Raw genomic sequence first — 57,671 nt, 5'->3', positions numbered from 1 at the left:
AATTTGAAAAGGAACGAGCCGGTAGCGGAATAGGACTATCGTTGGTAAAGTCATTAGTTGAAAAACATAATGGAACTATACATGCAAAAAGTGAAATAGGGAAAGGGAGTGAATTTATAATCAATCTTCCTGATGTATTGATAGAAAATGGAGAGGAAGATATATGCCCTCATATTAATTATTTAAATAATATAGCTAGTATGGAAGTTGAGTTTTCTGATATATATACATAGGTTAGTAGAAAATAGTTATTTAAATTTAAATAACTATTTTTTACGTATAAGGAAATTATGCTTACATTATAATCAACAAACTTAGAGTAAGTAAAAAATCACATTTTAAGCAACGGATGAAGTCGTTGTCGATATGACGTGTAGCGCCCACACAGTGTCTTAAGCGAAGCGAATTTTTTATTTGTAAAAATTATAGCAATTAAAATTTATATAATTTATATAATTACCAAAACATAGTAAAAATAAATCTTAGATTTTTTATTATTTATGAAAAAAATGGGTATAAATGAGCAGGTATATAGAATATTAATACGTGACTTAATTTGTAACAATGAACTTGATTAATTACTATATATAGTATAAAATAAACAAAGTGTTACTACATATAGTAAATTCTTAAAGTTTAAAATGACGATAAGAAATTCACTAGGCAGAAGGAGAAATTTATGATTACACAGTTAAGTATAATAAAAAGAGATTCAAATAGTGTCGAATTTAATAAAGAAAAAATAGAAAATGCAATTCTAAAAGCAATGAAATATGGAAGTGGAATATACGAAGAAAAAATAGCAAAAATGATAGCTAACGAGATAGAAGATTATTACATTCAAAAAAATATTTCCCCAACTGTCTACCAAGTAGAAGAAATGGTTTATAAAAAACTTATAAATTATAAACAAGAACTAACAGCTAAAGCATATGAAGGTTATAGAGCAGTACAATCATTTAAGAGAGAAGTAAATACAACTGATGATAGTGTATTAGGGCTTTTAGATAGAAGTAATGAAGAAATAATAAATGAAAATTCAAATAAAGATGGAGTTCTTGCGGCAACTCAAAGAGATTTAATTGCAGGAGAGATATCAAAAGATATAGCTAGAAGAAAGTTAATACCAGCACACATTGTACAAGCTCATGATGAAGGTGTACTTCATTATCATGATATGGATTATGCTATGCAATCAATTCATAATTGTATGCTTATAAATTTAGAAGATATGTTAGATAATGGTACAGTAATAAATAATAAATTAATTGAATCGCCAAATACATTCCCAACAGCTTGTACTATAGTTACTCAAATAATAGCACAAATAGCAAGTGGTCAATTTGGAGGGAATTCAATAACTATAAAGCATATAGCACCTTATTTAAGAAAGTCATACAATAAATACTTTAATAAATACAGCATAAAATATGGAAATGAAGTGGCTAAAGATTTAGCTGATGATAGAATGAAGGAAGATTTGAAAGCAGGAATACAAACTATTAGATATCAATTATCTACATTATATACTAGCAATGGCCAATCTCCATTTTCAACTATTTATTTAGAAATAGAAGAAGACAATGAATATGAATATGAAATGGCACTAATTTGTGAAGAAATGATATCACAAAGATTAGAAGGAATGAAAAACTACAAAGGGCAAGAAATCGGAGAAGAATTCCCAAAGTTAGTCTATTTATTAGATGAACACAATTGCCTAGAAGGTGGAAAATATGATTATATAACAAAACTTGCAGCCAAATGTAATACGAAAAGATTGGTTCCAGATTATCAAAGTGCAAAAATAATGAAAAAGAACTATGAAGGTAATGCATTTCCACCGATGGGATGCAGATCTCATTTAAGTCCTTGGAAGGATGAAAATGGGAACTATAAATGGTATGGAAGATTCAACCAAGGAGTTATATCGTTAAACCTAGTACAAGTAGCATTAAGTGCTGAAAAAGATATGGACAAGTTCTTTGAAATATTAGATAAAAGATTAAAACTTTGTAAAGAAGCTTTGATGGTAAGACATAATCTGTTATTAGGAACAATATCAGATGTATCTCCAATACATTGGCAACATGGTGGAATTGCAAGGCTTAAAAAGGGTGAGAAGATAGATAAACTTCTAAAAGATGGATACTCAACATTATCATTAGGATATGTAGGAGTTAATGAAATGACTCAAGCCATGTTAGGTACTAGCCATACAACAAAAGATGGTGAAGAGTTTGCATTAAAGGTAATGAATCATCTAAATGATACTTGTCAACAATGGAAAAAAGAAACTGGACTTGGATTTGGACTTTATGGAACACCAGGAGAAAGCTTGACTTCAAGATTTTGTAGGATAGACAAACAAAAATTTGGAGAAATAAAAGATGTTACAGATAGAATGTATTATACAAACTCTTATCATGTACATGTTAGTGAAGAAATAGATGCTTTTGATAAACTTAGTTTTGAAAGTCAGTTTCATGATATAAGTTTAGGTGGATGTATAAGTTATATTGAGGTTCCGGATATGAGTAAAAATTTAGAAGCTGTTGAGCAGATAATAAACTATATATATCATAATATACAATATGCAGAAATAAATACAAAGCCAGATATATGTTATAAGTGTGGCTATACAGGTGAAATAAAACTTGATAATGATTTGGTATGGTATTGCCCAAATTGTAACAATAGAGATAAAGATGAGATGCAAGTAATGAGAAGAACTTGCGGTTATATTGGTGCCAATATGTGGGGCAAAGGTAGAACACAAGAAATTGGACAAAGAGTACTACATCTATAGAAAGAGGAGGGCGTAAATGAGGTTTTCTAAAATAAAACAAAATGATATAGCAAATGGCTTAGGAATAGTAATGTCACTTTGGACTCAAGGATGCCCACATCATTGCAAAGGATGTTTTAATAAAGAAACTTGGGATTTTAATAGGGGAAAAGAGTTTAAAGAGCAAGATTTAAACTTTATAATTGAAAATATAGATAAAAATAATATAAAAAGGAACCTATCTATATTGGGTGGTGAACCATTATGTCCTAAAAATATAGACCAAATAATAAATATTTGTAAAGTATTTAAAGAAGTTTATCCAGATAAACTAATATATATTTGGACTGGATATATATTAGAAGAGTTTAATGAAAAGCAAAAGGATATCTTAAAATATATAAATATATTAATTGATGGAAAATTTGAGGAAAAGAATAAAAATTTATCAATAAAGCTAAGAGGATCAAGTAATCAAAGAATTATTGATGTAAAGAAAAGCTTAGAGCAGGAAAGAGTTGTATTATTAGATTTAGAGGTGAAAACTTTATAATGAGTTAATAAAAACATATATAAATAAAAGGAAGGTAATTGTTAATTACCTTCCTTTTATTTATATATAACAAAGTTGTTTTAAAATAAATATCCATAAGAATACAGTAATAACTGACAAACCAGAGGTAAATACCACAAGTTGACCAGCAAGTTCGCTATTAGCGTCCATTTGTTCTGCCATAGTGAATGAAGAAACTGCAGTAGGAGATGCTACTGCTACTAAAAAACAAGCAAGTTCGACATTTCTAAATCCGATTGAGATAGCTATAGGTAAAAATATAGATGGAACAATAATTAACCTACCGAGAACTCCAAGCACAAGTTGTTTTAAATATTTTGTAGAAGCCTTAAATTCAAATGATCCCCCTAATAATAAAATAGCTAGAGGTGTAGCAATTTTAGAAAGATCAGAGATAGTTTTATCTACAGCAGTAGGCAATTGTACATTTAAAGCAAGAAAACTTACACCAACAGCAGACGCTATAATTAAAGGATTAGAAACAACACCTTTAGCTATATTCTTAAAATTTATACTAGAACCTCTAAATATTTCAAAACCGATAACTGATAAAATATTAAACGTAGGAATTACAACTGCAATTAGCATAGATGCAACACCTGTAGCATCTTGGTTAAAAAGAGATACTGTTACAGGTATACCAAAAATTACAAAATTACTTCTAAAAATAGCTTGTATAAGTACAGCTTTGTTTTTATTATCTTTCTCTATAAATGGTATAAGGAAACATAACAATAAAAAAATAGAAATTATGCACGTAACTGCAAATAGCATTAATTTTAAATTTAATACTGTTTTCAAGTCTGTTTTATAAATATTATAAAATAATAATGATGGTAGAAAAACTTTGAAAGTAAGGCTATTCATAGTTTTTAATGTAATATCGTTAAACATACCGATTCTTTTTATTATATATCCAAGAGACATTGTAAAGAACAACGGAAGTATAACATTGACAGATAAAATTAAATTTTCCATAAAGTTAAGAGATCCCCCCTTTTTGATTTGAAAATAAAAAATAATCTCATTCTAATAAGTATATTGGAAAAAAATGAAAAACACAAATTAGAGATTAAATATAGAATAGTCTGTATAATTAAATAACTTTAGAAATCTAATAATTAAATAGTTTTTATATCAAAACTAGAACCTAAATCATATTATATAAGATCAATAATTAGAATATAGTGGGTGATATATGTGAAAAGTCCATTAGGAAATGCTTATTCAGCGACTATAAATGGTACCTTTAAGGTTCTAAATCCATTTAAGAAAGTAATTATAAAAACAAACTGTGAAGTCCATAAATTTATTCAAAAAAATGCTCTAAATCTTTTACATCAAAATGGATATGAAAAAGAATATAATTTTTTTAGCAAATATATGATAGATATTAATAAAGGTATAGTTTGGGCTGATCAAGACTTTAAGTCTTATTATCATTTTTATAATCCTAATAATCCCCAAAATAAATTTGGATCAGAAGATAATGCATTAACTTTAGCTCAGAAGTATTATAATAATGCAATTAGTTATTATAATAACGGTGATTATTCAAAGAGTATGTTTTTATTTGGAGCTGCAAGCCATTTAGTACAAGACTTAACTGTACCTCAGCACGCTAAAGGAACTGTGCTTGACAATCATATTCAATTTGAAGGCTATATAAGAATAAACTATAAAAAAATAAAAAATTTTCAATCTAAAAATCAACCTATTATATTAAATAGTATAGAGGAATACTTAAATTATAATGGATTTAATGCTCTAGAAATAGACAATCAATATAACAAAATAAAAGATTTAAAAACTAGATTTTTATTAACTGGTATTAAGTGTGTAACATTAGCACAAGAAAGTAGTGCAGGTCTCATGATTACATTTTATCAGCAATTAAATAGCTATCAAAGATAAAAATTGATTTTTTATGCATTAATTATTATATAAAAATATATAAATTTAGAAAGGTATAAATAATTATATATATATTTAAGATAGGGGAGATAGCTATTAAGAGTTTAATAAAAATGCTATTTAGTTTATTAGTTATATTTATTATAACAATTAGTTTATTTTATTGTATAAAATCAATACAGAGAAATTTAATTTATAAAATAGAGATAAATGAAACTAACAATATATATGAATCATGGAAAAGTAAAATGGATGTTTCATTGATAAGTCAGCTCCCAGAGTTAAAAAATGGGTGTGAGGTTACTAGTTTAGCTATGCTATTAAAATATAAAAATATAAATATAGATAAGTTAACGCTAGCATCTTACATGAAAAAAGATAAAACAAACATATATTTTGATGATACTGGAGACATAAAATTATGGGGAAATCCAGAATATGGGTTCGTAGGTGATGTTACTGGTAAGAATAATATGGGATATGCGATAAACCCTAAACCATTATCAGAATTAATACAAATATATTACTCAAAAGGGGCCTTAGATTTAACAGGATGCAGCCTTGATAAGTTAGAAAGTATACTAGCATCAGATAGACCTATAGTTGTTTGGGTAACATCGAAATTTAGAGAAAATATAGAGTGGGTCAATTGGAATGACATTAATGGAAATAAAATAAATGCAACTTTTTCAACTCATGCAGTAACATTAACTGGATTTGATGAAAACTATATATATTATAATGATCCATTAACAAATGAAAAAGATAAAAAAATTACCAAAAAAAAATTTTTCAATATATGGATTATGATGGGAAGAAAAGCATTAACTATAAATTGATAAATAAAGTGCTAAATACTAATTTTAGTATTTAGCACTTTTTTAATTATGAAACTTTTTTATCTATAGTTTCTACTTTATCTTTGAATAGGAATGTTCCTAAAATACCTCCGATTATAGCTGGTAAAACCCAGTTAAAACCTAATTCAGCAAAAGGTAGAGAGTGGACAAAATTCAAATTTAAGCCTAAGGTATCTAATACAGTAAGTATACTTACAATCAATGTTGCATAGGCTGCACCTTTAAATGTTGAATTTTTAGTTAGTATGTTTTTGAAGTAACTCATTAAAACTAACACTATAGATACAGGGTATAAAACTGTTAATATAGGAACTGCTATAGAAATAATTTTGTCAACTCCTAGATTAGAAACAACAGCACTAAATATACATATTAAAGTCACTATATGCTCATACTTTATTTTTTTATTAGAAACATCTTCGAAGTATTTAGCTGTAACAGATGTTAATCCAATAGCTGTAGTAAGGCAAGCAAATGCAACGACTATACCTAATAATAATGTACCAGTAGAACCTAGAAGACTATGCGTTATATTAATTAACAAAGCAGTTTGAGATATAGACTGATCATAAATAGTAGAAACTGTAGCACCTAAGTAAGTTAATCCACCGTATACTAGTATAAGCCCACAACCTGCAACTAAAGAAGCTTTTAATGTCAAACTAGCATTTTCTTTTTTATCTACATAACCTTTATTAAAGAATGAAGACATAATAAGAGCTGCAACTCCTCCTATACCTAAAGCGTCCATTGTTTGATACCCTTGAGTAAGTCCTGTAGCAAATAATCCATCAGAATGAGAAAGGGATTTTAAATCACCTATAGGAGATATAACTCCTTTGCCTATTAAGAAAACAAGAGCAATTAAAAGTATAGGTGTTAAAAACTTACCTATAATATCCATAACTTTAGTTGGTCTTACAGTAAGCGTAAATGTTATAGCAAAGAAAATTATAGAAAATACAATAGGATTAAATGATCCAAATAGTGGAGCAATACTCATTTCAAAAGTAGTTGCGGCTGTTCTTGGAACAACTAATATCGGTCCAAGACAAAGCATCATAATAAATTCTAAACTTAATCCAAATTTCTTTCCTGCTTTTCCGGCTACATTTTGATAAGAACCAGCTCTTGCAACTGCGTTAATTGACAATAATATAATACCTATATCAGCAATTACAAATCCTAAAAAACTTGTTAACCAACCAGTACCAGATGTCATACCTATGTATGGTGGGAATATTAAATTACCTGCTCCGAAGAACATTGAAAACAAAGCAAATCCAATAATAAGAATGTCTATATTTTTTTTCATAATCTTACCTCTTTCTATTTATTTATATATAAAAAAGCCACATAGTTATACTATGTGGCTTAGTTTTTGCCTAGGATTAAAAAAGCCACATAGTATTTTATCTATGTGGCTACATTATAATTATCTTTAGCCATCATAGATACATAACCTAATGGGTCTGTATCTACGATGATTTATCTCTATCATAAATACAAACCTAACTAAAATAGCTAAAGTAATAATATATATTTAATTTTATGCTGTTAGTTACGTTTGTATTATTTATCATATTAAGAACTCCTTTTATTGAATATTTTTAAAATTTATATTATTTAAAACTTATTATACATATATACTATCAAGTTGTAAATACAAAATTTAAAAATATTTTTTAAAAAAGTTAAAGGCTATAAAAATTTAGTAATATTTATAGCCTAATATATGTAAAATTATCCTTCTTGAACTTGAAGTATACCCATAGGACAAGCGTCAACACATATACCACAAGCTATACATTTAGAAGGAACAGGTTTTCCTTCCACATTAGCTATGATGCCTTTTGGACAGGCCTCAACACAAGTAAGGCATCCATTACATTTTTTCTTATTTATCATGTAAACTCCCTTAGCATTTTGAGTTATAGCTTCTTGAGGACATTTTCTAGCACATAATCCACATTGGTTACATGCCTTAACATCTATAGAATCATCTTTTTTATGTCCTATTTTTATACAAGACGTATTTAATTCATATGCTTTATAGAAAGCTTGAGAACATGCTATTTCACATGATAAGCAATCTTGACAGGCACTTCTGTCAGTTACAACTAATTTTTTCATTTTCTATTCCCCCTTGAAAATTGCCATAGTAGTATTAAAATCTTTATTCAAGTTAAGTGTAGGATATAATAAGACAAAAATCAATTAAAAATTTATTGTAATTATTAATATTAATATAATAAAAAAAGAGCTCAATAAATAAAATAATGTTTTTCATAAGTAGAATATAGACATGTATTTTTTAATATAAAATAATAAAAGAGAATTTGAGGTGTTAGGATGGTAAAGTACGAATATAAATGCGTTATTATAACTGGTGACTCTAATAAAACATTGGAATTATTAAATAAATATGGAAATGAAGGATGGGAACTAGTTTCTGTTTGGAATACTTGGCATTATTTTAAAAGAGAGATAAGTAATTAATAAGATTAAAAGAGAGCTTAAAATATTTTGAGCTCTCTTTATAGTATATTAAAAAATAAAATTATTATTTGAAATTTAAAATAGAATCCCTATAACTTGGTTTTATAAGTAAAGTTAAATCACTCATAGCGTTTAAAAATCCTCCTAGTATCTAGAAATATAGTTACTAAATATGTTTTTGATTAACAATTTTAAATTACTTACTACATATTTTTAATATAGCACACATCAAAAAACAATATCTATGTAAATATAAAATTACAAAATAGAAGGATAAAATTACAAATACATATAGGTCATAAAAATATACAATGATAGTGTGATAATTAATAAGGGGGAAAATAAAATGGATAAAATAGGTCAGCAATTATTAGGAATAAATCTTGAAATATTAAAGCAGATAAATGGATTAAATACAGCGAAAGAAATAACGCAACAACCTACAGTTTGGAAAGAAGCTGTTTTAAATATTAAAAAAAATAAAAATAAAATAAATGATTTTATGAATAAATTTTCAAGTATAAAGGATAGTAGGATAATACTTACAGGTGCAGGAACATCAGCATTCGCAGGAGAAACTTGCGAGCCTTATTTAACTAATTTATTAAATAAAAGAGTAGAAGCTATAGCGACAACAGATTTAGTTGCAAGTCCACAAAGTTATTTTATAAAAGGCATTCCAACTCTTTTAATATCATTTGCAAGATCAGGTAATTCGCCAGAAAGTGTTCATGCAGTTAAATTAGCCAATCAACTTGTAGATGATTTATATCAAGTTATAATAACTTGTAACAAAGAGGGGAAATTAGCAGAAAATACTAAAGATGATGAAAAAAGTTTATTATTACTGATGCCAAAAGAAACTAATGATTTAGGGTTTGCTATGACTAGTAGCTTTACTACTATGGTTTTAAGTGCAATGGCCATATTTAATATGAGTAATATTGAAAGTTTTGTAGAAGATGTTGACAAATTATCTGTAAGTGTCAATGATTTCTTAGTTAATAACACACATAAAGTTAATAAATTAGTGAATGAAGAATTTGAGAGAATAGTATATTTAGGATCATCAACGTCTAAAGCTATAGCAAGAGAGAGTGCTCTTAAAGTATTAGAATTAACAGGAGGTATAGTTAATGCAAATTATGATACACCGCTTGGATTTAGACATGGACCAAAATCTGTAATAGATGATACTACGATAACTGTTATATATATATCTAATTATGATTATACAAGAATGTATGATTTAGATTTAGCTAGGGAGATGTTAACTCATAGAAAAAGAGACAAGGTTGTTGTTATAGGTTGCGATATAGATAACGATATATCTAATAAAGCAGATTATATATTTGAACTAGATAATATCAATTATAGTGTCAAAAATGAAGCATTGCTTCCACTTCAACAAATCATATTTGGTCAAATGCTATCTTTTTTAAAAGCAATTAATTTAAATATAACACCTGATAATCCATGTCCAACAGGAGAGGTAAATAGAGTTGTTCAAGGAGTAATATTACATGATTTAATATAAGAATTAATTTTTACTAATATAAAATATTTATGTAAAATATTAATGATTTAAAAAATCAAAAACATAAAAGGGGCGTATAAATATGAATTTAAACTCTACAAAGGAAATGCTAATAAAAGCACAAGAACAGGGATATGCAGTACCTGCCTTTAATATTCATAATTTAGAAACAATACAAGTTGTTTTACAAGCTGCAAGTGATTTAAAATCACCAGTAATACTTGCTGCAACACCTTCAACAGTTAAGTATGCAGATGAAAATTATTTATTAGCCATAATAGAAAAAGCAAATGAAATTAATACTATACCCTTAACATTTCATTTAGATCATCATGAGAACGCAGAAGATATAAAAAGGATTATAACTCTTGGATGTAAATCTGTTATGATAGATGCTTCAAAATACGAGTTTAAAGAAAATGTAAAAATAGTAAAAGACATAGTAAATTTTGCACACAAGTATGGGGCTAGTGTAGAAGCAGAACTTGGTAAACTAGGCGGTATAGAAGATGATTTAGTAGTAGATGAAAAAAAATCATTTTTAACAAATCCTAATGAAGCATTAGAGTTTGTTAAATTAACAGGTGTAGATTCTTTAGCTGTATCTATTGGGACAGCTCATGGATTATACAAGAGTGAGCCTAAGTTAGATTTTGAAAGGCTAGATAAAATAAGAGCGTTAGTAGACATACCGTTAGTGCTTCATGGAGCATCTGGAGTACCTTATGATTCTGTTCAAAATGCTATAAATAAAGGGATATGTAAGGTAAATATAGCTACAGAACTTAAGATGCCATTTTCAAGTGCAATAAAAGAATATTTTAGTAAAAATCCTGATGCATCAGATCCAAGACAATATTTAGTTCCGGCAAAAAAAGCTATGTATGATGTAGTAGTCGAAAAAATAAAAATGTGTAAAAGTGAGAATAAAGCTTATGATTACAGTTATAACGTTTAATCCATCAATAGATAGACTATATAAATTAGAAACATTTAAGATAGGAACCGTTCAAAGAGCAAACTTTGTAAATCCAACAGCAGGTGGGAAAGGACTAAATGTAGCTAAAGTTATAAAACAGTTAGGCGAAAGTCCAATATGCTTAGGATTTTTAGGTGGATACAATGGATTATATATAAAAAATGAATTAGATAAAGTTGAAATTGTTAATAATTTTACCGAAATAAATGGGGAAAGCAGAATTTGTTTAAATATCATAGATGGAGATAAAAATAGTACAGAAATACTTGAAAAAGGGCCTAGAATCAATGAAGATGATATATTAGATTTTGAATCTAAATTAGATAAAGTTTTAGAAAGTAGTAAAGTTTTAGTAGCGTCAGGAAGTTTAAGCCAAGGAATGCCAGTTGATTATTACAAAACAGTAGGAGAAATGTGCAATAGAAAAGGTGTAAAATTTATATTAGATACAAGTGGAAGAAGTTTAGAAATGTCTATTAGTGAAAATTTATATTTAATAAAACCTAATATAGAGGAATTAGAATTATTAACACATAAAAAAATAAATAATAAGGAAGATGCTATAAATGCTTCGAAATTTCTTTTAGAAAAAGGAGTGAAAAATATATGTATTTCAATGGGCAAAGATGGAATGATATTTTTAAATAAAGAACATATATATGATGTTAAAATACCAAAGATAGAAGTCTTAAATACCGTAGGAAGTGGAGATTCTTCTATAGCTGGATTTGCATATGGAGTATTAAATGATTATAGTTTGAAAGACTGTTTAAAACTTGCCAATTCATGTGGAATGTCAAATGCGTTATATATGGAAACTGGATATATAAATAAAAAAGATATAGCGCTATTTTTAAATGAAATAAAAATTAATGAGTATAATTACTAAATACAGCTAGATATTTTTCTATAGCTGTATTTAGTAATCTTAAATAAGTAAATATATTTTATAAATAACTAAAAATAATACCTATTGTTTTATTTCAAATTGGATTAAGAATTAAGCTTATTAGTAAAATGATAATAAATGAATTGGATTTCGACAATAAAATTTTAGTATTTTACTCAAGTGGAGTATTTAAAAGTAAACAGTTAATTTTAAATCCATTAAAATTCTTATAAATGTAGTAACAAAATTAAAATAAATTCATATACTTATATAGTGAGATATAAGGCGACATAGCCAAGTGGTAAGGCAGTGGACTGCAACTCCTTGATCCTCAGTTCAAATCTGGGTGTCGCCTCCAATTTTAAAATAACTCTAACCAATTGGTTAGGGTTATTTTTTTGAAACTACTTAATTATAGCTATAAAGTTTATTAAGTGGTAAAATATAATGATGGAATATAAACAAAGTATAAAGGAGCAATTATGAATAACTTATTCGACTTTTTAGAACAACAAGATAAAAGTGAAAAACAAGATGATAATGTAATACTATATAACTTTAAAAAAGAAATTACTGAAGAACATTTAAAATATATAAAAGAACTTGAAAAAACTTTGTACAATGAGGATTTAAAAAATAGAGAAGGCGAATCAAGAAGAGAATATATAAGACTAAATAGCTATGTAGGTTCTAAGTTAGACACAGACCTAAGAGGAAAAACAACTCTAAGTAATAATCAAATAGAAATTGAAGAAGAGAGTAATATAATTTTAGACTTTGACTTAGGTCAATTTGAAGCAGTAGATATGGATGAAGATATTTTTGAAGATAATATAGAAGAAAAACTATTAATAGTAGATGGTTCATCTCTACTATCAACTAGTTTTTATGCAACAGCTAGAGATTTGCTATTTGCTAAAACAGATGAACAAAAAGAGTTTGCATATACTAAATTAATGAGGTCTCCAGAAGGAGAATATACAAATGGGATATATATGTTTTTTAAAACATTATTGCCATTAATAGAAGCTCAAAAAATAACTCACTTGGCTATTGTGCTAGATAGAAGTAGAAATACTTTCAGAAGAGAAATCGATCCAGAATATAAGGCTAACAGAAGTGAAACTCCATATCCATTAAAAAGTCAATTTATGTTGCTTACAGAAATGCTTAAAAAAATAAATATACCAGTCTTTTCTCATTCAGATTATGAAGCAGATGATTTTGCAGGAAGTATAGTTAAGAAATTTGAAAAAGATATAAAAATATATTTACACACCAAAGATGAAGACTATCTTCAATTAGTATCAGAGTACACAAGATTATGGATGGTAACAGGTAAATGCGATGATATGTATAAGGAATTAGAAATCGATAAAAAAGGATTAAAGTTGCCAAATGGTGTATTTGAGTATACCCCTGAATATGTAAAACATTTTAAAGGTGTAGAGCCGATACAAATAATAGATATAAAAGCAATAGAAGGCGATAAGTCAGACAATATAAAAGGTGTTAAAAATGTTGGACAAACATCAAGTAGACCATTAGTGTCTCACTATGGATCAATAGAAAAAATATATGAAGCTCTAGAAAATTTAGATAAATCCAAAGAAAAAGAGCTTAATACGTTTTTTAAGGAAAGTTTAGGTATAAAAAGAACACCTATAAAGAACTTACTTTTATATAAAGAAGATGCTATTATAAGTAAAAAATTGGCAACTATAAAAACAGATATAGAAGAAATTCAAGAGTTAGATATAAATAGATTAAGGCTTAATATAGATAAATCTATAATGAATGAAGAATTTAAAAGACTTGGAATGAATAGCTTAATAAAATAGATGTATATATAAATTTAATCATTCTAATAAAAAATACAGTATGAAATTCGTACTGTATTTTTTATTATTAGTTTTATTATATTTAGAAAATTTTAATAAAATTGTACTAGTAGGTTATTAAAAATAGTTATAATTAAATATATACTATAAAGGGGGAATATGATATGAAAAGTAATTATAAAGTTGCATATGATAGTGAATGGAATAAGTTGAAACAGTTAAATCCTACAGATGTAGAACGTAGGTTAAATGTTAAATATTATACTGATAAAAGACAATATATAGTTCCATTTTTTGAAAAGGACTATGTATTAGACTTTGATAGTGAAACTATATATAGAAAAAAAGATGGTAAGGTACCTGAAATTTCAGATGCCATAATTATTTTAAATTATCTTACATACTCAGCAGAAAAAATAATTAATACTAATAAATGGGTAAGTTTAAAGGAGATACCAAATGGAGGAGCATTGTTTTACCCTGCATTTTATAAAGCTTCTATATTAGAACTTATAAAGAAATTCGGAAAAAATATAAATATATTTGAACAAAGTGCATTAAAATTAGGTGGATCATATATCAAATTTGGTGATAAAGGGTATGAATTTAAAGTACTTCCTAAAGTTAATATTTGCATAGCTGTATGGGAAGGTGATGATGAAATATCACCTAATGCTACTATATTATTTGAACCATCTTTACAGCATTTGATGCATATAGAAACTATAATTGGTGTAGGTATGTGTGTATCAAATAAATTAATATCAATAAGTGGGAATTAAACAAATATAAAATTGTAATAATAATGGTTTTTATAATGAAAAATACAGTACAAATAAATTATTGTACTGTATTTTTCATTCTATTAAGTTGTAATGCTTATTTATCAAATATTTAAGAAGTTTTATTTTAATTAAAATTGTACTTAAAATCTCTTTCCCCTATACATAATTGTAATATAATTATTTCACAGAGCCTTCAGTTAAAATGATATAATATAAAATGAAATATACTTTAATGAATTTATTTTTTATTGAAGGATATAATTTTAGTTAAAGAAATTATTATCTAAATGCAGAAATAATATTACTATAAATATAATTTAAGAAAGGAACTTTGTTATGGAACTAATACTGGGAATTGGTTTATTAACTTTATTTGGTCGAAAAATTTTTAAAGTTGTAACAAGTAGTGTAGTTTTTTTATTCATAATAGTCACATCTTTATTTTTAACATTTGTGTATCATATATCATTTATAATAAGTTTATCAATATGCATTATTATAAAATATGGTATTCTAGATTTTATTAAGGATACAAAAAACTCTAGCAAAACATTAATTATATCTAAAAATAGATTTAGGTATGGGAATATTCAAAAACTAGTAAGTGTTCTACTAAATTTGAATTTTACATTATTCGTTCTATTGTGTTACTATTTCTTAATAAATGAATTAATCAATCTTAAATTTTTGGATAATTCAATAGAAGCTATTTCATTTTCTATTGTCATAATAGTTACAGTAAAGATATGTAGAAAGATATTAGAAAGGATGATGCTAAAAATGCATTATTAAATATATAATTAATGATTACTTATTATAAAATTTAAATACTAAAAGGGGGGAATACTTTGTGAAAAAAGGATTTTATATTGAGCTATATAATATAGATACGTATCCAACAGAAAGTGAAATAAGAGAAACTATTATAAATGATCAAGGTATAAAAAATGTTGAATTTATTAACAATATATCTTTTTTAGGTAAAAATAAATCAATTATCTTTAAGTTAAAAAATACAACATATGAAACTGAAGTTAAAAAAGTTCGTTTTTGGTATGTTTTATATTGCAGAGAAATTAATTATGTATAATTACTAATAAATGTTAAAATAACTTGAAAACATACATTAATTAATATATATTAATTAATGTAAAAATAGTTTAAATATATAAATTTAACATAGGAGATAAAGTATGAAATTAGCACAAGCTCTTATAATAAGATCTGACTACCAAAATAAAACATATGAGTTAAAAAATCGTATAACTAGTAATGCTAAGGTTCAAGAAGGTGAAATTGCTTCTGAAAACCCAATAGAACTATTAAATGAATTAAAATCAATACTCAAAGAATTAGAAGAGTTAATAAAAAGAATAAATAAAACAAATAATGAAACCAGATTTGAAGGAAATACGACACTAGCTGATGCAATTTGCACTAGAGATAGTATAAAAAGAAAAAGAAACATATTAATATCTGTAATAGAAGAAGCTAGTATAAGAATAGATAGATATAGCCAATCAGAAGTAAAGTTTATATCTACAATAAATGTTTCAGAGTTACAGAAAGAATGTGATTTACTTTCAAAAAAATATAGAGAGTTAGATATAAAGATTCAAGAGAAAAACTGGTTAACAGAATTAATATAATATAAGTGAGTAGCCTATCTAAAAGTGAACATTAACAACCTTTGGAAATTAGGTTAAATTTCTAAAACTTGGACAGTATTAACGGTGATACAAAACTATTAAAATTTAGCCGAATACAATTTAATTTAAATCCTAAAAAGATTTTTAGGTATAACAAGTGTACAATTTAAAATTTACTACCAGATGTTAGTTTAGAATAGGTGAGGGTTTGGTGTTAAGGGGACAAGCTATCTTAAAATGAATTATTTTAAGATAGCTTTTTATATATGCAATTACTATTTTATTCTAATAAATAATTTAAAATAAAAGTAATAGGTGTTCCTGCATACTTAAATCAAATAATGTGAGTAGATACTGTTATTGCATTAAGTATAATTATTCATTAGATTGTGAAATGACTTTTTATATCTTCATAAAATCATAGATTTATAAAACTACTCTTGACATATAAACACGATAGGACTACAATTTAATTAAGTAATTACTTAATTAGTTAAGAGGTGAACATGAAAGACATAGTAAATGTATTTAAATCAATGGGTGATGAAACTAGAGTAAAGATACTTTTACTTTTAGCCCATAAAAACGTATGCGCAAAAGGGATAGCAAAACATGTTAATATATCAGAAGCTGCAGTTTCTCAACATATAAAGGTCTTAAAGCAAAATAATCTAATAACTGGATATAAAGATGGATACTATGTTATATACCATATAAACAAAGAATTATTTCAAAAATCCAAGGATTTTTTAGGATCTTTAATTAATGAAGATTTACAAGATTATAAGGAAAAATTTGATATACAAGAATTTAATATATTAGATTGCAAAACAAATTGTAAATCTATGAAAAAATGTTGTAAAAAAAGATTAGAGGAGGAAATATAAAATGAAAGTATGTATACCAGTACAAGAAAACAAAGGAATGGAAAGCGTTCCATTTAATCATTTTGGATCAGCTCCAATGTTTGTTATATGTGACTTAGATAATAATGAAGTTAGATCAATAGGAAATGGTGATTTAGGACATGAACATGGAAAGTGTCAGCCAATAAAAGCTTTATCAGGTGAAACTGTTGATGCAGTTATAGTTGGTGGAATAGGACAAGGGGCTATAATGAAATTAAACTCTATGGGAATAAAAGTTTATAGAGCTTGCGAAGGTAACGTATCATCAAATTTACAAATGCTAAAAGAAAATAAATTAAATGAGTTTCCTGCAAATCATTCTTGCAACCATGATGGCTGCTCTCATCATTAAAATAAAAAAAGGAGTTGTAAATTTTTTACAACTCCTTTTTTAGTACAATAATATGCTATTGAAATTTAATCAATAGTATATTATTTTGAATAGAAATTGGCGAATTAATATACTAATATACCAACTTTATCCTAATATTTTTATTTCTATATTTTTTCTTCCAAAGTTTACACATTCTTGCTCACTATTCATAAATATATCTATTTTATTTCCTTTTATAGCTCCACCGCAGTCTTCAGCGATAAACACTTTGTCAAACATAGGTATATATACTTTAGTTCCGTAAGGTATTATAGATGGATCAACAGCTATTGTACCCCACTTAGGTGTTGTCCCTGTAGCAGTTATAGTATGCCCTGAATATGCACTTGCATTTACAGTTAAAGTTCTACCATTAGTTGATGAAGATGTATTTTCTTCATTAGAATTTGTATTAGATGAAGTATCTGAACTTTGATTAGATGATACATTAGAAACAATAGTATTATTTTTAACTATATTTTGTGCATCTAAAGCCTTTTGTTTTTCTTCTTTTATCTTTTGAGATTCAGTGAATATATGTTCTGAAGATACCCAACCGAATTCTTCTATCTTTTTATTTTCTTTTTTGTCTTCTGATTTTTCATCTTCTAACTTTATTTTAAACCAGTTATTTTCTGTTTCTAATATTTCTATAGTTTTTCCTTTTTCTAAAGAGCCTATTTTATCATTCTCAGTAGAAGGACCTTTTCTTATATTTAACTTGCTAGCAGTTACGCTACCTTTTTCTTTAACTGTAAAGTCTGAGCTTACCCAACCTTCTTTTTCTTCAGAAAGTTTAATTTTGTTCCATCCATCTTTAGTTTCTAATATTTCTATTACACTACCTTTTTGTAAAGAGCCTACAGTTTCATATTGTATAGAAGGACCTTTTCTGATATTTAGACTATCAGCATTTACCATTTCATTTTGTGCTGCATATATACTATTAGTAGTTGCGTAAAATCCACCTATCGTCAATCCTAAAGTTATTATTAATGATTTCCTCAATTTTTTATTCATACTCATATAGTAATCTCCTCCAATTTTAAATAAAAATTATATATTATTAACCGTTTAGTTTTTTATTAGTCATTTTTAAAAAATTTGTTACTTTTTTGTAACTTGTTGAGCTTGTAATTAATCTTAATACATATTTTTGAGTTTGTAAACAGTAAATCTAAATAAAAATTAAAAATGGTAACAAAATAGTTACAATTTTAATATGCACAATAGTTGAAATTTCAAGGATAGATAAGTGTAGAAAAATTATACTGTAAATTTATTACAAATACAGTAAAATGCACGTTTTTTACAAATGAAGAGTTAATTCATACTTAAGCAAGCTGTAAAAGTTAGATAGAAAAGTAATAAATTTAAACTAAAAAAGTAACAAAATTTAAAAAGTTTGTTACTTTTTATTTTGTAACTATTTATTTAAGCAGTATTTATATAAATTTTACTTTATTAATAAAATTAGGGTAGTAGTGGCATAATAAAACAAATTGAAATTTAAACTATGATGGAGGATTAACATGAAAAGTAAAAAGTTATTAGTTGTATTTCTTAACATACTGTTAGTACTTACAATGGCAGTAGGGTGTGGAAAATCTAAAGAGCAGATGGGTAGTAGTGTAACTATATCTGGATCAACTTCTGTAGGTCCACTTATAGAGAAAGAGGCAGAGTCTTTTAAAAAATCAAATAGCGATATAAATGTAGAAGTAAATCAACTTGGATCGTCGGCAGGAATAAAGGATGCTATAAATGGAACAGTACAAGTAGGAATGTCATCTCGTGACTTAAAAGAAGAAGAAAAAAATGCTGGGCTTAAAGAAGTAGAAATAGCTTATGATGGTATATCAGTTATAACTAATAAAGCAAATGCTGTTAATAACCTTACAATAGCTCAAATAAAAGACATATATACTGGAAAAATAACAAACTGGAAAGATGTTGGAGGAAAAGACGCTCCAATAGTTGTGGTAAGTAGAGAAGATGGATCAGGAACTCGTGATGCATTTCAAGAAATAGTTGGATATAAGTCAGAAGAACTTACGAAAGAGGCTCAAATAGGAGATGGTTCAGGTAACATAAAATCTACTGTAACAACTAATGAAAATGCAATAGGATTTATCTCATTTGAGTATATAGACGATAGCATAAATTCTTTAAATGTAGATAGTATAGAGCCTAATGCAAAAAATGTATTAGATGGAAAGTATAAAATTTCAAGACCGTTTTTATTAGTATATAAAGAAGAGAAAGAAACTGAGCAATCTAAAAAATTCATAGATTTTATATTAAGTGAAGAGGGACAAAAAATAGTTGAAGAAAATGGTCTAATAAAAATCAAATAATTCATTTAGATCAAAAAATCTCTCTCTTTATTTAGGGAGAGAGATTTTTTGTTTGGAGGTTATCATCATGGCAGGTAATAATCAATTAACCAACTCTAAAGATAGTAGTAATAAAAATAAATATATAGTTGAATTTGTAACAGAAAAGATATTTTTAATCAGTGCCTTAATTGCTGTACTTAGCTTACTTTTAATTATAGGATTTGTATTTTATAAAGGCTTGACACCTTTTATTATAAAAGGGTATTCTTTATCTGAATTTTTATTTGGAACAGAGTGGGTACCAAGCAATGATAAATTTGGGATACTACCTATGATATTAGGTTCTTTATATGCAACTATAGGTTCTCTTATAATAGGTGCACCTATAGGTATACTAACAGCAACGTTTATAGTAGAAGTAGCCCCGAAAGGAATTAGTAAGCTTATTTCACCAGCGGTTGAGTTATTAGCAGGTATTCCTTCAGTGTTATATGGGGTTTTTGGAGTTGCATTTATTGTTCCTAATATACAAAAAATTTTTAAACTACCAAAAGGACAAAGTTTATTTGCAGTAATCATTGTGTTGTCAGTAATGATGTTACCAACTATAATTACTATTTCAGAAACTGCTATCAAAGCAGTTCCAAAAGTATATAAAGAAGGTTCGCTAGCACTTGGAGCATCAAAAACAGAAACAACTTTTAAGGTTATACTTCCAGCCGCAAGATCAGGTATATTAGCTGCGGTTGTACTTGGAGTTGGAAGAGCGATAGGAGAAACAATGGCCGTAATATTAGTAGCAGGTAATTCACCTGTTATACCTAAATCTATTATGGATAGTGTAAGGCTGCTTACAACGAATATAGCGCTAGAAATGGGATATGCATTTGGAACACATCAAGAAATGCTATTTGCAACAGGTGTTGTTTTATTCATGTTTATATTAATACTAAATTTAATTTTAACTAAAATCTCAAATAAGGCAGGCAAATAATATGAGACAAATAAAGGATAATATTTTAAATACATTAGTATATCTATGTGCAATATTTACAGTAGCAGTTCTAGTTATAATAGTTGGATTTATATTTATAAATGGCATAGGATTGATAACACCAGCGTTTTTACTTAGTGATTACTCAGCTAGTGGGCAAGGTGGAATTTTACCTATGATTGTAGCTACTTTATATACAATAGTCTTATCTATCTTTATAGCAACTCCTATAGGCGTATTGGCTGCAGTGTATTTACAAGAATATGCCAAACAAGGTAAAGTAGTAAAAATAATAAGATTTGCAACTGAAAGTTTAGCAGGAATACCATCTATAGTATATGGATTGTTCGGAGGAATATTTTTTGTAGTAGTATTAGGTCTTAATTACTCTATAATATCAGGGTCATTAACTGTTTCAATAATAATATTACCATTAATAATACGTACAACAGAAGAGTCATTAAAAACAGTCCCTAAAAGTTATAGAGAAGCATCATTAGGACTTGGAGCTACTAAATTTCAAACACTATACAAAATAATAGTTCCAAGTGCCACACCAGGAATACTTTCTGGTCTTATATTATCAATAGGAAGAGTAATTGGCGAATCAGCAGCAATACTACTTACGGCTGGAACAGTAGCAAAAATGCCAACGAGCATATTTGAAAGTGCAAGAACATTAACAGTTCAAGCTTATTTAGTAACAAAAGAAAAAGGAAATATACAAGAAGCAGCAGCAATAGGTATTGTTTTGATAGTTATAATATTAATTTTGAATACTTTAGCTAAATTAATAACTAAGAAATTTAATAAAGCTAATTATTAAAAGAGGTGCAATATGTCTAAAATTAGTGTTAAAAATTTAGAATTATATTACGGTGATAATAAAGCTTTAAAGGGGATAGATATAGATATAGATGAAAATGAGGTAACAGCATTTATAGGTCCATCAGGATGTGGAAAATCTACATTTTTAAGAACATTAAATAGAATGAATGATTTAATAGATAATGTAAAGATAAAAGGTGAGATAAAGATTGATGGAGAAGATATTTACAAAAGTGATGATGTTATAAAGCTTAGGACTAAAGTGGGAATGGTATTTCAAAAACCAAATCCATTCCCAATGAGTATATATGATAATGTAGCATATGGACCAAAAGTACATGGTATAAAAGATAAAACTACATTAGATAAAATAGTACAAGAAAGTCTAGAAGATGCAGCTATATGGAATGAAGTTAAAGATAGACTAAGAACATCAGCTCTTGGACTATCAGGAGGCCAACAACAACGAATATGCATAGCTAGAGCTATAGCCATGAAACCAGAAGTTATACTTATGGATGAACCAACATCTGCACTTGATCCAATATCAACATTAAAAGTAGAAGAACTTATACAAGAAATGAAGGGAAAATATACAATTGTTATAGTAACTCATAATATGCAACAAGCAGCACGTATTTCTGATAAAACAGCATTTTTTTTAAGCGGAGAATTAGTTGAATTTGATGATACTAAAACTATATTTACGAATCCAAAAGACTCTAGAACAGAAGATTATATAACAGGTAGATTTGGATAAAATCAAATTAAAGAAGGAGGTAAAGTGTGAATTTAAATAATTTAGATATAAATATAAATGAACTAATAGATATGACATGTGAAATGATGGATAAGTGTGAAAATATAGTATCAAAAGCAGTAGATGCTATGGTATCAAAAGATTTAGAAGCCTCTAAAGATATTTTGGTACTAGATGATGAAATAGATGATTTAAGAGAATATATAAGAGAAAAAAGTATAGAGTTAATGGCACTTAAACAACCTCTAGCAAAGGATTTAAGAATAATATATGCACTAGGATCTATAGCTATGGAACTTGAAAGGGTAGGAGACTATGCTGTAAACATAGCTATGGAGACTATAAAAATAGGAACAGAGGAGCATGTAGAAAAACTTATAGATATTCCTAAGATGAAGGATGTAACTATAGGAATGTTAAAAAGTGCAAAGAATGCTTTAAAGAATAATGACCCTAAGTTAGCTCATAAAACAGGGTTACAAGATGATGTGGTAGATGAATTATACAGTGCAGTTCATATAGATGCTTTAAGCGCTATGCATAAAGATAAACATAATATAAATCAAGGAGTAAAGCTTTTATTTGTAGGTCGATATTTAGAAAGAATAGGAGACCATATTACAAACATATGTGAATTCGTTATATATGCAATAAATGGAGAAATGATAGAAATAGATTAGCTGCTGACATAGTCAGTAGCTTTTTGCACAAGCAAAATGGAAAGATTTAATAAGTTTAAATTTTAACATGGAAACACTAAATAGAAATTATAAATATAAAAATACCTAGTAGAAATAAAGTTGAAAATACTTGACTTGGAGTTAACTCCAAGTATTATTATATATTTAAATATAATAATTAGGAGACTAAAAACATGACAATTACAGAAGTAAGTGAAAAATTTGGACTTTCTCAAGATACATTACGTTATTATGAAAAAATAGGACTTCTACCAAATGTAAATCGTGATAACAGAGGTAGAAGGAGCTATACAGAGGAAGATTGCAATTGGGTAGAATTTATTAAGTGCATGAGAAGTGCAGGTCTTCCAATTGAAGCTTTAATAGAATACGTTGATTTATTTAAACAAGGCGATGAAACTATGAATGCTCGTAAAGAAATACTAATACAACAACGTAAAGAATTAATAAAAAAAATGGAAGAAATAAAAAAGACAATAGAACGATTAGATTTTAAGATAAAAAAATATGAATGCACGGATATTATAAATGAAAAAAAACTTTTACAGAAATATTAAAAAATGGTATTTTGATAATAAAAAATTTTACATAGCAAATTACTCTGAAGCATATTAATTTTATATTTAGTATTTATACTTCATATAATAAGCATATGTATTAATCCCTTATATTGTATCATTTATTTAAGTGTGATAAACTGTTTGCGAAGTAAAAAGGCATAATGGGGAGAGTAATATGAAACAAATATTAGAATTAAAAAAATATGAACTAGCTAAATTAGCAAAAGTTCTTACTTTATCTTTGGAAAAAGATCCATTGTATATGAACTTATTTCCAGATGATAATAAAAGGAAAAAATATTTAACTTATTTTTTTGAGATGAGAATTAGATATGGTTTAAAATATGGAAGAGTATACACAATTTCAGATAAATATGAAGGTGTACTAATAATATTACCTGGTGAGGATATTATGACACCTCTTAAGGTAATTAAATCAGGCGGAATAAAGGTAATGTGTACTTTAGGTAAAAATAATATGAAAAAATTGGTTGATATTTTAGATTACTTATCTCCAAAAGAAAAACTGTACATGAAAAATAAATTTATAAAAATATCACCAATAGGAATTAACCCTATACACCAAAGAAAAGGATATGGTGGTCATATGCTAAAGTATGTTTTAAAACAAATTGAAGGTGAAAATATATCATGTTATTTAGAAACTCAAAATATTATAAATGTACATTTTTATGAAAAGTTAGGATTTAAAGTATTAGAATCGGGGAATATGCCAGTAGATAATGTTTCATATTGGTGTATGATGAAAAAATAATATTCAAAGAATGAAATATATGGATTAAATGATAAATAAATTTGAATTATTAAGGATGTAAAATAAAAAAGTCTGGGTAAAATCAGACTTTTTTATTTTAACATAATACTATCTTTCAAATAAATTTCCTAAAGAACCTAAAATACTTCCTTCATCTCTACTATCTCCAGCGACTTGTGGCGCAGAAGCAAAGACTCTAGAAGCAAGTCTACTAAATGGTAAACTTTGAATCCATACACTACCTGGGCCTGTTAAGCTAGCGAGAAATAATCCTTCACCACCAAATAAACTATTTTTCACACCACCAACAAATTCTATATTGTAATTAATATCTTTAGTCATAGCAACTAAACAACCAGTATCAACTCTTAGCTTTTCTCCTGGAAGTAACTCTTTTTTTACAATAGTACCACCTGCATGTATAAAGCAAAGTCCATCTCCTTCTAATTTTTGAAGAATAAATCCTTCTCCACCAAAAAATCCAACACCTAGTTTTTTTCTAAAATCTATACCAATACTAACCCCTTTAGCCGCACATAAAAATGCATCCTTTTGACAAACTAACTTACCACCGACTTGCGCTAAATCAACAGGAATTATCTTACCTGGATAAGGAGACGCAAATGATACTTTTTGTTTATCATACCCATCATTTGTAAAAGCGGTCATGAAAAGACTTTCACCTGTTAGCATTCTTTTTGCAGCACCAAATAGTTTAGAACCTGAATTTTTGCTACCATCACCAAATATAGTTTCCATAGTAATATCTTGATCCATCATCATCATAGCACCAGCCTCAGCAACCACTGTTTCTTTAGGGTCTAGCTCTATTTCTACAAACTGCATATCATCTCCATATAATTTAAAGTCAACTTCATGTGATCTCATATATATTTCCTCCAATAATAGTTTTTATTTAGCTCTATTATATCTTAATAATAAGTTAAAAGAAAATTAAATATTTGTAATCTGATAAATATAAATGGTTCATTGTTGAGGAATGTTTTAAAAGATAATTAAATATATGCTAAAATGGGTATAGAATACTTTATTAGTAAAAGTCTAAACTTATAGTTAAAAGGAGACCTATGAAATATGTTAGATGTTATAAAAAATAGAAGATCAATAAGAAGCTATATAGATAAATCTGTTGAAGAAAATAAGATAATTGAAATATTAAAATCAGCAATGCAGGCTCCATCTTCAAAAAATTCTCAACCATGGGAGTTTGTTATAGTAGATGATAAAGAAATATTAAGTCAGTTATCAAAAGTCCAGCATAGAGCTAAACATATAAAAGAGGCTCCTATATGTATAGCAGTTCTTGGAAATAAAAATCGATTTTTAAAAGCAGGCAAATGGATGCAAGATTTAGGGGCAAGCACAGAAAATCTTTTACTAGAAGCAACTAATCAAGGTTTAGCTTCTTGTTGGACTGGAGTATTTCCAAAAAACAAAGTAGTTAATAAAGTAAAAATAACCTTGGATTTACCTGGAAATTTAGTACCGTATGCTTTAATTTCAATAGGATATACCAATGAAGAGAATGAGTATATAGATAGATTTGATAAGAAAAAAGTACATAGAAATAGATTTAAAAATACATAAATATATACTGGGAATTAAGGAGATTATATGTATATAGATTTTCACAACCACTTAGATTTTTATACAAATGAAACAATAGATAAGGCAATAAATATAATCAATAACGAAAAGATAAAAACAATAGCATGTTCAATGGATGAAAAAAGTTATGTTAAAAATTTAGAGATATCAAATAAAAGCAAATATATTATACCGATATTTGGAATACATCCATGGAATGTTGATAAAGGGAAATACAACTTAGAAAATTTAGAAAAATATATAAAAACAACACCATTAATTGGAGAAGTAGGCTTGGATTTTCATTGGGTAGAAGATAAATCAACTTATGAAAATCAAATAAGAGTATTTAAATATTTCTTAGAATGTGCTAAAAAATACAATAAATACATAAATGTACATACTAAAGGTGCAGAAGAGCTAGTGCTAGATTTAATAAAAAAGTATGATGTTTCTAATCAAACAATAATACATTGGTATTCTGGAGACAGAGATAATTTATTAAAATTAATAGATTTAAAGTGCTATTTTACAGCGAGTGTAGATTTATATTCGAATATTAAAACAATAGAAATAATAAAAGAGATACCAGTAAGTAAGCTATTGGCAGAAACAGATGGTCCAACAGCATTACAATGGGTCAATGATGTTTATGGAATGCCTAATGAAATTAAAAGTGTCTATAAGTATATATGTAAAGTTAAAGATGTAGATTTAGAAGCTTTTAAATTCAGTTGCAAAGAAAATTTAATAAAGATTACTAATAGTATATAACTAAATTAATCCCAAATATAAAGTCTTTATATTTGGGATTTTTATATGAAAAATTTAAAATTAAGGAGGAATTAAGCAAAAAAAGTACAAAGTTATAGATAATAAGCAAAATATAAAATAAAATGTAAATCTAAAAGAAGGAGATGCTGATGAAAAAAGGAGATTACATATGGGGAGGAATAATTTTATTAATAGGAATAATCCTATTAGTAGAAAAAACAAGAGATGCATTTATATTATTTACAGATAGTTATAAATTACTAGGAGGATTTATAAAATTTGCTATTTTATCAACAATGGGAGAAATGCTAGCACAAAGATTAGAATCAAAGGAATGGAAGTTTCAAAGTTATTTTTTTACAAGAGCAATAATATGGGGGATAATAGGGGTTGTAATTACTCTAATGTTTACAATATTTGATGCCGGAGTAACTAGGGTACTAGAAATGAAATTATTACCAGCAGGAGAATCTAAATTTGTGTTTGCATTTTTTACATCTGCTGTTATGAATCTTACATTTGCACCAACATTTATGTTTACACATAAAATAACAGACACATATTTGGACATGAAATATGAAGGTATAAAGGATATAAGTATTAAATCAATAGCAACTAGAATAGATTTAAATAGATTTTTATCCTTTGTTATAGGAAAAACAATACCGTTATTTTGGATACCAGCACATACTATAACTTTTTTAATTCCAGGAAAATATAGAGTTTTATTTGCGGCAAGTTTATCAATAGCTTTAGGTGTACTATTAGCAATTGGCAATAGTAAGCCAGTAGTTAAAACTAGCTAATTTTAAAAGTAGCCATCTTTATATATAGAGGTGGCTGTTTTTATAAAAGGAGTTTGAGTAAAAGTATTGAATAGGTGTAATAGAAGTATTAATCTTAGGGGGGATTTTAATGACATATGATATAAAGATTATAAGAAAAAATGAATATAAAACAAGCTATTGGTCAGGAGGAACTACAACTCAGTTATACATATATCCTGAAAATTCTATATACAGTGAACTAAATTTTATATTTAGAATAAGTTCTGCAAAAGTAACTGTAAATGAATCTACTTTTACTAGTTTACCAGGAATAGATAGAAAAATTATGATTCTAAATGGAACTCTTGATTTAGATCATGAAGGATACCATAAAATTAAACTAAATAAATTTGAACAAGATAGGTTTAAAGGCGACTGGATAACTAAAAGCTATGGGAAGGTTACTGATTTTAACCTTATGATGAATAAAGGTTGTGATGGTAATTTAGAACATATAAAAATAGGATGTAAAGCTTTAAAAAACTTGGATTTATCAATGGATATTAAGAATAATAAAAAAATGTTTATAATTTTTTATTGCTTAGAAGGTAGTGTAGATATTAACATAGATGGTTTTATAAAATTAAATGAAGGAGATTTATTAGTTTTAAAAAACAATAATGAAAGTAGATTATATAATATAAATATATTAAATAATTTTGAAAAAGAAGCTAATATAATCAAAGTTACTACACATTTTAACAAGACTTTATTTTAAAATATTATAATAATCATTTTTACATATTATCAATTATCTAGTATACTTAATTAATGTTAAAATCAATTAAGTGTAAGGAGATATTATGGAAGAAAAAAAATTAGTAGACTTAGGTGAAATAGAAAAATTAACCGTATTAGATAAAAAAACATTAGTTGAAAGAACTTTAAAATTATCAGAGGAGGTAGGTGAGGTATCACAAGCTGTGTTAAGTTATACAAATGTATGTGGTTGTGGATATAAAAACAAATCTAAAGAAGATATAGTAGAAGAATGTTTAGATGTTATAATAGTTGCAAGTGCAATAATAAGTCAAACGTATAATAATAAAATTGATGAAGCAAAAGTAATGGAAATATATAAATCAAAGCTTTCTAAATGGAAATCAAAGTGTGAATAACCTCTCCCCTGCTACTTTAAGTTATTAAAGTGGTAGGGGAGAGGTTATTTTGAATATAAATGTATATAAAACATATGATTTATTAAAGGAATTAAATTAAAAGTTTAAATTAATGATTAAAATAGCTTTTAAGCTAATTGAATAGGAGTGATAATATGAATAACACACTTGTATTATATGAAAGTAATTACAATACTACAAAAAAAGTTGCACAAATTATATCATTTATAGTAGGAAATTCTAAATTGTTAGACATCGAAAATAGTCCCAATTCAATAGATAAATATTCAAATATAATTATAGCGTTTCCTTTATTCGGAAACAAAACAGGATATAAAACCATCAGATATTTAGAAAAACATAATTTTGATTTTACAAACAAAAAACTTATAGTCGTTTGTGTTGGAATATCCAAAAAAGATGGAATTCAATATTCAACTCAAATACAAAATATAACTAAGAAGGCAAATATATATTATCATTTTATACATGGAGAATTAGTACTTAGCAAATTAACAGAAGAAGATAAATCTAGTATAAAAAAAATTTCAGAAATAATAAATGTACCATTTAAAGATATGGGAGAATTTAAAGAGGCTGAAGCTGTAAAAGCAGCTATAAATATAAAAAAATACATAGATAGACCACAGAAAACTGTACCTAAAATTGAGATGAAAAAAAGTATAGATCAATTTATAAAAAAACATACTACGGCGACAATTGCTACAGGGTATGAAAGTTTTATAAGGGCTACACCTATAGAGTATGAATACAAAGACGATGCATTTTATTTTATATCAGAAGGTGGATTAAAATATGTAGGCATACTTCAAAATAAAAATATAAGCATGGCAATTTACGAGGAATATACAGGTATGGATAACTTAAGAGGTCTTCAAATTACAGGTAGGTGCCAAATGATAGATACTTATAGCAAAGAATATGAAAAAATTATTAGCTTAAAAAAGTTAAATCTAGAGTATATAAAAAAGCTTCCTATAACTCTTAATATTTTTAAAGTTATACCTATTAAGTATGAATATTTAAACTCAAATTTTAAAGAAAATGGATATGATGCTAGACAGATATTAGACTGTATAGATTAAATAAATTTACCCCTTACCTCTAAATATTAGGTAAGGGGTAAATTTATGTCTCCATAATTTCTCCATAATTATTAATTACAATATTAATAATTAAAAGTAAAATTGGAGGTATTATAAAAATCGGAATTTAATTAAATAAATGTTGTGGATGATTTTTTATTAATAACTTATTTTGGCGTAGAATTATTATTTTAATCAAAACTTTTTAGAGAGAGGACATAAAAATGATCAAAAAAAATATTAAGCTTATAAAACATTTGGATTTCAAGCTTATATTAAATATATTTTTAATATTTATATTTGGAATTGTAATGTTAACAACAGCAACCCATGCAAATCAGACAGGCAATTATAAAGAGATAATAAAGCAGTTAATTGCATTTGGAATAGGTATAATTATAATATTGTGTACACTAAAAATAGACTATTCACAAATTGGAAAACACTACAAATTTTTTTATGTAGCAAGTATAATATTGTTATTATTGGTTTGGGTTCCAGGATTAGGAAATATTCAAGAAGGGTCAAGAAGATGGATAAAGCTAGGTCCATTATATCTTCAAACATCGGAGCTGGTAAAGATAACCTTTATAATAAGTTATGCAAAAATTGTAGAAAAGTATAATGGCAAACTTAATACATTAAAAGAAATAATTCCAGTGGTATTAAAAGCAATGCCAGTTCTTATATTAATGTTAATACAGCCTGATTTAGGAGGTACTATAACTTTTGGATGTATAATGCTAGGAATGTTATTTGTGGCAGGCCTTAATATAAAAATAATTCGAAATATAGGAATAATTGTAGTTATTTTACTTCCTTTAATATATACATTTATGGCACCTCACCAAAAAGTAAGAATAGAGGCATTTTTGCATCCAGATGATTTGAGTTATCCTGGAAATTATCAAGTAGTACAATCAATGATAGCAATAGGTTCTGGTGGATTAGAAGGTAAAGGTTTATACAATGGAACTCAAAATCATAGTGGGTTTCTTCCTGTTTCAGAAAGTGATTTTATATTTGCAGTAATAGGAGAAGAGTTAGGTCTAGCGGGTATGCTTATCGTAATTATTTTATACTTACTATTTATATTAAGAATGGTAAAAACGGCTGGAAAAGCTAAAGATTTTTATGGAGCACTAATAATTATTGGAGTAAGTAGTATGTTTACCTATCAAATAATACAAAATATAGGAATGACGATGGCATTAATACCTGTTACAGGAATTACACTTCCTTTTATTAGTTATGGAGCGAGTTCAGTAGTATCATCTTTAGCTAGTTTAGGATTAGTCTTAAATGTTGGTATGAGGAATAAAAAAATTAATTTTTAGTATTTATTAAGGATGGCGAAAAATGAATAGTATATTATTAGTAGATGATGAAAAAAAGATATGTGAATTTGTAAAAGCATATTTAGATAAAGAAGGATACAATGTTGATGTAGCATATAATGGAAAAGAGTGTATATATTATTTAGAGAGAAAAGAATATATCCTTATTATATTAGATAGAATGTTGCCTGATATAAGCGGTGAAGAAATTTGTAAGTTTGTTAGATGTGAATATATTGAACCACAGATACCTATTATAATGCTGACTGCTAAAATAGAAGATGAAGATAGAATAGAAGGATTTAATTTAGGCTGTGATGACTATATATGCAAACCTTTTAATGTTAAAGAATTAATTCTAAGAGTGAAGGCTGTTTTAAAAAGAACTAAATTTATAGAAAAAGAAGTTTTAAAGTTTAATGATGAAATTGAAATAGACACCGCATCCCGCAGTGTAAAAGTGAGGGAAAAGGATGTATTTTTAACCAATACAGAGTATAAATTGTTATTAATTATGGCTTCAAATCCAAAAAGAGTATTTACAAGAGAGGAATTACTTCAAAATGTAGTAGATGATCCTTGCCAAAAATTTGATAGAGTAATAGATAGCCATATAAAAAATTTAAGACAAAAAATAGAAGTAAATTCAAAAGATTTTAAAATAGTGAAAACAGTATATGGAGTTGGATACAAATTTGGAATTTAAAAGTAAAACAATAACGTTAAAGAAGCAAATAATAACTGTATTTGCAATTATTATGACACTAACTATAATTACAATATCTATATTTGTGAATAAATCTTTTGAAGAAGAGTTTAGTAAGTATGTAGATGACAATAATAAAACAGAGGTTAATCACCTAGTTTTTGATTTAAGAAATGTATATAACGATAATAAATGGGATATAGAAACTATAAAACTTCTAGGAGAAGATGCTATAAGCAAGGGGGTTGCCTTAGAAATATATGATTATAATAACAATTTGATTTGGAGTGTTTTTAAAGATGAAAAAATGTTGTCTAATCAGACCTTAAATAATATAAAAAAAAATATGAGACGTATAGATCAAAATTGGAATGGACAGCTAAGAGAATATAAATTTGACATATATGATGGTAAAAATATAATTGGATATGAAAAGATAATTCACTATGATTCTATATACTATATGGAAAATGATATGGAGTTTTTAAATATTATGAATAGATTTATGCTAATAATAAGTGCTATATCTATAGGTGCTACAATAATAATATCTATGTTAATATCTAAATCTATATCAAATCCGATAGAAAAAGTATCAAAAATGGCAAAAGTAATAGGGGAAGGAGATTATAAAAATACTTTAGAATATAATAGTAATATTAAAGAGGTAAGTGAGCTTATATTGTCTATAAACAAACTGGCAGAAGAACTTAGTAAACAGGAATTACTAAGGAAAAGGCTAACTACAGATATTGCTCATGAACTCATAACTCCTATAACTAGCATACAAGGTCATTTAGATGCCATGATAGATGGAGTATGGGAAATTACGCCTCAAAGGCTGATAAGTATAAAAGAGGAAGTATCAAGATTGGGTAGTTTGATAGGTAGTCTTAGAAATTTAGCAAAATTTGATAATGAAATAGGTGAATTAAATCTAAAAAGCACTAACTTAGGACAAGTAATACAAAATATAATATATAATTATGAGACAAAAGCATTAGACAAAAATATAAATATAAATTATGAGTTAAATAATGTATATATGAATATAGATAAGAACCAATTCTCACAAGTTATAGTAAATTTATTGTCAAATGCTATTAAGTATACAAATATAGGTGGACAAATATTCATAAAAATATATGAAAATAATAATATTATAGCGATATCTATAAAAGATACAGGTATAGGAATTCCTAAAGAGGATTTAAATTATATATTTGAAAGATTTTATAGAGTAGATAAATCTAGAAATAAAGATACTGGTGGAATTGGAGTAGGATTGACTATAGCAAAAGCAATCATTACTTCACATAATGGAGATATAATTGTAAATAGTAATATAAATGAAGGTACAGAATTTCTAATTAAGTTCAACAAATAGTAAAAAATCTACTTCAAGCTAATTTTATTGAGGTAGATTTTTGTATATAAGGATTATTTTAATGTAAGAATTTTCAAGTACTTTTAAAATAAAAAGTTAGAATAATTAATCCTCCTATAATAAATATTATACAAAAGGAGGTTTTTTTATGAAAAATAAAAAAGATAATGATATAGAGGATATAGAATATGAAATATTAGGAAACATATTTATAGGAAATTTATTTGATATGACAGGTGATCTAGATAATACAGCTCAGAATTTGATAACATATTTAGAAGTAGAAGAAATGAAAAAATTAAAAAAAGAAAAAAAATAATATAAAAATAGACTATGTTTAAAATTAAGCATAGTCTATTTTGTGATTCTAAGTATACAAAATGAAGTATATTAAAATACATAGAAAATACAGAAAATTTTGATTATTTTACCTAATATTAACTTTATCATAACGTTTTCTTAATAAAAACATTATACTATTAAGTAAATATAAAAACCGAGGTGGAGAAAATGTGAGTTAATATTATTGAATTAAATCAAATACTTTCCTATACCTATAAAGATATTTATCTAAAAATAGTGTTTGATAAACTTAGTGTATTAAAAATTAAAAAGGAGGCGTGTTATGAAATCTGATGTATTCAGAAAAATGCCGGTTGAGAAGCTATTGAGCCACAATCAAGAAGGTAAAGGATTAAAGAAAGTTTTAGGCGCGTTTGAACTTACTATGTTAGGTATAGGGGCAATAATAGGAACAGGAATATTTGTATTAACAGGTGTAGCTGCAGCAGATTATGCAGGTCCAGCGCTTATACTATCATTTATTATTTCAGGGATAGCGTGTGCTTTTGCAGCATTATGCTATGCGGAACTATCAGCAATGATACCTATATCAGGAAGTGCATATACATTTGGATATGTGGGACTTGGAGAAATTTGGGGATGGCTAATAGGTTGGGACTTAATATTGGAATATTGTGTAGCAGTAGCAGCAGTTTCAATTGGTTGGTCTGGTTATATAGTAAATATACTAAACATACTAGGTATACATTTACCAAAAGCTTTAATAGCAGCACCTGGTAGTGGAGGTATTATAAATTTACCAGCAATATTAATTTTAGCTCTTATAGCGGGATTGCTATTATTAGGAGCTAAAGAAAGTGCTAAACTAAATAATATATTAGTAGCCGTAAAAATAGCAGTAGTTCTTTTATTTATAATTTTAGGATTTAAGCATGTAGAACCAGCTAACTGGCATCCATTTATGCCTTATGGATGGAGTGGAGTATTCTCTGGTGCAGCAATAGTATTCTTTGCATATATTGGATTCGATGCAGTTGCAACAGCAGCAGAAGAAGTCAAAAATCCTCAAAAGGATTTGCCTAAAGGAATAATAGGTTCTTTATTAATATGTACTGTATTGTATATAGTAGTATCAGCTATATTAACAGGAATGGTACCATATTTAGACTTTAAAGACAATGCAGCTCCTGTTGCATATGCATTATCAAAAGTTGGTATTCAATGGGGCTCAGCTTTAGTATCAGTAGGTGCAGTATGTGGTATAACTTCAGTATTATTAGTTATGATGTATGGATCTACTCGTTTATTTTACGCTTTATCAAGAGATGGTCTATTACCTAAAGTATTTAGTCAAGTCTCTCAAAAAAGTGGAGCACCAACTAAGAGTATAGCACTAGTTTTTATAGCTACAGCACTTGTAGCAGGATTCTTCCCAATAGGAAAAGTTGCAGAATTAACTAATATGGGAACATTAGCAGCATTTGTTATAGTTTCTTTGTCAGTTATAGTACTAAGAAAATCTAGACCTGATTTACAAAGACCATTTAAGGTTCCTTTTGTTCCAGTGGTTCCTATACTTGCAGTTGTATTTTGCTTATTCTTAATATTACAATTACCTACTTTTACAAAAATGGCATTCTTAGTCTGGATTTCTATAGGATTTATTGTATATGTATTTTATGGATATAAACATAGTTCATTGAATGAAGAAAAGATAAAATCTTAAAAATAAAGATTAAATGCATATAGTATAGGGTATAAAATATATTAAGATAGTTGTATTACTTCACACATATATAAAAAGGGGTGTCGTTTTAAATGAGGCCTCTTTTTATTGTGTAAAAATAAAATTTTTAAATATTAAACTTATGTAAAACTGTAATCAATAATAGTATATTTAAAATATATTACAATAATTAAAATTTAATAACTATATTATATAAATCTTAATTTATTAATAATAAAGTAATTAGAAATGTTTAAATTTTAAGGTTAAACACAATTACATGAAAAATTTGTAAATATTAAAAGTATCTTTTGTATGTTATAATTTTACTAAATATATATTAAGGATAAGGAGACTATGGATAAAATAAAAAGTAGTACAATATATGAAGATGGATATATAATGGGAAAAGAGAATGTTAAAATATATTACAAAAGTTATATTGTAGAGCCGAGTAAAGCTAACATAGTGATATCTCATGGTTTCTGTGAAACATCAGAAAAATATGATGAAATAATTAAAATATTTAATGAGTGTGGATTTTCAGTATATATAATGGATCATAGAGGTCATGGAAAATCAGGAAGATTAGGTATAGATAATAGCCAAATCAATGTAGAAAGTTTTGAACATTATGTATATGATTTTAAAACTTTTTTAGATAGTGTTGTTGTATATAATAAAAAAGAAGAAAAAATATTTCTATTTGCTCACTCTATGGGAGGGGCTATAGGAACATTATTTTTAGAAAAGTATGAAAATTATTTTGATGGAGCAATTTTAAATTGTCCTATGATGGAAATAGAGACAGGAAAATATCCTATTTTTATTTCTAAGATAATCTCTAAATTTATGTGTATTATAGGTCAAGGAAATCAATATATACTAGGTCATGGTCCATTTAAAACAAAGGAAAATTTAAATGAATTAGAATTTAATTCTCAAAGAAGATATAGCTCATACTTAAAAAAACAACTTAAAAATAAAGAACTTCAAACATCTGGTGGGTCATTTAAATGGTTAAAAGAAGCATTTAAAGCAACAGATATATTAACTAGAGAGGAAAATGCAAGCAAAGTAAAAATACCTATATTGATATTTCAGGCAGGTAAAGATACTTTTGTAAGGCCCGGTGGACAAAATAGGTTCGCAAGTTATGCTAAAAATTGTAAGATTATTTTAAGAGAAGATGCGAAACATGAAATATATATTGAAAAAGATACAATTTTCAATACATATATTGAGGATGTAATTAATTTTTACAATGGGTTACTGAAAAATAAATCTCGTATAAACTAAGAATCATCTAGAATTTAAATTCTAGGTGATTTTTTATAAATTAAATAATATATAAAATTACAAAAAATAAGAAATTTTGATAACATTGTGCTATATTATAGTTAAATAAACAAAGGGTGGGGTGGTTTATAATGAGTAAAAGTAATCAAAATTTAATTGATCTATTATTAAAAAGTGGAAATGTATATAGACTTAAATGTGAAAAGTGTAATTCAATATCTGTGCAAATTAGCGATAAAGAAGAACCGGATTATTTATGCTTTGAGTGTGGAGGTACATGTAAGCTTATTGGATGTAAAATTAAATAAATATAAAAAATAAAAAAAATTTTTAGAAAATTTAAAAATATAATTGACAAAGCTTTTTAGAAAATATATTATATAAAATATAAAAAGAAATTATAAATGCTATGAAAAGGAAAGTAACTTTAAGAATACTTTTACAGAGAGTTCCTATTGGTGAGAGGGGAGCAAAGGATATTAAAGTGAAAATGGCCTTGGAGCGGTGTACCGAGATCTATTGATAGGATTTAGGCTACAACGGGTTCACCCGTTACAGTGATAGAGTATAACCAAAAAAATTGGCGTACTCAATGAGATTTGTATTGTGAAATACAAATGAACTAGGATGGTAACACGAAGTCAACTCTCGTTCCTAAGATTAAATTCTTAGGGCGGGAGTTTTTTTATGCACTAAGTGTGATTATTTATATAAATTAAGTGGCGCGCGACATTAGTTAATATGAATAATTAGTCTAAGATGAATTTAATGTAAAGATTAAGTATAAAAATTAAAAGGAGATTAATAAAATGAATCAAGAAATTAAAAAAGGAAATCCGTTAGCATTATTACCTTTAGGTGTATTTTTATTATTATTTGTAGGAAGTGGAATAATAACAGGTGATTTTTATAAAATGCCTGCAGTAGTAGCATTTTTAATATCTGGTGCAGTAGCATTATTATTTAATAAAAAAGAAAACTTAGAAACAAAGCTAAATGTATTTTGCAAAGGCGCTGGAGAACCTAATATTATTTTAATGGTTGTAATATTTTTATTTGCAGGAGCATTTTCAAGTGTTGCTAAAGCTATGGGAGGAGTTGACTCAACTGTAAACCTAAGTCTATCAATACTACCATCAAATCTTTTGGTAGCAGGATTGTTTATAATAGGATGCTTTATATCAGTATCAATGGGAACTTCAGTTGGTACAATAGCAGCTTTAGCTCCAATTGGAGTTGGAATATCTGAAAAAACAGGAATACCTGTAGCTTTAGTTATAGGAGCAGTAGTAGGTGGAGCAATGTTTGGAGACAATTTATCTATAATATCAGATACAACAATAGCAGCGGTAAGAACACAAGGTTGTGAATTAAAAGATAAATTTAAAATGAACTTTAAAATAGTTTTACCAGCAGCTATAGTTACTGCAGTGTTATTAACATTAGTAACATTAGGATATGATAATGTTGCAAATCAAAGCTATGATTATAATCTAATAAAAGTTCTTCCATACCTAGTAGTATTGATAGGTGCATTATGTGGAGTAAATGTTTTTGTACTATTAGGAAGTGGAATTGGATTTGCAGGAGTTGTAGGTTTATTTACTAAATCATTCGATATATTTGGACTTATAGAAGCTATATCAGGTGGAATAGCTGGTATGTATGAACTAAGTATTTTATGTATAGTAGTAGGAGGCGTAGTTTCTCTTATAAAGTTTAATGGTGGTATTGATTATATACTTTATTTTATAACAAGTAAAATAAAAAGTAAAAAGGGTGCAGAGTTTGGAATAGCTGCATTAGTAAGTGTTATTGACCTATGTACAGCAAATAATACCATAGCAATAGTTACAGCAGGTCCATTAGCAAAGGATATAGCGGATAAATATGAAATAGACCCTAGAAAAACAGCTAGCATATTGGATATATTTTCATCTTGCTGGCAAGGAGTTATACCATATGGAGCACAACTTTTAACAGCTGCTGGTGTCGCTCAAATATCTCCAGTTGAAATTTTACCATATCTATATTATCCAGGTTTAATGTTTATATGTGGAATAGCTTCTATATTATTTGCAAAAAATATTTGTAAGGTTAAAAAAGCAAATCAAACAGCTTAAAATATAAAATTTTATTAAATGTTAGGAAAAGGAATGGTTTTTTGCCATTCTTTTTATTTTGGTTACAAAACAGTATTGTAAGTATTCTAGTAAATAAATTTTTTTACTGGAAATATACATATTTAAGATGATAAAATATAAAAGAACTAAAGAATAAATTTTTATTTGAGATTAGCAATTATAAAATAAAATTTTATATTAACAATAAATATTATTTAGGAGATAAGGCAATGAAATTAAATGAATTAAAGGTATATTCACAAAATAATTTTGATAAAGAAATAATCGAGAGAATGTCTAAGGATAGTGAAGAAAATTTAAATAATTATATAATAAATGTGGTATGTGATTTGATACAAAATATACCAATAGATGAGTCGCTTATATGCAATGCAAAAAAAAATATAAATAATAGCAATGAAGAAAATATAGCTAAAATATCTACGTACATAGCTTTGATTCCATATGTTCAATTAAAGTTAAAAGATAGAAATGATGGATATATTATAGCCAGTTCTTTAATTGAAATTTTAATAAGCTATCTAGTTGGTTGTGTAGAAGAAATAACTTTTGATAATAAGTTATTAGAGATAAAACAAATATTAGAGGTATCTGATGTATTTTATAAAGAACTTATACATTATTTTGCACAACATAAAGATATAATAGTAGATAATATAAGTAAAAAATTATAGATATTTAACATTTATTTTAAAATCTAACTATAATATGATACAATAAAATATCAAAATGCAAAAACTAAAAGGAGTTTAAAATGAAAAAAATTTTAGAAAATAATAATGTAAATATACAAGTAAGTGAGTTAGGTAAAATACTTATTCAAAGTAATGGATATGAAGATTTTTATAATAATTTATATAAATGTAATATAGAGTTTAATGAAGCTAAGACATATGAAATAGCATCAAGTGGATTTGTAGATTTTAACCAACACTTATACGAAGATATAAACCATATGAATTCAATAAGTAGTGGAATATATTTAGAAAGATCTTTAATAACATATAGAATATTTATATGGGGATCTAAGGGTGAAGGGTTTGAGATATTTAAACATGTTTTTATAGGTGAAGAGATTTCTAATATTAAAACAGAAGATGATATAAAACAATATATAGCTTCTCACTTACAAGAATTACAAGAGGGTATTTTAAAAACATATAATGAAGGTGTAAAAGAAAGTTTTGAAAAGTTTGGCATGGCTATTGAAAATAGAGCATTACCTCTACAAAGTATACTTCAGTTTTTAACTGTACCCAATAATATAAATGATTTTAGATAGGCTTAAAGACCTAAAAGGATTTAGTTAAAAGTAAAACTAAATCCTTTTATTTTTATAAAATTACAATATAAATTCAACATATAACCTAAAAAAATTAAAGGTGAGTTAACTAAAATATAGAATAAAAATATAAAACTAAAAGTAAGGAGAAGCTATATGATAAAGAAATCAAAAGATCTAGAGATTACAAAAATAGAACATTTAAGAGGTGGTAAAAAAAGTGTAAGCATAAAACATTTAATTCAGGGGGAAGAGTTAAAAAATCAAGCAAAAATGATATCAAAAATAACATTACCAAAAGGGGCGTCTATAGGATATCATGACCATACAGAAGATTTTGAGATATATTATATATTAACAGGAACAGGAGTTGTAGATGACAATGGTAACATTACTAAAGTATCACAAGGAGATGTTATATATACTTGTGATGGTGCTACTCATTCAATCGAAAATACAGGGGAACATGATTTAGAATTTATGGCTATTGTTATAAATGAATAAAAAATTAATTTACAATAAAAATATAAATAAAAAATAAAGACTTAATACAATATTAAGTCTTTATTTTTTATGACTAAATATAGAAAATAACTAATATTTATAGAAAAATATTATTAACAAACTCTTAAACTTAAATTAATACTAACTTAATATTTAACTGTCATTTAACGTAATCTTAACATAAATCCAAATAAGTTAACATTCACTTAACACAATATGACATTTTTTTTGATAGAATGAATTTGTACTAATAAATAAGAAAATTTAAAAAATTACATATGCATATCTTAAGGAGGAAACAAGAAAGTGGAAATAGCAATCAACTTAATGGGAGGTCTTGGTCTTTTCCTGTACGGTATGAACCTTATGGGAGATGGACTTCAAAAGTCAGCAGGAGCTAAACTAAGAAGGATAATCGAGCTTTTAACAAGTAATGTTTTAATGGGGGTTATAGTTGGTGCTTTAGTTACAGCAATTATACAAAGTAGTAGTGCTACTACAGTAATGGTTGTTGGATTTGTTAATGCAGGAATTATGACTTTACCACAAGCAATAGGGGTTATAATGGGTGCAAATATAGGTACAACTATAACAGCACAGCTAGTTTCTCTTAATTTAGTAGGTCTTGCGCCAGTTGCGTTAGGTATAGGTATAATACTTTATTTATTCTCATCTAAGCCAAAAGTTAAAAATATGGCTGAGATATTAATAGGATTTGGTATATTATTCACTGGTATGGACTTTATGAAAGATGCAGTTAAGCCTTTAACTGAATTTGAAGGATTTACTATGGCTTTAAGTACACTAGGTCAAAATCCAATACTTGGAATATTATTAGGCTTTGGTATAACAGCAATAGTTCAAAGTTCAAGTGCTTCAATGGGTATGCTACTTGCAGTTGCATCAACAGGAGCAATAAGTTTAGGAGCAGCATTACCTATATTATATGGAGAAAACATAGGTACTTGTGTAACTTCATTAATATCTAGTATAGGTGCTAGTAAAAATGCTAGAAGAGCAGCAACAATGCACTTAATATTTAATATTATAGGAACTATGGTATTTATGTTAGTACTAACTAAACCGATAACTATGATGGTAACACATTTAGATCCAACAGATGTGAGTAGACAAATAGCAAATTCACATACGTTATTTAATATAATAAACGTTATAATATTACTTCCATTCTCTAAGTTTATAGTAAAACTTACTATGAAGCTTGTACCTGAGAGAGAAGATGAAATTGAAGACAGAAAAACAGTTAAGTATATAGATGAAAGAATGATGGAAACTCCATCAATCGCACTATCAAATACGGTTAAAGAAACTTTAAGAATGGGTGATAAGGCTAAAAAAGCTCTAATTAACTCAATGGAAGGTGTATTTGAAGGATCAAATTCGAAGATTAAAAAAGCATTTGAAGAAGAATCAAAAGTTAACTTATTACAAAAGACTATATTAAATTACTTATTAAAACTATCTAAAACTTCTTTAAGCAATGAGTCTAGAGAAACTGTTGATGAGTTATTCAATACGGTAAATGATATAGAAAGAATTGGTGATCACGCTGAAAATATAGCAGAGCTAGCTGAAATTATATTAGAAAAAGACTTAAATTTATCTAAGGAAGGTAAAGATGAGTTAGTTCAAATGTATAATAAAGTTGTAGATGCGTATTCTGCTGCATTAGAATCTATGGAAAATAATGATATAGACTTAGCTTGTAAGGTAATAAAGATGGAAGAACAAGTTGATGTTATGGAAAAAGTATGTCGTGAAAATCATATGGCAAGATTAAATGAAAGCTTATGTACTATAGATAACGGAGTTGTATATTTAGATATAATATCTAATTTAGAAAGAATCTCTGACCATTCTGTAAATATAGCACAGCAGGTTATAAAGTCTAGCAATAAAAATATAGCTTAATATATAATACAGTATCTATGGTAAAATGACTATTAGATACTGTATTTTTTATGTAAAAATTATATTTAAAATTAAACACTTAAAATAAGGATAAACTAACCATAAGAATTTTTTATAAAAATATAGAAAGAAGGTAAATGTATTTGAAACATTTAATTAAAGAATTTAAAGAGTTTGCAATTAAAGGAAATGTTATTGATTTAGCAATAGGGGTTGTTGTAGGAGGAGCTTTCTCAAAAATAGTTACATCTTTAGTAAATGATTTAATTATGCCATTTGTAGGTATATTAACAGGAGGTATAAATTTTTCAGAATATAAAGTAGTATTAAGAGAAGGTATAGGTAAAACACCTCCTATAACTTTAAATATAGGTAGCTTTATACAGACTACAGTAGATTTTTTTATAATAGCATTTGCTATATTTATGTTCGTTAGAATAATAAATAAATTAAGGACAAAAAAGATAGAAGAAGCTGTTACTATTGAAGAAAAAATTTCAGAGGAGGTATTATTACTTAGAGACATAAAAGAGTTATTACAAAATAAATAAATTAAAAGGTATCTTTAATTTTAAAGATACCTTTTAATTTAATATTCGATTTAAAATTTAAAATATCTCATAAGGGCTAATAATATAAGGATGGCTCCGGACAACCAAGAAAGATTCATATCTACTTTTTCAACAAATTTACTACCCATATAAGATCCTATTATTAAAGAAGAAATCCCAACTATTAATGAAAGTAAAATAACTTCTAAGTAACGAACACTTCCTAAGCTACTACCAAAACCAACAGCTAAACTATCAAGTGAAAGTGCTACAGCTAAATAAAAAGCTTCTTTACCTGTTAGTATCTTTGATTTATCATAATCAGCTTTAGTTTCATTTGCATAAATTTCAAGAACGAATTTAAAATCAAAAAATTTAAAAGTCAAAGGGACTTCTGAATTTGAAAATTTTTGTATATATGTTTTAAAAAATGATTCAAATAATCTATATGTCCCAAGTAACATTAATAGTGAAAAGCTAACCAAAGATGCTATACTAGGAGACATAAAATCCTTTAATATAGAACCTAAAAAAAGTGAGATAGCTAAAAAAGAAGTACATACCCCATTTATGATTAAAGCAGAAGAAAATGGAATTTTTATCTTGTCTGTTCCATAAGCAATACTAGCTACAAATGTATCAATAGATAGAGATAACACTAGAAGAAAAGATTGTAGCACGATGATGACACCCCCTAATTTGAAAACTACTACTATAATATTACAGATAGCTATTTTTGGTACCTAGATAAAATTAAATATTTTATTTGTTTAATATTTCAATTAAATGTTTAATCACAATTGTTCATTTTGTTTTAGATATACTCATAAATAAATATATATATAAATTTAGTTGAGGTGAAAATTTATGAATTCTAAGTATATTAGGTTAAATAAAAATAACAATTTAGATTACACACATTTTAATAATGATATATCTGCCTTTGTAAATAAAAACAATATAAATAGCACAACTAATTATTTAATAATTACATCTACAAAGAATAAATATACATATATATTTGAAAAAGATAATGATGCTTGGGATATGCTATATAAATGGAGCTGTACAGTTGGAAAGCCTTCTACTCCAACAATAAGTGGAGTATTTTTAGTAGGTATAAAGTATCCTGCAATTGGAGATGAAAATAGCTCTGTTAAGTATGCAACTAATATAACTGATGAGTATTATTACCATTCTATCATATATGATGAAACAGGTCTTAGTATAAAAGATGATAGATTAGGTGTTGCTATAAGTCATGGATGTATAAGGCTAGCAACAAGTAGTGCGAAATGGATTTACGAAAATGTTCCTGAAGGAAGCACTATAATAATCTATTAACTATTAAAGGTATAAACTGTTAAGTTTATACCTTTTTTTATAAAAAATTAAATAATGAAATTATTTAACATAAAAAATAAATTAAATGTACTTAGATACTATTAACATAAAAATTTTTCAGTGCATAAGCTTAATTTGTGTTAAAAAAAATTAATTTTGTTAAAATTGTGTTTATTTTAGTGAAAAAAATAAATTAATTTGTTGAAAAAACATATATTTAACAAAAAAATGATACATTGTGCTATTAAAAAAAGTTACTTTTTTGCCATAATGTTATTATAATAACTTTAAGAATATATTTAAAAGTAAAAAGATTCAAACAAATACAAATATATTTTAAAATTAAACCTAGAAGGGGAGTAGTAAGTATGAAAATGGATTTTTTTAGAAAGAAGACAGTTGCAGATTTCAAAGAAACTTCTGAAAATAGCGGTCTTAAAAAAAATCTAAGGGCATTTGATTTAGCTTTGTTAGGAATTGGGTCCGTTGTAGGAACAGGGGTATTTGTAGCTACAGGGCAAGGAGCAATGCTGGCTGGACCAGCAGTTATAATATCATTTATAATCGCAGCAGTAACAAGTGCCCTATGTGCATTAACCTATGCTGAACTTTCAACAATGTTTCCTGTATCAGGAAGTACCTATTCTTATTCATATGTAGCATTTGGGGAAATTGTTGCTTGGATAATAGGATGGAACTTAATGTTAACTTATTTAGTATCAGGAGCTGCAGTTGCATCAGGATGGTCTGGGACTTTAGTAGGAATGTTAAATTCTTATGGAATTGTTTTACCTGAAATGTTTACAAAATCAATCTTAGCAGGAGGATTTATTGATTTACCAGCAGTGCTAGTAACTTGCTTTATAACTTGGCTACTTTATGTAGGTGTATCTGAAAGTGCAAAGGTAAATAATATTATTGTTGGAATTAAAGTTTTTGTTATTTTATTATTTATATTCCTAGGTCTTACTAATATAAAACCTCAAAACTATATACCATTTTCACCATATGGAATGGGCGGAATAATGTCAGCAACAGCAGTAATATTTTTTGCATATATAGGGTTTGATGCAGTATCAACAGCAGCAGAAGAAACTAAAAATCCTAAAAGAGATGTACCGTTAGGATTACTAATTTGTTTAGTTTCAGTAGTTATTTTATATATAGGTGTGGCATTAGCTTTAACAGGTATGATACCTTTTAAATCTATAAATGTAATGAATGCTATTCCAGATGCATTATCACAAATAGGTATAAACTGGGGATCTACTCTTGTAGCAACAGGTGCTGTTATAGGTATGATATCTACATTATTAGTTACTTTATATGGTCAAGTAAGAATATTTATGGCAATGTCAAGAGATGGATTACTTCCTAAAGCATTTGCATCTATAAATGAAAAACACGGAACACCTGCAAGTTGTACACTAATAACAGGAATAGTAACTTGCATAATCGCAGGATTTTTCCCTTTAACTGTAATAATAGACTTATGCAATATAGGAACATTATTTGCTTTCATAGCTGTATCTGCAGGTATAATAGTTTTAAGAAAAACTATGCCAAATATAGAAAGAAAATTTAGATGTCCATGGGTTCCTGTTTTACCTTTATTAGCTATAGTATTTTGTTTATATATAACACTTAATATACCTTTAGTTACTTGGATAAGATTTGCAATTTGGATTTTAGCTGGAGTTATAGTTTATTTCTTATATGGAGCTAAACACAGTAGACTAAATAAAAACAATGCTCATGTTGAAGAATAGTAGATAATATATATTCTATTTAGATAAATAAAAGATTAAAAATGAACACAGTATAATGATATGTAGTATTCAATATATCATTATACTGTGTTCATTTATTTTTAAATTTATCTATCTATCTATCAAATTTAATGTTTCATATGTATAAATAAAAATATTTTTTATAAGTTGGAATATATTATAATATTTTACTAAAATTAGTATGTATAAAATTTCATAAACCTTATTGACAATTAAAGTATATAGGTATATATTTTAATTAATAACATTAGCACTCAACAATAAAGAGTGCTAACAAAACTAAAAAATAGAATAATAATCAATATTATATATAAAATAAGGTAATGGAGGGATTTTAGAATGGATATAGAAAAAATGACAGTAAGAGTACAAAAAAGCCTAAATGATGCTTATAGTATAGCAGTAAAAAATCATAATCAACAAGTAGACGTAATTCATCTTTTAAGTGCCCTTGTGAATCAAGAAGATGGACTTATACCAAATATACTTGAAAAAATGAATGTATCTGTAACATCTTTAGATAATAGTATAAATGTAGAACTTAGCAAACTACCACAAATACATGGAGAAGGCATAAGCTCACAAGGTGTAACAGCTACTAGAAAAATCAATGAAATATTAATAAAAGCAGAAGAAATTTCAAAAGAGTTCAAAGATTCTTATATAAGTGTAGAGCACGTTATGCTTGCAATAATAGAAATGGAATCTAATACTAACTTAGGTAAAATATTAAGACAATATGATATAAATAAAAATAGCTTCTTAAATGTATTATCAAACGTCAGAGGAAGTCAAAGAGTTGAATCGCAAGATCCAGAAGGAACATATGAAGCATTAGCTCGTTTTGGAACTAATTTAGTTGAATTAGCAAAAAAGAATAAATTAGATCCAGTAATAGGAAGAGATGAAGAAATACGAAGAGTCGTAAGAATTCTATCAAGAAGAACTAAAAATAATCCAGTTCTTATTGGAGAGCCTGGTGTTGGTAAAACTGCGATAGTTGAAGGGCTAGCAGAAAGAATAGTTAGAGGAGATGTACCAGAAGGACTAAAAGACAAAATAATATTTTCACTAGATATGGGATCTTTAATTGCAGGAGCTAAATATAGAGGTGAATTTGAAGAGAGATTAAAAGCAGTACTAAAAGAAGTCCAAGCGTCAGAAGGAAAAATAATATTATTTATAGATGAAATACACACTATAGTTGGTGCAGGGAAAACTGATGGTGCTATGGATGCAGGTAACCTAATAAAACCATTACTTGCAAGGGGAGAATTAAATTGTATAGGTGCAACTACATTTGATGAGTATAGACAGTATATCGAAAAAGATAAAGCGCTTGAAAGACGTTTCCAACCTGTTATAGCAGAAGAACCTAGCGTAAGTGATACAGTTTCAATACTTAGAGGTCTTAAAGAACGATTTGAAATACATCATGGTATAAGAATACATGATAGTGCAATAGTTGCAGCAGCTAAACTTTCTGATAGATATATACAAGATCGATTTTTACCAGATAAAGCTATCGATTTAATAGATGAAGCTGGTGCTATGATAAGAAGTGAGATTGACTCTCTTCCAACAGAATTAGATACAGTTAGAAGAAAATTATTCACACTTGAAACAGAAAAAGAAGCTTTATTAAAAGAAAAAGATGAAAAAAGTAAACAAAGACTTGATAAATTAGGTAAAGAATTAGCAGAATTAAAATCTAAAAATGATGAAATGACTGCTAAATATGAAAAAGAAAAAAGTCAAATATTAGAGATAAGAAATCTAAAATCGCAATTAGATGAAGCTAAAGGTAATGTAGAAAAATATGAAAGAGAATATGATTTTAATAAAGCAGCAGAAGTAAAATATGGTATAATACCAAAGCTTGAAGAGCAAATAAAAGAACATGAATTGAAAATTAAGGAAAGTTATGAAAATGCATTATTAAAAGAGGAAGTTACAGAAAATGAAATATCTGAAATAGTAGCTAAGTGGACAGGAATACCTGTTACTAAACTTGTTGAAGGTGAAAGAGAAAAATTATTAAAATTAGAAGATGAACTTCATAAAAGAGTAATAGGCCAAGATGAAGCAGTAACAGCTGTAAGTAATGCAGTTATACGTGCTAGAGCAGGGCTTAAAGATGAAAATAAACCAATAGGATCATTTATATTCTTAGGTCCTACAGGTGTAGGTAAAACTGAACTTGCTAAAACTTTAGCTAATAATTTATTTGATAGTGAAGAAAATATTATAAGAATAGATATGTCAGAATATATGGAGAAACATGCTGTTTCTAGACTTATAGGACCTCCTCCAGGATATGTAGGTTATGAAGAAGGAGGTCAATTAACAGAGGCAGTAAGAAGACATCCTTATTCAGTTATACTATTTGATGAGATAGAGAAGGCTCATGAAGATGTATTTAATATATTCTTACAAATATTAGATGATGGAAGGCTTACTGATAATAAAGGTAAAACAGTAGACTTTAAAAATACACTTATAATAATGACTTCAAATATAGGTAGCTCATATTTATTAGAATCTGGAGAGAATATAACTAATGAATCCAAAGAATTAGTTATGAATGAGATGAAGAGAAGATTTAAGCCAGAATTTTTAAATAGAGTTGATGATATCATAATGTTTAAGCCGTTAGATAAAGAAGGAATTAAACAAATAATAGATATATTTATGAAATCTTTAACAAATAGATTACGTGATAAAAATATAAATATTGAAGTAACTGAAAGTGCAAAAGATATAATGGTTAGTGAAGGGTATGATCCAGTATATGGAGCAAGACCATTAAAAAGATACATTAGTAACACTTTAGAAACTATAATTGCTAAAAAAATTATAGCTGGAGAAGTATATAATGGCTGTACTATTTTAATAGATGGTGAAAATGATAATATAAAAGTATCTGTAAAATAGCAATAAAATATATTTAAATAAAAGGAAATATCCAATACTAAAAAATTTTAATAATTTAGTATTGTAGATATTTCCTTTTTATTATTAAGTACTTATACTACATAAAATATTGATTATAACTAACTTAGAGTAAGTATTTAAATTAAATTTGCCAAACTGTAAATAATATATATTATAAAATTTATAATATAAGGAGATTTAAGATGAGTAGATATAATCAAGATCAGCTAACAGACAACATTATATTGATGTTAAAGAAAAAGTTAATGAAAGAGTACTCTAAAGGCAATACAAAAAGAGATGCTCATGCCAAATGTATTGGACTTTTAAAAGCATATTTTATAGTTGATAAAAACTTACCAGATGAATATAAAGTAGGTATATTTAATGAATATAAAACTTATCCAGCTATTATTCGTGTATCAAATTCTAATCCTAAAATTAAAAGTGACAAATATAGAGATTTTAGAGGTTTTTCAATTAAAGTTTTAAATGTACATGGTAATAAATGTACTAATGATGAAAAATATACTCAAGATTTTTTGTTTATAAATAATGAAATTATGCCAATAGGAACATTGAAACTTTTTCATGATGTTATTTATTACACAACAAAATTAAATCCTATAATGCTTGGTACAAAATTTCTTTTCAATGGAAACTTCAAAGCTATTATTAATAGCTTAAAGAATATGAAACATGAAACTAGCCCTCTAGATGTAAAATATTACAGTACTACTCCATATATGTTTGGAGATAAAAAGGTTAAATATGCTTTAATTCCAAAATCAGTATACAAAAGTACATTACCTAGAAAATTTACATCAAACTATTTGACATGTAATATGCAAAAACATCTTAAAGCTAATGAAGCAGTATTTGATTTTATGATTCAAATACAAACTAATGATAAAGAAATGCCTATAAATGATGCATCAGTTAAATGGGATGAAAAAAAAGCTCCATTTATTAAATTAGGTCAGATAAAAATTCCTGTACAGGTTTTTACAACTAAACAAAGATATGACTTGGCAGAAATATTATCTTTTTCTCCAGGGCATAGCTTATTAGATCATAGACCTATTGGAGATATAAATATAGCTAGAATTAAGATATATGAAGAAATGTCAAAATTCAGACATAATAGAAATAAAAAAGATTTATTTGAGCCAAATGAATCCTATTTTAACAGCTTTGATTAAATATAATAGAAAAAATATTTTAAGTATTAAAGTTTTTATCATACCTTCAAATTAATTACAAAAGGTAACAAAAATGTAACATATTTGTAATTAATTTGTAACTTTTTGTTTACAAAGGAAAATTTATATAGTAGTATGAGTATAGAGATTAAGTGTCGAAAAATCACTAATCTCTAAAAATTTATAATATTAAGGAGGAATGGTATGGTAAAGAAAAACATAGTTATGTCTATAGGACTAAGTACTGTAGCACTTACTATGGGGGCTACAAACGCTTATGCAAATGAAAGTGGAATAGTAACTACAGATGTATTGAATGTAAGAAGTGCACCAGGTACTTCTAACTCAATAATAGGTAAATTATATAGAGGGAATACAGTTGATATACTAGATTCATCAAATGGGTGGTATAAAGTTAAACTATCAAATGGAACAACAGGATGGGCTAGTAATGATTATATAAAAATAGGGGGATCTGAAAGTGGTTCTGGAGAAGAATCAATATCAGGTTATGGAACAGTTACAGCAGATGCATTAAATGTAAGAAGCGGAGCTGGAACTAGTCATTCTATAGTAGGAAAACTTTATAGAAATAATAGCGTAGAGTTAATAGCAAAATCAAATGGATGGTATAAAGTAAAACTGTCTAGTGGAAAAATAGGCTGGGCTAGTGCTGATTATATAAGCTTAGGTGGATCTGGTGGAAACTCAGGTGGATCTGGAGAAGAGTCAGTATCAGGATATGGAACAGTTACAACATCTGCATTAAATGTAAGAAGTGGAGCTGGAACTAGCTATTCTATAGTAGGAAAGCTATACAAAAATAATAGTGTAGAATTAATAGCAAAATCAAATGGATGGTATAAAGTAAAATTATCAAATGGCCAAGTAGGTTGGGCTAGTGCTGATTATATAAGCTTAGGTGGATCTGGTGGAAACTCAGGTGGATCTGGAGAAGAGTCAGTGTCAGGATATGGAACTGTTACTGCTAGTTCATTAAATGTAAGAAGTGGAGCTGGAACTAGTTATTCTGTTATAGCAACGTTACAAAGAAATCAAACTGTAGAGTTAATAGCAAAATCAAATGGATGGTATAAAGTAAAACTGTCTAGTGGAAAAATAGGCTGGGCTAGTTCTGATTATATCTCTCTAGGAGGAAATCCAGGTGGTGGAGATGAAAATGAAAAACCATCAACTAATGCTAGAGAAGCTGTAGTTAATTTAGCTAAGCAACAATTAGGTAAACCATATGTATGGGGAGCTGAAGGTCCAAGTTCATTTGACTGTTCAGGATTAACTTATTATGTATATAAAAATGCTGCAGGTGTTAATTTACCTAGAACTTCAAGAGAACAATCTGGGTATGGAACAACTGTAAGTAGATCAAACCTTCAACCAGGTGACTTAATCTTCTCAAGTACAGATGGAAGCGGAAGCGTTAGTCATGTAGGTATATACATAGGAAATGGTGAAATGATACATGCACCTAAGCCAGGTGATGTTGTAAAAAGAACAAATATAAATACATCTTATTGGAATGGAGTGTATTTATGGGCTAAAAGAGTATTATAATAAATAATACCAGCTATAAAAACAAAAAAGGAGCATTCTCAATATAGAGATTTGCTCCTTTTATTATTTTACTAAGCTAGATATAGATTTAAGTTTTTCAAAATCTAATATAGTGATTTTTCCTCTTTGAGAAGTTATTATTTCTTTATTTTTAAAATCAGTAAGCATTCTGCTAATAACTTCTCTACTAGTTCCAAGCTCTTGTGCAATTTTTTCTTGAGTTAGGTATATAAATTTACTATTATTAGTTTTTTGAGATGTTAAAAGTAAGTATTTAGCAACTCTAACATCAATTCTTTCAAATGCAATTTCTTCTAGAACACCTAAAACGTCATTAAATTTACTATAAAGATTTTTAAATATATACTTTTGGAAATCTAATGTATTATAAACAAATTCATTAAATATATTACTTGGTATAAAAACAATTATAGATTGTTCTAAAACTTCTGCAAAAGCTGGATAAGAATCTTCACTAAGCATACAAGACATAGATAGATAACACGTATCACCTGCATTTAATTTGTACAGTGTAGCTTCTCGTCCCTTATCTGAAAGTTTATACACTCTAATGGAACCTTTAATTATCAATGAAAAACCTAAACAAGAAGCTCCTTCATGAATTAAAGTGTAACCTTCATTGAAATCTTTTACAATTAAAGCATTTTTTATTATAGTTTGAGATTTTGCATTCAGCTTATCTAAAAATGGATATAGGTTAATTAATTCACTCCAAACATTCATAAAATTCCTCCTATAAATATACACTCATTGTATGGTTAATGATATTCTCGGTCTACAGTAATAATACAGTTATATTGAGGATGAATAGATTTTATTTCATTATTAATATAGTCTATTAAGTCATCATCACTAACTTTATTTTCATGGAATACAACAATGTCAAAAACTAAATTTTTTTTATCTCCGTCTCCTACAACTCTAAAATCATGCATAGACTTGATATTAGAATTAGAATCTATGATATTTTGAATTTCTTCTCTAGCTTCTGATACTTCTTTAGTCTCAACGCATACAGGGTCCATATGAATAACTAAATGAATTTTTAACTCTTTAGAAATTTCTCTTTCAGCTTTATCAATAATATCGTGAATAGTCATAATATTTATATTAGATGGAATTTCAGCATGAAGAGAAGCTATACATCTTCCGACACCGTAATTATGTACAATTAAGTCATGTACACCACTAATATGTTCATAAGATAAGACATATTCATTGATTTTTTGCACAAGATCTAAGTCAGGTGCTTCTCCTAGGAGTGGACTTATAGTTTCTTTGACTAACGTAAATCCTGCATACAATATAGCAAGAGAAACCAGTATACCAATATAACCATCAAGAGGCAGATTAGTAAACCTAGCAGCTAAGAATGATACAACAACGCAAGAAGAAGTAAATACATCTCCTAAAGCATCAACAGAAGCAGCTTTAAGTGCTGATGAGTTTATTTTATTTCCTACAAATTTATTAAAATTGCTCAGCCAAAGTTTAGCTAATATAGAAATAAATAAAAGAATAAAAGGTATTAGTTGAAATTTTACTGGAATAGGATTTAAAATTCTTTCAATTGATGATTTTACAAACTGTATCCCAACCAGCATAACCATAAAAGCTACCACTAAAGCTGATATATACTCTAATCTACCATGTCCAAAAGGATGTTCCTTATCTGGTGGCATGCTCGCAAGTTTAAAACCTACCATAGTTATTATAGATGATGCCATATCAGAAAAATTGTTAAATGCATCTGCGGTAACAGCTATACTAGATGTTATTAAACCTACTGAAATCTTTACAATAAATAATAACAAATTAGCAACTATCCCTACAGCACCAGCTAAATATCCATACTTATTTCGAACCTCTTCATTTTGGATATCTTCATTATTTTTAATAAAAAATTTAATTAATAAATTAGAAAACATAAAATATCTCCTTTCCAAAATTAATGACTAAAATTATCAATATATATCAATAGTCTTAACAAATAACTATTATATCATTTAATTAATATAAATGGAAAAAATAACCTTTCTAAAAATTAAAAACTTAACAATTTAAAAATATTGACTCTTTTGTTACAAAAGAGTTTATAATTTTTAAAGGAATAATATTAGAAGAGGTGAATTCGTATGGTTAGTGAATTTTTAAAGTATGCTGTACCATCTGCATTTGCTATGTTAGTATCAGCACTTTATACAATAGTTGATGGTATATTTGTTGGACAAGGTGTAGGAGATAATGCTCTTGCAGCTGTTAACATAGTTTTACCATTTACAGTAATGCTAGTTGGTATAGCGAATATGATGGCCGTTGGTGGTGGAGCATTGGTTTCTAAGAATATTGGTGCTAAGAATATAGAAAAGGCCGTAAATATTTTTAGACAAGTATGTAAGTTTTTATTATTATTATCGATAATAATAAGTATTGTGTGTGTATTATTTACAGATGGAATAGTAAAAGTTCTAGGAGCGACAAATACACTTCATAACTTATCAGTAGACTATTTAAGATACTATGCTTTATTCTGTATACCTAACTTAGTTGGTATAGTTTTAAATAGTTTTGTAAGAAATGATAATAGACCTAAGCTTGCAATGATATCGACTATAGCTGGAGCTATAACAAATGTAATACTTGATTATGTATTTATATTTAAATTCGGTTTAGGAATAAAAGGAGCAGCAATAGCAACAGGTCTTGGACAAATAGTGACAGTTGCAATGTTATTACCTCATTTTTTAAAGCAAAAAGGTTACTTATCTTTTGGTAGAGTAAATTTAGAACTTGAGACTATAAATAACTTATTAAAAATAGGATTCCCATCATTTTTATCTCAAATAAGTTTTTCATTTATAGTTTTAATACACAATGTAGTTTTAGTAAAAGTTATGGGTGAAATTGGTGTAGCTTCATATAGTATAATAAATTATATAGGAACTAACATTTACATGGTATTATTTGGTTTAACATTAGGAGCGCAACCACTTATAAGCTATAATTTTGGTAAAAAAGACATCGATAAAGTTTTAGGGTTTTATAAAATAAACAGTATTGCATCTATAATAACAACTGGATTTTTCGTTTTAGTTTGTTATTTATTTGGAAGAGAGCTAATATCTATATTTACAAATGATCCTAAAGTTTTAGAAATAGCTTACTTTGGTGTTAGACTTACAAGTTTAAGTTATTTCTTTGTAGGTTTAAATATAGGAACTATAGTGTACTATCAAGCTATAGAAATGCCTAAATTATCTACAATAATATGTTTATTTAGATCAGTAATATTCTTACCAATATCTTTAATAGTACTTTCAAAGATATTTGGTGCAAATGGAATATGGGCAGGAACACTACTTTCAGAATGCTTAACATTTGTAGCAATAAATATAATATCAAATATAAATACTTCTACTAACAAGTCTATAGAACATGTTTATGAAGTAGCATAAAAATAGAAAAATATAGCATATTATAATAAAAAGGAGTTTTTAAACTCCTTTTTTGTTTGGATAAATATAATAATATTACAAATAGGTTTAATATAAGTTGTTGTTTTTTGTATAATATTATATATTGTTAAAATTATATAGAGGTGATTACATGGAAAAATATTTTTCAATAGGAGAAATGGCAAAACTTAATAACGTATCTATTGAAACATTAAGGCATTATGATAGACAAGATCTTTTAAAACCGGATTATATAAATGAAAAAACGGGATATAGATATTATTCTATGAAAAGCTTTATAAAAATGGATATAATAAAAAAATGCAGGGCAATAGGAATACCATTAGATGAAATAAAGGACGTTATGAACGACTATGATTCTTTAGAATCTATCTTAAATACTTTTAATAATCAAAAAGAAATAATAAATAAAAAACTATATGAATTAAATTCTATAAAAAATAGTATAGAAAATCTGGAAAATGATATAATAGACTCTTTAAATAAAGGTATGAACACTGTGTTTACAAAACATAATGAGATGAGAAAATTAATAAAATATGATTACTCAGGAAGATATAATGAAGAATTTGAAATGAATTTAAGAAAAACTCTTTTAGAAGTAGAAAAAATTTATGATAGCTTTAATTATAAAATAGTATTTGCTACATCTTATGACGATTTAATGAATAAAGATAAGTTAACTTATATAAAGACAATGATAAAGTTAGATAATATTTTAAATACAGATAAAGAAATAATAACTTTACCTAAAGGAGACTATTTAACTTTATATTTTGATGATACTTTTTATGATACTAAAAAATATTATGACATAATGAAAGAGTACATAAAAATAAATAATATAAAAACAAAAGGAGATTTTCATGAAGTATCCATAATGACAAGAGCTAACAGTTATGGAGAAATTAAATCTTTAGCTCAAATAGAAATATTAATAGATAAGGGATAAATTTACTATAAAATTTTATTAATCTTTTTAATAGAACGTGTTTATGGTATAATAAAGTTTTGATAAACGTTTAAAATAATTACAATTTAGGAGGACATAACAGTGGCAAATACTTTTTACATAGTAAGACATGGACAAACTAATTGGAATATATTAGGAAAGACTCAAGGACATGGAAATTCAGATTTAACTAAAAAAGGAGAAGAACAAGCTTTAGAACTTGCAGAAGCTATGTTAAATTATCCGATAGATTTGATATATAGCAGTGATTTAGGAAGAGCTGTTCAAACAGCTGAAATAGTTGGACAAAAAATAGGAATAGAAGTAAAACAAACTCCATCACTTAGAGAAATGGGATTTGGAGCATGGGAAGGTCTATTAATCGAAGAAATAAAAAAAGACCATTTAGATACTTATACTACATGGAGAAATGAGCCACATCTAGTAAATATAGAAGGTGGAGAGACTCTTCATATAATAAAGGAAAGAGTAGATAGTTTTATAAAGGAAATAAATGAAAAATACGATAATAAACATATATTACTTGTAAGTCATTCTGTAACAGTTAGAGTTATGCTATTATCTTTCTTAAACTCAGGAATGGAAAATATCTATAGAATAAAACAAGACAATACAGCTTTAAATATGGTTGAATTCAGAGATTATGGTCCTGTAGTATTAAAAATGAATGATACAAGTCATATAAAAAATAATGAGAAAATAAATAACTCAGCATTGGAATAGGAGTAAATTTATGGCTAAAGTAATCGTAGTTGGAGCAGGTCCATCAGGAATGATGGCAGCTATTTCAGCTTCAAAAAATAATCATGAGGTTATATTGATAGATCGTAATGAAGAGTTAGGTAAAAAATTAAAAGTTACTGGTGGAGGAAGATGCAACATCACTAATAATAGGGATATTGAAGACTTCTTTGAAAAAGTAGTAACTAACAAAAAATTTTTATATAGTAGCTTTTATACTTTTACAAATATGAATTTGTTATCTTACTTAGAACAAAATGGTCTAGAGTATAAAGTAGAAGACTTTAATGATCATAAAGTTTATACAAAATCAGATAAATCAGAAGAAGTAATTGACATGTTAAGGCATGACTTAACTAAAAATAAAGTAAAGATACTTTTAAATAAAAAAGTAGTAGACATTATAGTAGAAAATGATTCTGTAATAGGAGTAAAAATAGAAGATGGTGAGAAACTACTAG

Annotated in this window: 59 protein-coding genes, 1 tRNA gene and 1 other annotated feature (2 of these 61 running past the window's edge); of the genes, 52 read left to right on the top strand and 8 right to left on the bottom strand. The window is 27.0% G+C overall.

Annotated elements, in window-relative coordinates:
• The 3 genes from BLP75_RS08335 to nrdG all read left to right on the top strand — a co-directional run.
• On the top strand, nucleotides 1-233 hold the end of the coding sequence (locus tag BLP75_RS08335) for a sensor histidine kinase (protein ID WP_092725229.1). 1,648 nt of this gene lie to the left of the window's left edge; only the last 233 of its 1,881 coding nucleotides appear in the window; its start codon lies beyond the left edge, outside the window; the stop codon is at nucleotides 231-233.
• 446 nt (nucleotides 234-679) lie between these two features.
• On the top strand, nucleotides 680-2,809 hold the full coding sequence (nrdD, locus tag BLP75_RS08330) for an anaerobic ribonucleoside-triphosphate reductase (protein ID WP_092725228.1): 2,130 nt from the start codon (nucleotides 680-682) through the stop codon (nucleotides 2,807-2,809).
• 16 nt (nucleotides 2,810-2,825) lie between these two features.
• Nucleotides 2,826-3,341, top strand: a complete 516-nt coding sequence (gene nrdG / locus BLP75_RS08325; RefSeq protein WP_092725227.1) for an anaerobic ribonucleoside-triphosphate reductase activating protein — start codon at nucleotides 2,826-2,828, stop codon at nucleotides 3,339-3,341.
• Between the two features lie 60 nt (nucleotides 3,342-3,401).
• Here the strand turns inward: nrdG and BLP75_RS08320 are convergent, their stop codons facing one another.
• Nucleotides 3,402-4,340, bottom strand: a complete 939-nt coding sequence (locus tag BLP75_RS08320; RefSeq protein WP_092725226.1) for an AEC family transporter — start codon at nucleotides 4,338-4,340, stop codon at nucleotides 3,402-3,404.
• 222 nt (nucleotides 4,341-4,562) lie between these two features.
• Here BLP75_RS08320 and BLP75_RS08315 point away from each other — a divergent pair, with 222 nt between their 5' ends.
• Nucleotides 4,563-5,276 carry a zinc dependent phospholipase C family protein gene (locus BLP75_RS08315; protein WP_170139106.1) on the top strand — a complete coding sequence of 238 codons (714 nt, stop codon included), beginning with the start codon at nucleotides 4,563-4,565 and terminating at the stop codon, nucleotides 5,274-5,276.
• 113 nt (nucleotides 5,277-5,389) lie between these two features.
• A complete protein-coding gene (locus BLP75_RS08310; RefSeq protein ID WP_092725224.1) occupies nucleotides 5,390-6,115 on the top strand; it encodes a C39 family peptidase in 726 nt (241 codons plus the stop codon).
• Nucleotides 6,116-6,161: 46 nt separating this feature from the next.
• Here the strand turns inward: BLP75_RS08310 and brnQ are convergent, their stop codons facing one another.
• Entirely contained in the window at nucleotides 6,162-7,451 is a 1,290-nt protein-coding gene (brnQ, locus tag BLP75_RS08305; RefSeq protein WP_092725223.1) for a branched-chain amino acid transport system II carrier protein, read from the bottom strand.
• Between the two features lie 428 nt (nucleotides 7,452-7,879).
• A complete protein-coding gene (locus BLP75_RS08300; protein ID WP_092725222.1) occupies nucleotides 7,880-8,269 on the bottom strand; it encodes a 4Fe-4S binding protein in 390 nt (129 codons plus the stop codon).
• 219 nt (nucleotides 8,270-8,488) lie between these two features.
• Here BLP75_RS08300 and BLP75_RS17990 point away from each other — a divergent pair, with 219 nt between their 5' ends.
• The 12 genes from BLP75_RS17990 to BLP75_RS08245 all read left to right on the top strand — a co-directional run bounded on the left by BLP75_RS17990 (nucleotide 8,489) and on the right by BLP75_RS08245 (nucleotide 17,575).
• Nucleotides 8,489-8,635 (top strand): DUF4177 domain-containing protein, encoded by a 147-nt coding sequence (locus BLP75_RS17990; protein WP_139149831.1) that lies wholly within the window; start codon nucleotides 8,489-8,491, stop codon nucleotides 8,633-8,635.
• A gap of 346 nt (nucleotides 8,636-8,981) precedes the next feature.
• Nucleotides 8,982-10,172, top strand: coding sequence for an SIS domain-containing protein (locus tag BLP75_RS08295; RefSeq protein WP_207645429.1), 1,191 nt, complete (start codon nucleotides 8,982-8,984; stop codon nucleotides 10,170-10,172).
• An 82-nt stretch (nucleotides 10,173-10,254) separates the two neighbouring features.
• Nucleotides 10,255-11,130 carry a tagatose-bisphosphate aldolase subunit GatY gene (gene gatY, locus BLP75_RS08290; protein WP_092725221.1) on the top strand — a complete coding sequence of 292 codons (876 nt, stop codon included), beginning with the start codon at nucleotides 10,255-10,257 and terminating at the stop codon, nucleotides 11,128-11,130.
• Nucleotides 11,108-12,040, top strand: coding sequence for a 1-phosphofructokinase (pfkB, locus tag BLP75_RS08285; protein WP_092725220.1), 933 nt, complete (start codon nucleotides 11,108-11,110; stop codon nucleotides 12,038-12,040). The genes gatY and pfkB overlap by 23 nt, the downstream gene beginning before the upstream one ends.
• 284 nt (nucleotides 12,041-12,324) lie before the next feature.
• Nucleotides 12,325-12,398 (top strand) — tRNA-Cys (locus BLP75_RS08280).
• Between the two features lie 124 nt (nucleotides 12,399-12,522).
• The gene (locus BLP75_RS08275; protein WP_207645428.1) at nucleotides 12,523-13,881 is read left to right on the top strand and encodes a 5'-3' exonuclease; all 1,359 of its coding nucleotides are present in this window, start codon (nucleotides 12,523-12,525) and stop codon (nucleotides 13,879-13,881) included.
• Nucleotides 13,882-14,045: 164 nt separating this feature from the next.
• Nucleotides 14,046-14,663, top strand: a complete 618-nt coding sequence (locus tag BLP75_RS08270) for a DUF3786 domain-containing protein (protein ID WP_092725219.1) — start codon at nucleotides 14,046-14,048, stop codon at nucleotides 14,661-14,663.
• A 339-nt stretch (nucleotides 14,664-15,002) separates the two neighbouring features.
• Complete coding sequence (locus BLP75_RS08265; protein WP_092725218.1) at nucleotides 15,003-15,458, top strand: hypothetical protein; 456 nt, start codon at nucleotides 15,003-15,005, stop codon at nucleotides 15,456-15,458.
• 58 nt (nucleotides 15,459-15,516) lie between these two features.
• Nucleotides 15,517-15,756 carry a hypothetical protein gene (locus BLP75_RS08260; protein ID WP_092725217.1) on the top strand — a complete coding sequence of 80 codons (240 nt, stop codon included), beginning with the start codon at nucleotides 15,517-15,519 and terminating at the stop codon, nucleotides 15,754-15,756.
• Nucleotides 15,757-15,859: 103 nt separating this feature from the next.
• Nucleotides 15,860-16,315: a DIP1984 family protein gene (locus BLP75_RS08255; RefSeq protein WP_092725212.1), complete on the top strand. Its 456-nt coding sequence runs from the start codon at nucleotides 15,860-15,862 to the stop codon at nucleotides 16,313-16,315.
• Nucleotides 16,316-16,821: 506 nt separating this feature from the next.
• Nucleotides 16,822-17,202 carry an ArsR/SmtB family transcription factor gene (locus tag BLP75_RS08250; RefSeq protein ID WP_092725210.1) on the top strand — a complete coding sequence of 127 codons (381 nt, stop codon included), beginning with the start codon at nucleotides 16,822-16,824 and terminating at the stop codon, nucleotides 17,200-17,202.
• Nucleotide 17,203: 1 nt separating this feature from the next.
• Nucleotides 17,204-17,575 carry a NifB/NifX family molybdenum-iron cluster-binding protein gene (locus BLP75_RS08245; RefSeq protein WP_092725208.1) on the top strand — a complete coding sequence of 124 codons (372 nt, stop codon included), beginning with the start codon at nucleotides 17,204-17,206 and terminating at the stop codon, nucleotides 17,573-17,575.
• A gap of 126 nt (nucleotides 17,576-17,701) precedes the next feature.
• Here BLP75_RS08245 and BLP75_RS08240 read toward each other — a convergent pair whose 3' ends face one another.
• Entirely contained in the window at nucleotides 17,702-18,622 is a 921-nt protein-coding gene (locus BLP75_RS08240; RefSeq protein WP_092725206.1) for an SH3 domain-containing protein, read from the bottom strand.
• 506 nt (nucleotides 18,623-19,128) lie between these two features.
• Between BLP75_RS08240 and BLP75_RS08235 the strand changes: the two genes are divergently transcribed.
• The 7 genes from BLP75_RS08235 to BLP75_RS08205 all read left to right on the top strand — a co-directional run bounded on the left by BLP75_RS08235 (nucleotide 19,129) and on the right by BLP75_RS08205 (nucleotide 24,553).
• Nucleotides 19,129-19,953, top strand: a complete 825-nt coding sequence (locus BLP75_RS08235) for a phosphate ABC transporter substrate-binding protein (protein WP_092725204.1) — start codon at nucleotides 19,129-19,131, stop codon at nucleotides 19,951-19,953.
• Between the two features lie 67 nt (nucleotides 19,954-20,020).
• Entirely contained in the window at nucleotides 20,021-20,929 is a 909-nt protein-coding gene (gene pstC, locus BLP75_RS08230) for a phosphate ABC transporter permease subunit PstC (protein WP_092725202.1), read from the top strand.
• Between the two features lies 1 nt (nucleotide 20,930).
• Nucleotides 20,931-21,755, top strand: a complete 825-nt coding sequence (pstA, locus tag BLP75_RS08225) for a phosphate ABC transporter permease PstA (RefSeq protein WP_092725200.1) — start codon at nucleotides 20,931-20,933, stop codon at nucleotides 21,753-21,755.
• A gap of 12 nt (nucleotides 21,756-21,767) precedes the next feature.
• Complete coding sequence (gene pstB, locus BLP75_RS08220; RefSeq protein WP_092725199.1) at nucleotides 21,768-22,517, top strand: phosphate ABC transporter ATP-binding protein PstB; 750 nt, start codon at nucleotides 21,768-21,770, stop codon at nucleotides 22,515-22,517.
• Between the two features lie 26 nt (nucleotides 22,518-22,543).
• Nucleotides 22,544-23,197 carry a phosphate signaling complex protein PhoU gene (gene phoU, locus BLP75_RS08215; RefSeq protein WP_092725198.1) on the top strand — a complete coding sequence of 218 codons (654 nt, stop codon included), beginning with the start codon at nucleotides 22,544-22,546 and terminating at the stop codon, nucleotides 23,195-23,197.
• Nucleotides 23,198-23,391: 194 nt separating this feature from the next.
• A complete protein-coding gene (locus tag BLP75_RS08210; RefSeq protein WP_092725197.1) occupies nucleotides 23,392-23,775 on the top strand; it encodes a MerR family transcriptional regulator in 384 nt (127 codons plus the stop codon).
• 178 nt (nucleotides 23,776-23,953) lie between these two features.
• Complete coding sequence (locus tag BLP75_RS08205) at nucleotides 23,954-24,553, top strand: GNAT family N-acetyltransferase (RefSeq protein ID WP_092725196.1); 600 nt, start codon at nucleotides 23,954-23,956, stop codon at nucleotides 24,551-24,553.
• Nucleotides 24,554-24,661: 108 nt separating this feature from the next.
• Here BLP75_RS08205 and BLP75_RS08200 read toward each other — a convergent pair whose 3' ends face one another.
• Nucleotides 24,662-25,441 (bottom strand): TIGR00266 family protein, encoded by a 780-nt coding sequence (locus BLP75_RS08200; RefSeq protein ID WP_092725195.1) that lies wholly within the window; start codon nucleotides 25,439-25,441, stop codon nucleotides 24,662-24,664.
• Between the two features lie 207 nt (nucleotides 25,442-25,648).
• Between BLP75_RS08200 and BLP75_RS08195 the strand changes: the two genes are divergently transcribed.
• The 19 genes from BLP75_RS08195 (at nucleotide 25,649) to mscL (ending at nucleotide 43,157) form a co-directional block, all read left to right on the top strand.
• Nucleotides 25,649-26,161: a nitroreductase family protein gene (locus BLP75_RS08195; protein ID WP_092725194.1), complete on the top strand. Its 513-nt coding sequence runs from the start codon at nucleotides 25,649-25,651 to the stop codon at nucleotides 26,159-26,161.
• Between the two features lie 27 nt (nucleotides 26,162-26,188).
• A complete protein-coding gene (locus BLP75_RS08190) occupies nucleotides 26,189-26,935 on the top strand; it encodes a TatD family hydrolase (protein ID WP_092725193.1) in 747 nt (248 codons plus the stop codon).
• 149 nt (nucleotides 26,936-27,084) lie between these two features.
• Nucleotides 27,085-27,741, top strand: a complete 657-nt coding sequence (locus BLP75_RS08185; RefSeq protein ID WP_092725192.1) for an Mpv17/PMP22 family protein — start codon at nucleotides 27,085-27,087, stop codon at nucleotides 27,739-27,741.
• A 109-nt stretch (nucleotides 27,742-27,850) separates the two neighbouring features.
• A complete protein-coding gene (locus BLP75_RS08180; RefSeq protein WP_092725191.1) occupies nucleotides 27,851-28,480 on the top strand; it encodes a HutD/Ves family protein in 630 nt (209 codons plus the stop codon).
• 85 nt (nucleotides 28,481-28,565) lie between these two features.
• A complete protein-coding gene (locus BLP75_RS08175; RefSeq protein ID WP_092725190.1) occupies nucleotides 28,566-28,880 on the top strand; it encodes a MazG-like family protein in 315 nt (104 codons plus the stop codon).
• 155 nt (nucleotides 28,881-29,035) lie between these two features.
• A complete protein-coding gene (locus tag BLP75_RS08170; RefSeq protein WP_092725189.1) occupies nucleotides 29,036-29,986 on the top strand; it encodes a flavodoxin domain-containing protein in 951 nt (316 codons plus the stop codon).
• Between the two features lie 224 nt (nucleotides 29,987-30,210).
• Complete coding sequence (locus BLP75_RS08165) at nucleotides 30,211-31,323, top strand: FtsW/RodA/SpoVE family cell cycle protein (protein ID WP_092725186.1); 1,113 nt, start codon at nucleotides 30,211-30,213, stop codon at nucleotides 31,321-31,323.
• A gap of 22 nt (nucleotides 31,324-31,345) precedes the next feature.
• On the top strand, nucleotides 31,346-32,029 hold the full coding sequence (locus BLP75_RS08160; RefSeq protein WP_092725184.1) for a response regulator transcription factor: 684 nt from the start codon (nucleotides 31,346-31,348) through the stop codon (nucleotides 32,027-32,029).
• A complete protein-coding gene (locus BLP75_RS08155) occupies nucleotides 32,019-33,416 on the top strand; it encodes a sensor histidine kinase (protein ID WP_242872405.1) in 1,398 nt (465 codons plus the stop codon). The genes BLP75_RS08160 and BLP75_RS08155 overlap by 11 nt, the downstream gene beginning before the upstream one ends.
• A 148-nt stretch (nucleotides 33,417-33,564) precedes the next feature.
• Nucleotides 33,565-33,735: a hypothetical protein gene (locus tag BLP75_RS18145; RefSeq protein WP_170827939.1), complete on the top strand. Its 171-nt coding sequence runs from the start codon at nucleotides 33,565-33,567 to the stop codon at nucleotides 33,733-33,735.
• 306 nt (nucleotides 33,736-34,041) lie between these two features.
• Nucleotides 34,042-35,445 carry a branched-chain amino acid transporter BcaP gene (bcaP, locus tag BLP75_RS08150; protein WP_092725182.1) on the top strand — a complete coding sequence of 468 codons (1,404 nt, stop codon included), beginning with the start codon at nucleotides 34,042-34,044 and terminating at the stop codon, nucleotides 35,443-35,445.
• A 357-nt stretch (nucleotides 35,446-35,802) separates the two neighbouring features.
• A complete protein-coding gene (locus BLP75_RS08145) occupies nucleotides 35,803-36,744 on the top strand; it encodes an alpha/beta hydrolase (RefSeq protein ID WP_092725180.1) in 942 nt (313 codons plus the stop codon).
• Nucleotides 36,745-36,875: 131 nt separating this feature from the next.
• Nucleotides 36,876-37,052 carry a hypothetical protein gene (locus tag BLP75_RS18140; protein WP_170139108.1) on the top strand — a complete coding sequence of 59 codons (177 nt, stop codon included), beginning with the start codon at nucleotides 36,876-36,878 and terminating at the stop codon, nucleotides 37,050-37,052.
• A gap of 92 nt (nucleotides 37,053-37,144) precedes the next feature.
• Nucleotides 37,145-37,403, top strand: a binding site (T-box leader).
• Nucleotides 37,404-37,553: 150 nt separating this feature from the next.
• Nucleotides 37,554-38,867, top strand: coding sequence for a Na+/H+ antiporter NhaC family protein (locus tag BLP75_RS08140; RefSeq protein WP_092725179.1), 1,314 nt, complete (start codon nucleotides 37,554-37,556; stop codon nucleotides 38,865-38,867).
• A gap of 230 nt (nucleotides 38,868-39,097) precedes the next feature.
• Nucleotides 39,098-39,562: a hypothetical protein gene (locus tag BLP75_RS08135; RefSeq protein ID WP_092725178.1), complete on the top strand. Its 465-nt coding sequence runs from the start codon at nucleotides 39,098-39,100 to the stop codon at nucleotides 39,560-39,562.
• An 80-nt stretch (nucleotides 39,563-39,642) separates the two neighbouring features.
• On the top strand, nucleotides 39,643-40,170 hold the full coding sequence (locus tag BLP75_RS08130; protein ID WP_092725177.1) for a hypothetical protein: 528 nt from the start codon (nucleotides 39,643-39,645) through the stop codon (nucleotides 40,168-40,170).
• 156 nt (nucleotides 40,171-40,326) lie between these two features.
• Nucleotides 40,327-40,674, top strand: a complete 348-nt coding sequence (locus BLP75_RS08125; protein ID WP_092725176.1) for a cupin domain-containing protein — start codon at nucleotides 40,327-40,329, stop codon at nucleotides 40,672-40,674.
• Nucleotides 40,675-40,980: 306 nt separating this feature from the next.
• Nucleotides 40,981-42,606 carry a Na/Pi cotransporter family protein gene (locus BLP75_RS08120; RefSeq protein ID WP_092725175.1) on the top strand — a complete coding sequence of 542 codons (1,626 nt, stop codon included), beginning with the start codon at nucleotides 40,981-40,983 and terminating at the stop codon, nucleotides 42,604-42,606.
• A 143-nt stretch (nucleotides 42,607-42,749) separates the two neighbouring features.
• Complete coding sequence (gene mscL, locus BLP75_RS08115) at nucleotides 42,750-43,157, top strand: large-conductance mechanosensitive channel protein MscL (RefSeq protein ID WP_092725174.1); 408 nt, start codon at nucleotides 42,750-42,752, stop codon at nucleotides 43,155-43,157.
• A gap of 50 nt (nucleotides 43,158-43,207) precedes the next feature.
• On the opposite strand, the gene ytaF is transcribed toward mscL, so the two are convergent.
• Nucleotides 43,208-43,837 (bottom strand): sporulation membrane protein YtaF, encoded by a 630-nt coding sequence (gene ytaF / locus BLP75_RS08110; RefSeq protein WP_092725173.1) that lies wholly within the window; start codon nucleotides 43,835-43,837, stop codon nucleotides 43,208-43,210.
• 187 nt (nucleotides 43,838-44,024) lie between these two features.
• Between ytaF and BLP75_RS08105 the strand changes: the two genes are divergently transcribed.
• From BLP75_RS08105 to BLP75_RS08085, 5 genes are all read left to right on the top strand, one after another.
• Nucleotides 44,025-44,501, top strand: coding sequence for a L,D-transpeptidase (locus BLP75_RS08105; protein WP_092725172.1), 477 nt, complete (start codon nucleotides 44,025-44,027; stop codon nucleotides 44,499-44,501).
• A 368-nt stretch (nucleotides 44,502-44,869) separates the two neighbouring features.
• Nucleotides 44,870-46,270, top strand: coding sequence for an APC family permease (locus BLP75_RS08100; RefSeq protein WP_330385796.1), 1,401 nt, complete (start codon nucleotides 44,870-44,872; stop codon nucleotides 46,268-46,270).
• A 360-nt stretch (nucleotides 46,271-46,630) separates the two neighbouring features.
• On the top strand, nucleotides 46,631-49,225 hold the full coding sequence (gene clpB, locus BLP75_RS08095) for an ATP-dependent chaperone ClpB (RefSeq protein WP_092725171.1): 2,595 nt from the start codon (nucleotides 46,631-46,633) through the stop codon (nucleotides 49,223-49,225).
• A 203-nt stretch (nucleotides 49,226-49,428) separates the two neighbouring features.
• Nucleotides 49,429-50,427 carry a catalase family protein gene (locus tag BLP75_RS08090; protein ID WP_092725170.1) on the top strand — a complete coding sequence of 333 codons (999 nt, stop codon included), beginning with the start codon at nucleotides 49,429-49,431 and terminating at the stop codon, nucleotides 50,425-50,427.
• A gap of 204 nt (nucleotides 50,428-50,631) precedes the next feature.
• Complete coding sequence (locus tag BLP75_RS08085) at nucleotides 50,632-51,999, top strand: C40 family peptidase (RefSeq protein WP_092725168.1); 1,368 nt, start codon at nucleotides 50,632-50,634, stop codon at nucleotides 51,997-51,999.
• 63 nt (nucleotides 52,000-52,062) lie between these two features.
• Here BLP75_RS08085 and BLP75_RS08080 read toward each other — a convergent pair whose 3' ends face one another.
• Both BLP75_RS08080 and BLP75_RS08075 read right to left on the bottom strand, forming a co-directional pair.
• Nucleotides 52,063-52,743, bottom strand: a complete 681-nt coding sequence (locus BLP75_RS08080; protein WP_092725160.1) for a Crp/Fnr family transcriptional regulator — start codon at nucleotides 52,741-52,743, stop codon at nucleotides 52,063-52,065.
• Between the two features lie 35 nt (nucleotides 52,744-52,778).
• Nucleotides 52,779-53,948 carry a cation diffusion facilitator family transporter gene (locus tag BLP75_RS08075; RefSeq protein WP_092725158.1) on the bottom strand — a complete coding sequence of 390 codons (1,170 nt, stop codon included), beginning with the start codon at nucleotides 53,946-53,948 and terminating at the stop codon, nucleotides 52,779-52,781.
• A 207-nt stretch (nucleotides 53,949-54,155) separates the two neighbouring features.
• On the opposite strand from BLP75_RS08075, the gene BLP75_RS08070 reads away from it, so the two are divergent.
• From BLP75_RS08070 to BLP75_RS08055, 4 genes are all read left to right on the top strand, one after another.
• Nucleotides 54,156-55,475: an MATE family efflux transporter gene (locus BLP75_RS08070; RefSeq protein ID WP_092725156.1), complete on the top strand. Its 1,320-nt coding sequence runs from the start codon at nucleotides 54,156-54,158 to the stop codon at nucleotides 55,473-55,475.
• A gap of 151 nt (nucleotides 55,476-55,626) precedes the next feature.
• Nucleotides 55,627-56,448 (top strand): MerR family transcriptional regulator, encoded by an 822-nt coding sequence (locus BLP75_RS08065; protein WP_092725154.1) that lies wholly within the window; start codon nucleotides 55,627-55,629, stop codon nucleotides 56,446-56,448.
• A gap of 102 nt (nucleotides 56,449-56,550) precedes the next feature.
• Nucleotides 56,551-57,192: a histidine phosphatase family protein gene (locus BLP75_RS08060; RefSeq protein WP_092725152.1), complete on the top strand. Its 642-nt coding sequence runs from the start codon at nucleotides 56,551-56,553 to the stop codon at nucleotides 57,190-57,192.
• Between the two features lie 10 nt (nucleotides 57,193-57,202).
• On the top strand, nucleotides 57,203-57,671 hold the 5' portion of the coding sequence (locus BLP75_RS08055) for a BaiN/RdsA family NAD(P)/FAD-dependent oxidoreductase (RefSeq protein ID WP_092725151.1). The gene runs 746 nt beyond the window's last position; only the first 469 of its 1,215 coding nucleotides appear in the window; the start codon lies at nucleotides 57,203-57,205; the stop codon falls past the right edge of the window.

It is taken from the genome of Romboutsia lituseburensis DSM 797 (genome assembly GCF_900103615.1).
Classification (GTDB): Bacteria; Bacillota; Clostridia; order Peptostreptococcales; family Peptostreptococcaceae; genus Romboutsia_F; species Romboutsia_F lituseburensis.
Note: the sequence above shows the minus strand (reverse complement) of the source record. Positions and strands in the feature narration are given on the sequence as shown.

Bases quoted from the DNA above. Each gene is read 5' to 3' on its own strand.
- nrdD (WP_092725228.1), top strand. From the start codon at position 680: ATGATTACACAGTTAAGTATAATAAAAAGAGATTCAAATAGTGTCGAA.
- nrdG (WP_092725227.1), top strand. From the start codon at position 2,826: ATGAGGTTTTCTAAAATAAAACAAAATGATATAGCAAATGGCTTAGGA.
- BLP75_RS08320 (WP_092725226.1), bottom strand. From the start codon at position 4,340: ATGGAAAATTTAATTTTATCTGTCAATGTTATACTTCCGTTGTTCTTT.
- BLP75_RS08310 (WP_092725224.1), top strand. From the start codon at position 5,390: ATGCTATTTAGTTTATTAGTTATATTTATTATAACAATTAGTTTATTT.
- brnQ (WP_092725223.1), bottom strand. From the start codon at position 7,451: ATGAAAAAAAATATAGACATTCTTATTATTGGATTTGCTTTGTTTTCA.
- BLP75_RS08300 (WP_092725222.1), bottom strand. From the start codon at position 8,269: ATGAAAAAATTAGTTGTAACTGACAGAAGTGCCTGTCAAGATTGCTTA.
- BLP75_RS17990 (WP_139149831.1), top strand. From the start codon at position 8,489: ATGGTAAAGTACGAATATAAATGCGTTATTATAACTGGTGACTCTAAT.
- BLP75_RS08295 (WP_207645429.1), top strand. From the start codon at position 8,982: ATGGATAAAATAGGTCAGCAATTATTAGGAATAAATCTTGAAATATTA.
- gatY (WP_092725221.1), top strand. From the start codon at position 10,255: ATGAATTTAAACTCTACAAAGGAAATGCTAATAAAAGCACAAGAACAG.
- pfkB (WP_092725220.1), top strand. From the start codon at position 11,108: ATGATTACAGTTATAACGTTTAATCCATCAATAGATAGACTATATAAA.
- BLP75_RS08275 (WP_207645428.1), top strand. From the start codon at position 12,523: ATGAATAACTTATTCGACTTTTTAGAACAACAAGATAAAAGTGAAAAA.
- BLP75_RS08270 (WP_092725219.1), top strand. From the start codon at position 14,046: ATGAAAAGTAATTATAAAGTTGCATATGATAGTGAATGGAATAAGTTG.
- BLP75_RS08265 (WP_092725218.1), top strand. From the start codon at position 15,003: ATGGAACTAATACTGGGAATTGGTTTATTAACTTTATTTGGTCGAAAA.
- BLP75_RS08255 (WP_092725212.1), top strand. From the start codon at position 15,860: ATGAAATTAGCACAAGCTCTTATAATAAGATCTGACTACCAAAATAAA.
- BLP75_RS08250 (WP_092725210.1), top strand. From the start codon at position 16,822: ATGAAAGACATAGTAAATGTATTTAAATCAATGGGTGATGAAACTAGA.
- BLP75_RS08245 (WP_092725208.1), top strand. From the start codon at position 17,204: ATGAAAGTATGTATACCAGTACAAGAAAACAAAGGAATGGAAAGCGTT.
- BLP75_RS08240 (WP_092725206.1), bottom strand. From the start codon at position 18,622: ATGAGTATGAATAAAAAATTGAGGAAATCATTAATAATAACTTTAGGA.
- BLP75_RS08235 (WP_092725204.1), top strand. From the start codon at position 19,129: ATGAAAAGTAAAAAGTTATTAGTTGTATTTCTTAACATACTGTTAGTA.
- pstC (WP_092725202.1), top strand. From the start codon at position 20,021: ATGGCAGGTAATAATCAATTAACCAACTCTAAAGATAGTAGTAATAAA.
- pstA (WP_092725200.1), top strand. From the start codon at position 20,931: ATGAGACAAATAAAGGATAATATTTTAAATACATTAGTATATCTATGT.
- pstB (WP_092725199.1), top strand. From the start codon at position 21,768: ATGTCTAAAATTAGTGTTAAAAATTTAGAATTATATTACGGTGATAAT.
- BLP75_RS08210 (WP_092725197.1), top strand. From the start codon at position 23,392: ATGACAATTACAGAAGTAAGTGAAAAATTTGGACTTTCTCAAGATACA.
- BLP75_RS08205 (WP_092725196.1), top strand. From the start codon at position 23,954: ATGAAACAAATATTAGAATTAAAAAAATATGAACTAGCTAAATTAGCA.
- BLP75_RS08200 (WP_092725195.1), bottom strand. From the start codon at position 25,441: ATGAGATCACATGAAGTTGACTTTAAATTATATGGAGATGATATGCAG.
- BLP75_RS08195 (WP_092725194.1), top strand. From the start codon at position 25,649: ATGTTAGATGTTATAAAAAATAGAAGATCAATAAGAAGCTATATAGAT.
- BLP75_RS08190 (WP_092725193.1), top strand. From the start codon at position 26,189: ATGTATATAGATTTTCACAACCACTTAGATTTTTATACAAATGAAACA.
- BLP75_RS08185 (WP_092725192.1), top strand. From the start codon at position 27,085: ATGAAAAAAGGAGATTACATATGGGGAGGAATAATTTTATTAATAGGA.
- BLP75_RS08180 (WP_092725191.1), top strand. From the start codon at position 27,851: ATGACATATGATATAAAGATTATAAGAAAAAATGAATATAAAACAAGC.
- BLP75_RS08175 (WP_092725190.1), top strand. From the start codon at position 28,566: ATGGAAGAAAAAAAATTAGTAGACTTAGGTGAAATAGAAAAATTAACC.
- BLP75_RS08170 (WP_092725189.1), top strand. From the start codon at position 29,036: ATGAATAACACACTTGTATTATATGAAAGTAATTACAATACTACAAAA.
- BLP75_RS08165 (WP_092725186.1), top strand. From the start codon at position 30,211: ATGATCAAAAAAAATATTAAGCTTATAAAACATTTGGATTTCAAGCTT.
- BLP75_RS08160 (WP_092725184.1), top strand. From the start codon at position 31,346: ATGAATAGTATATTATTAGTAGATGATGAAAAAAAGATATGTGAATTT.
- BLP75_RS18145 (WP_170827939.1), top strand. From the start codon at position 33,565: ATGAAAAATAAAAAAGATAATGATATAGAGGATATAGAATATGAAATA.
- bcaP (WP_092725182.1), top strand. From the start codon at position 34,042: ATGAAATCTGATGTATTCAGAAAAATGCCGGTTGAGAAGCTATTGAGC.
- BLP75_RS08145 (WP_092725180.1), top strand. From the start codon at position 35,803: ATGGATAAAATAAAAAGTAGTACAATATATGAAGATGGATATATAATG.
- BLP75_RS18140 (WP_170139108.1), top strand. From the start codon at position 36,876: ATGAGTAAAAGTAATCAAAATTTAATTGATCTATTATTAAAAAGTGGA.
- BLP75_RS08140 (WP_092725179.1), top strand. From the start codon at position 37,554: ATGAATCAAGAAATTAAAAAAGGAAATCCGTTAGCATTATTACCTTTA.
- BLP75_RS08135 (WP_092725178.1), top strand. From the start codon at position 39,098: ATGAAATTAAATGAATTAAAGGTATATTCACAAAATAATTTTGATAAA.
- BLP75_RS08130 (WP_092725177.1), top strand. From the start codon at position 39,643: ATGAAAAAAATTTTAGAAAATAATAATGTAAATATACAAGTAAGTGAG.
- BLP75_RS08125 (WP_092725176.1), top strand. From the start codon at position 40,327: ATGATAAAGAAATCAAAAGATCTAGAGATTACAAAAATAGAACATTTA.
- BLP75_RS08105 (WP_092725172.1), top strand. From the start codon at position 44,025: ATGAATTCTAAGTATATTAGGTTAAATAAAAATAACAATTTAGATTAC.
- BLP75_RS08100 (WP_330385796.1), top strand. From the start codon at position 44,870: ATGAAAATGGATTTTTTTAGAAAGAAGACAGTTGCAGATTTCAAAGAA.
- clpB (WP_092725171.1), top strand. From the start codon at position 46,631: ATGGATATAGAAAAAATGACAGTAAGAGTACAAAAAAGCCTAAATGAT.
- BLP75_RS08090 (WP_092725170.1), top strand. From the start codon at position 49,429: ATGAGTAGATATAATCAAGATCAGCTAACAGACAACATTATATTGATG.
- BLP75_RS08085 (WP_092725168.1), top strand. From the start codon at position 50,632: ATGGTAAAGAAAAACATAGTTATGTCTATAGGACTAAGTACTGTAGCA.
- BLP75_RS08080 (WP_092725160.1), bottom strand. From the start codon at position 52,743: ATGAATGTTTGGAGTGAATTAATTAACCTATATCCATTTTTAGATAAG.
- BLP75_RS08075 (WP_092725158.1), bottom strand. From the start codon at position 53,948: ATGTTTTCTAATTTATTAATTAAATTTTTTATTAAAAATAATGAAGAT.
- BLP75_RS08070 (WP_092725156.1), top strand. From the start codon at position 54,156: ATGGTTAGTGAATTTTTAAAGTATGCTGTACCATCTGCATTTGCTATG.
- BLP75_RS08065 (WP_092725154.1), top strand. From the start codon at position 55,627: ATGGAAAAATATTTTTCAATAGGAGAAATGGCAAAACTTAATAACGTA.